At 71.9% G+C, this 53563-nt stretch carries 62 protein-coding genes and 3 tRNA genes (1 of these 65 cut by a window edge); 40 read left to right on the plus strand and 25 right to left on the minus strand.

What is annotated here, in order from left to right; translation table 11 throughout:
• The 5 genes from FHP29_RS16685 to FHP29_RS16705 form a co-directional block, all read left to right on the plus strand.
• Positions 1-866: acyl-CoA desaturase (locus FHP29_RS16685; RefSeq protein WP_139624313.1), on the plus strand; the 866-nt coding region annotated here is incomplete at its 5' end.
• A 150-nt stretch (positions 867-1016) separates the two neighbouring features.
• The gene (locus FHP29_RS16690) at positions 1017-1475 is read left to right on the plus strand and encodes a M67 family metallopeptidase (protein ID WP_139624009.1); all 459 of its coding nucleotides are present in this window, start codon (positions 1017-1019) and stop codon (positions 1473-1475) included.
• A 1-nt stretch (position 1476) separates the two neighbouring features.
• Positions 1477-1764, plus strand: a complete 288-nt coding sequence (locus tag FHP29_RS16695) for a MoaD/ThiS family protein (RefSeq protein WP_139624010.1) — start codon at positions 1477-1479, stop codon at positions 1762-1764.
• Complete coding sequence (locus FHP29_RS16700; protein ID WP_139624011.1) at positions 1761-2738, plus strand: PLP-dependent cysteine synthase family protein; 978 nt, start codon at positions 1761-1763, stop codon at positions 2736-2738. The genes FHP29_RS16695 and FHP29_RS16700 overlap by 4 nt, the downstream gene beginning before the upstream one ends.
• A 7-nt stretch (positions 2739-2745) precedes the next feature.
• Positions 2746-3588: a DUF3152 domain-containing protein gene (locus FHP29_RS16705; RefSeq protein WP_158296608.1), complete on the plus strand. Its 843-nt coding sequence runs from the start codon at positions 2746-2748 to the stop codon at positions 3586-3588.
• 9 nt (positions 3589-3597) lie between these two features.
• Here FHP29_RS16705 and FHP29_RS16710 read toward each other — a convergent pair whose 3' ends face one another.
• A complete protein-coding gene (locus FHP29_RS16710; protein WP_158296609.1) occupies positions 3598-4632 on the minus strand; it encodes an alkaline phosphatase family protein in 1035 nt (344 codons plus the stop codon).
• 90 nt (positions 4633-4722) lie between these two features.
• On the opposite strand from FHP29_RS16710, the gene murI reads away from it, so the two are divergent.
• Positions 4723-5562 carry a glutamate racemase gene (murI, locus tag FHP29_RS16715; protein ID WP_139624014.1) on the plus strand — a complete coding sequence of 280 codons (840 nt, stop codon included), beginning with the start codon at positions 4723-4725 and terminating at the stop codon, positions 5560-5562.
• Complete coding sequence (locus FHP29_RS16720) at positions 5559-6383, plus strand: MBL fold metallo-hydrolase (RefSeq protein ID WP_240044556.1); 825 nt, start codon at positions 5559-5561, stop codon at positions 6381-6383. The genes murI and FHP29_RS16720 overlap by 4 nt, the downstream gene beginning before the upstream one ends.
• On the opposite strand, the gene FHP29_RS16725 is transcribed toward FHP29_RS16720, so the two are convergent.
• Positions 6380-7414 carry a sensor histidine kinase gene (locus tag FHP29_RS16725; RefSeq protein ID WP_275669453.1) on the minus strand — a complete coding sequence of 345 codons (1035 nt, stop codon included), beginning with the start codon at positions 7412-7414 and terminating at the stop codon, positions 6380-6382. The genes FHP29_RS16720 and FHP29_RS16725 overlap by 4 nt on opposite strands.
• 228 nt (positions 7415-7642) lie before the next feature.
• The gene (locus tag FHP29_RS16730) at positions 7643-8314 is read right to left on the minus strand and encodes a response regulator transcription factor (RefSeq protein WP_139624315.1); all 672 of its coding nucleotides are present in this window, start codon (positions 8312-8314) and stop codon (positions 7643-7645) included.
• A 91-nt stretch (positions 8315-8405) separates the two neighbouring features.
• Here FHP29_RS16730 and FHP29_RS16735 point away from each other — a divergent pair, with 91 nt between their 5' ends.
• Positions 8406-8996, plus strand: coding sequence for a M15 family metallopeptidase (locus FHP29_RS16735; protein WP_139624016.1), 591 nt, complete (start codon positions 8406-8408; stop codon positions 8994-8996).
• Positions 8997-9069: 73 nt separating this feature from the next.
• Here the strand turns inward: FHP29_RS16735 and FHP29_RS16740 are convergent, their stop codons facing one another.
• Together FHP29_RS16740 and FHP29_RS16745 are read right to left on the minus strand one after the other, a co-directional pair.
• A complete protein-coding gene (locus FHP29_RS16740) occupies positions 9070-9741 on the minus strand; it encodes a response regulator (protein WP_139624017.1) in 672 nt (223 codons plus the stop codon).
• Positions 9738-10949 carry a sensor histidine kinase gene (locus tag FHP29_RS16745; protein WP_139624018.1) on the minus strand — a complete coding sequence of 404 codons (1212 nt, stop codon included), beginning with the start codon at positions 10947-10949 and terminating at the stop codon, positions 9738-9740. The genes FHP29_RS16740 and FHP29_RS16745 overlap by 4 nt, the downstream gene beginning before the upstream one ends.
• Before the next feature lie 129 nt (positions 10950-11078).
• Here FHP29_RS16745 and FHP29_RS16750 point away from each other — a divergent pair, with 129 nt between their 5' ends.
• Genes FHP29_RS16750 through rdgB form a run of 4 tightly spaced genes read left to right on the plus strand, consistent with a single transcriptional unit; the run spans position 11079 to position 14193 of the window.
• Complete coding sequence (locus tag FHP29_RS16750) at positions 11079-12017, plus strand: ABC transporter ATP-binding protein (protein ID WP_139624019.1); 939 nt, start codon at positions 11079-11081, stop codon at positions 12015-12017.
• The gene (locus FHP29_RS16755) at positions 12014-12811 is read left to right on the plus strand and encodes an ABC-2 transporter permease (protein ID WP_139624020.1); all 798 of its coding nucleotides are present in this window, start codon (positions 12014-12016) and stop codon (positions 12809-12811) included. Before FHP29_RS16750 ends, FHP29_RS16755 begins: the two co-directional genes overlap by 4 nt.
• Positions 12812-12860: 49 nt before the next feature.
• Positions 12861-13571, plus strand: coding sequence for a ribonuclease PH (gene rph, locus FHP29_RS16760; RefSeq protein ID WP_139624021.1), 711 nt, complete (start codon positions 12861-12863; stop codon positions 13569-13571).
• Positions 13564-14193 (plus strand): RdgB/HAM1 family non-canonical purine NTP pyrophosphatase, encoded by a 630-nt coding sequence (gene rdgB / locus FHP29_RS16765; RefSeq protein ID WP_275669454.1) that lies wholly within the window; start codon positions 13564-13566, stop codon positions 14191-14193. The genes rph and rdgB overlap by 8 nt, the downstream gene beginning before the upstream one ends.
• Positions 14194-14211: 18 nt before the next feature.
• Here rdgB and FHP29_RS16770 read toward each other — a convergent pair.
• Positions 14212-14286 (minus strand) — tRNA-Leu (locus tag FHP29_RS16770).
• 62 nt (positions 14287-14348) lie between these two features.
• On the opposite strand from FHP29_RS16770, the gene FHP29_RS16775 reads away from it, so the two are divergent.
• A complete protein-coding gene (locus tag FHP29_RS16775) occupies positions 14349-15575 on the plus strand; it encodes an amidohydrolase (protein ID WP_139624022.1) in 1227 nt (408 codons plus the stop codon).
• A gap of 35 nt (positions 15576-15610) precedes the next feature.
• On the opposite strand, the gene FHP29_RS21820 is transcribed toward FHP29_RS16775, so the two are convergent.
• Both FHP29_RS21820 and bcp read right to left on the minus strand, forming a co-directional pair.
• Complete coding sequence (locus FHP29_RS21820) at positions 15611-16825, minus strand: hypothetical protein (RefSeq protein ID WP_158296610.1); 1215 nt, start codon at positions 16823-16825, stop codon at positions 15611-15613.
• A gap of 34 nt (positions 16826-16859) precedes the next feature.
• Complete coding sequence (gene bcp / locus FHP29_RS16785; protein ID WP_139624023.1) at positions 16860-17354, minus strand: thioredoxin-dependent thiol peroxidase; 495 nt, start codon at positions 17352-17354, stop codon at positions 16860-16862.
• A gap of 131 nt (positions 17355-17485) precedes the next feature.
• On the opposite strand from bcp, the gene FHP29_RS16790 reads away from it, so the two are divergent.
• The 8 genes from FHP29_RS16790 to FHP29_RS16820 all read left to right on the plus strand — a co-directional run bounded on the left by FHP29_RS16790 (position 17486) and on the right by FHP29_RS16820 (position 22518).
• Entirely contained in the window at positions 17486-18181 is a 696-nt protein-coding gene (locus tag FHP29_RS16790) for an energy-coupling factor ABC transporter permease (RefSeq protein WP_192904036.1), read from the plus strand.
• Positions 18178-18477: a PDGLE domain-containing protein gene (locus tag FHP29_RS22070; RefSeq protein ID WP_192904037.1), complete on the plus strand. Its 300-nt coding sequence runs from the start codon at positions 18178-18180 to the stop codon at positions 18475-18477. Before FHP29_RS16790 ends, FHP29_RS22070 begins: the two co-directional genes overlap by 4 nt.
• A 52-nt stretch (positions 18478-18529) precedes the next feature.
• Positions 18530-19174, plus strand: a complete 645-nt coding sequence (gene cbiQ, locus FHP29_RS16795; protein WP_240044558.1) for a cobalt ECF transporter T component CbiQ — start codon at positions 18530-18532, stop codon at positions 19172-19174.
• Entirely contained in the window at positions 19171-19941 is a 771-nt protein-coding gene (locus tag FHP29_RS16800; protein ID WP_139624025.1) for an energy-coupling factor ABC transporter ATP-binding protein, read from the plus strand. Before cbiQ ends, FHP29_RS16800 begins: the two co-directional genes overlap by 4 nt.
• A complete protein-coding gene (locus FHP29_RS16805; RefSeq protein ID WP_139624026.1) occupies positions 19938-20186 on the plus strand; it encodes a DUF3618 domain-containing protein in 249 nt (82 codons plus the stop codon). Before FHP29_RS16800 ends, FHP29_RS16805 begins: the two co-directional genes overlap by 4 nt.
• Positions 20187-20212: 26 nt before the next feature.
• Positions 20213-20536, plus strand: coding sequence for a GroES family chaperonin (locus FHP29_RS16810; protein ID WP_275669455.1), 324 nt, complete (start codon positions 20213-20215; stop codon positions 20534-20536).
• A 75-nt stretch (positions 20537-20611) separates the two neighbouring features.
• Positions 20612-21541 (plus strand): WYL domain-containing protein, encoded by a 930-nt coding sequence (locus FHP29_RS16815; protein WP_139624027.1) that lies wholly within the window; start codon positions 20612-20614, stop codon positions 21539-21541.
• A complete protein-coding gene (locus FHP29_RS16820; protein WP_139624028.1) occupies positions 21538-22518 on the plus strand; it encodes a helix-turn-helix transcriptional regulator in 981 nt (326 codons plus the stop codon). The genes FHP29_RS16815 and FHP29_RS16820 overlap by 4 nt, the downstream gene beginning before the upstream one ends.
• 23 nt (positions 22519-22541) lie before the next feature.
• Here FHP29_RS16820 and FHP29_RS16825 read toward each other — a convergent pair whose 3' ends face one another.
• Positions 22542-22967, minus strand: coding sequence for an SRPBCC domain-containing protein (locus FHP29_RS16825; RefSeq protein ID WP_139624029.1), 426 nt, complete (start codon positions 22965-22967; stop codon positions 22542-22544).
• Between the two features lie 107 nt (positions 22968-23074).
• Here FHP29_RS16825 and FHP29_RS16830 point away from each other — a divergent pair, with 107 nt between their 5' ends.
• From FHP29_RS16830 to FHP29_RS16845, 6 genes are all read left to right on the plus strand, one after another.
• Positions 23075-23941, plus strand: coding sequence for a mechanosensitive ion channel family protein (locus FHP29_RS16830; RefSeq protein ID WP_139624030.1), 867 nt, complete (start codon positions 23075-23077; stop codon positions 23939-23941).
• Positions 23942-24111: 170 nt separating this feature from the next.
• Positions 24112-24276 carry a hypothetical protein gene (locus tag FHP29_RS21825; RefSeq protein WP_158296611.1) on the plus strand — a complete coding sequence of 55 codons (165 nt, stop codon included), beginning with the start codon at positions 24112-24114 and terminating at the stop codon, positions 24274-24276.
• Between the two features lie 86 nt (positions 24277-24362).
• The gene (locus FHP29_RS22865) at positions 24363-24818 is read left to right on the plus strand and encodes a TY-Chap domain-containing protein (RefSeq protein WP_240044559.1); all 456 of its coding nucleotides are present in this window, start codon (positions 24363-24365) and stop codon (positions 24816-24818) included.
• A 29-nt stretch (positions 24819-24847) separates the two neighbouring features.
• The gene (locus tag FHP29_RS22870; RefSeq protein ID WP_240044560.1) at positions 24848-25135 is read left to right on the plus strand and encodes a hypothetical protein; all 288 of its coding nucleotides are present in this window, start codon (positions 24848-24850) and stop codon (positions 25133-25135) included.
• Positions 25136-25274: 139 nt separating this feature from the next.
• Positions 25275-26645 (plus strand): MFS transporter, encoded by a 1371-nt coding sequence (locus FHP29_RS16840; RefSeq protein ID WP_139624031.1) that lies wholly within the window; start codon positions 25275-25277, stop codon positions 26643-26645.
• A gap of 40 nt (positions 26646-26685) precedes the next feature.
• The gene (locus FHP29_RS16845) at positions 26686-27246 is read left to right on the plus strand and encodes a nuclear transport factor 2 family protein (protein WP_139624032.1); all 561 of its coding nucleotides are present in this window, start codon (positions 26686-26688) and stop codon (positions 27244-27246) included.
• Positions 27247-27304: 58 nt separating this feature from the next.
• Here FHP29_RS16845 and FHP29_RS16850 read toward each other — a convergent pair whose 3' ends face one another.
• From FHP29_RS16850 to FHP29_RS16870, 5 genes are all read right to left on the minus strand, one after another.
• A complete protein-coding gene (locus FHP29_RS16850; protein WP_139624033.1) occupies positions 27305-27931 on the minus strand; it encodes a response regulator transcription factor in 627 nt (208 codons plus the stop codon).
• A 13-nt stretch (positions 27932-27944) separates the two neighbouring features.
• Positions 27945-29234, minus strand: a complete 1290-nt coding sequence (locus FHP29_RS16855; RefSeq protein WP_139624034.1) for an amidase family protein — start codon at positions 29232-29234, stop codon at positions 27945-27947.
• Complete coding sequence (locus tag FHP29_RS16860) at positions 29219-29542, minus strand: hypothetical protein (protein ID WP_205014206.1); 324 nt, start codon at positions 29540-29542, stop codon at positions 29219-29221. The genes FHP29_RS16855 and FHP29_RS16860 overlap by 16 nt, the downstream gene beginning before the upstream one ends.
• Positions 29543-29579: 37 nt before the next feature.
• A complete protein-coding gene (locus FHP29_RS16865) occupies positions 29580-30095 on the minus strand; it encodes a flavin reductase (RefSeq protein WP_139624035.1) in 516 nt (171 codons plus the stop codon).
• Between the two features lie 69 nt (positions 30096-30164).
• A complete protein-coding gene (locus FHP29_RS16870) occupies positions 30165-31724 on the minus strand; it encodes a PAS domain-containing sensor histidine kinase (protein WP_139624036.1) in 1560 nt (519 codons plus the stop codon).
• A gap of 191 nt (positions 31725-31915) precedes the next feature.
• Between FHP29_RS16870 and FHP29_RS16875 the strand changes: the two genes are divergently transcribed.
• The 9 genes from FHP29_RS16875 to FHP29_RS16915 all read left to right on the plus strand — a co-directional run bounded on the left by FHP29_RS16875 (position 31916) and on the right by FHP29_RS16915 (position 41180).
• Positions 31916-33067, plus strand: coding sequence for an acyl-CoA dehydrogenase family protein (locus FHP29_RS16875; protein ID WP_139624037.1), 1152 nt, complete (start codon positions 31916-31918; stop codon positions 33065-33067).
• Positions 33068-33114: 47 nt separating this feature from the next.
• A complete protein-coding gene (locus FHP29_RS16880; RefSeq protein WP_139624038.1) occupies positions 33115-33480 on the plus strand; it encodes a hypothetical protein in 366 nt (121 codons plus the stop codon).
• Position 33481: 1 nt separating this feature from the next.
• Positions 33482-34807, plus strand: coding sequence for an aromatic ring-hydroxylating oxygenase subunit alpha (locus tag FHP29_RS16885; RefSeq protein ID WP_139624039.1), 1326 nt, complete (start codon positions 33482-33484; stop codon positions 34805-34807).
• Positions 34800-35327 (plus strand): aromatic-ring-hydroxylating dioxygenase subunit beta, encoded by a 528-nt coding sequence (locus tag FHP29_RS16890; RefSeq protein ID WP_139624040.1) that lies wholly within the window; start codon positions 34800-34802, stop codon positions 35325-35327. The genes FHP29_RS16885 and FHP29_RS16890 overlap by 8 nt, the downstream gene beginning before the upstream one ends.
• Positions 35324-36064, plus strand: a complete 741-nt coding sequence (locus tag FHP29_RS16895) for an SDR family NAD(P)-dependent oxidoreductase (protein WP_139624041.1) — start codon at positions 35324-35326, stop codon at positions 36062-36064. The genes FHP29_RS16890 and FHP29_RS16895 overlap by 4 nt, the downstream gene beginning before the upstream one ends.
• A 15-nt stretch (positions 36065-36079) precedes the next feature.
• The gene (locus FHP29_RS16900) at positions 36080-37033 is read left to right on the plus strand and encodes a PDR/VanB family oxidoreductase (protein ID WP_139624042.1); all 954 of its coding nucleotides are present in this window, start codon (positions 36080-36082) and stop codon (positions 37031-37033) included.
• A gap of 34 nt (positions 37034-37067) precedes the next feature.
• The gene (locus FHP29_RS16905; RefSeq protein WP_139624043.1) at positions 37068-39575 is read left to right on the plus strand and encodes a penicillin acylase family protein; all 2508 of its coding nucleotides are present in this window, start codon (positions 37068-37070) and stop codon (positions 39573-39575) included.
• 316 nt (positions 39576-39891) lie between these two features.
• A complete protein-coding gene (locus FHP29_RS16910; RefSeq protein WP_139624044.1) occupies positions 39892-40518 on the plus strand; it encodes a YihY/virulence factor BrkB family protein in 627 nt (208 codons plus the stop codon).
• 197 nt (positions 40519-40715) lie between these two features.
• On the plus strand, positions 40716-41180 hold the full coding sequence (locus FHP29_RS16915) for a lipopolysaccharide assembly protein LapA domain-containing protein (RefSeq protein WP_139624045.1): 465 nt from the start codon (positions 40716-40718) through the stop codon (positions 41178-41180).
• Between the two features lie 113 nt (positions 41181-41293).
• Here FHP29_RS16915 and FHP29_RS16920 read toward each other — a convergent pair whose 3' ends face one another.
• The 6 genes from FHP29_RS16920 to FHP29_RS16945 all read right to left on the minus strand — a co-directional run bounded on the left by FHP29_RS16920 (position 41294) and on the right by FHP29_RS16945 (position 46400).
• Positions 41294-42100 (minus strand): alpha/beta fold hydrolase, encoded by an 807-nt coding sequence (locus FHP29_RS16920; RefSeq protein ID WP_139624046.1) that lies wholly within the window; start codon positions 42098-42100, stop codon positions 41294-41296.
• Between the two features lie 26 nt (positions 42101-42126).
• Complete coding sequence (gene catC, locus FHP29_RS16925) at positions 42127-42402, minus strand: muconolactone Delta-isomerase (RefSeq protein ID WP_139624047.1); 276 nt, start codon at positions 42400-42402, stop codon at positions 42127-42129.
• A complete protein-coding gene (gene catA, locus FHP29_RS16930; RefSeq protein ID WP_139624048.1) occupies positions 42402-43280 on the minus strand; it encodes a catechol 1,2-dioxygenase in 879 nt (292 codons plus the stop codon). Before catA ends, catC begins: the two co-directional genes overlap by 1 nt.
• 43 nt (positions 43281-43323) lie before the next feature.
• Positions 43324-44427, minus strand: a complete 1104-nt coding sequence (locus tag FHP29_RS16935) for a mandelate racemase/muconate lactonizing enzyme family protein (RefSeq protein ID WP_139624049.1) — start codon at positions 44425-44427, stop codon at positions 43324-43326.
• Complete coding sequence (locus FHP29_RS16940; RefSeq protein ID WP_139624050.1) at positions 44424-45356, minus strand: LysR substrate-binding domain-containing protein; 933 nt, start codon at positions 45354-45356, stop codon at positions 44424-44426. Before FHP29_RS16940 ends, FHP29_RS16935 begins: the two co-directional genes overlap by 4 nt.
• A gap of 153 nt (positions 45357-45509) precedes the next feature.
• Entirely contained in the window at positions 45510-46400 is an 891-nt protein-coding gene (locus tag FHP29_RS16945; protein ID WP_139624051.1) for a LysR family transcriptional regulator, read from the minus strand.
• Between the two features lie 72 nt (positions 46401-46472).
• Here FHP29_RS16945 and FHP29_RS16950 point away from each other — a divergent pair, with 72 nt between their 5' ends.
• The 3 genes from FHP29_RS16950 to FHP29_RS16960 are packed head-to-tail and all read left to right on the plus strand — an operon-like array spanning position 46473 to position 49026.
• The gene (locus FHP29_RS16950) at positions 46473-47663 is read left to right on the plus strand and encodes a thiolase family protein (RefSeq protein WP_139624052.1); all 1191 of its coding nucleotides are present in this window, start codon (positions 46473-46475) and stop codon (positions 47661-47663) included.
• Entirely contained in the window at positions 47663-48358 is a 696-nt protein-coding gene (locus tag FHP29_RS16955) for a 3-oxoacid CoA-transferase subunit A (protein ID WP_139624053.1), read from the plus strand. Before FHP29_RS16950 ends, FHP29_RS16955 begins: the two co-directional genes overlap by 1 nt.
• Positions 48358-49026, plus strand: a complete 669-nt coding sequence (locus FHP29_RS16960; RefSeq protein WP_139624054.1) for a 3-oxoacid CoA-transferase subunit B — start codon at positions 48358-48360, stop codon at positions 49024-49026. Before FHP29_RS16955 ends, FHP29_RS16960 begins: the two co-directional genes overlap by 1 nt.
• A gap of 72 nt (positions 49027-49098) precedes the next feature.
• Here FHP29_RS16960 and FHP29_RS16965 read toward each other — a convergent pair.
• Positions 49099-49171 (minus strand) — tRNA-Lys (locus FHP29_RS16965).
• A 229-nt stretch (positions 49172-49400) separates the two neighbouring features.
• Entirely contained in the window at positions 49401-50972 is a 1572-nt protein-coding gene (locus tag FHP29_RS16970; protein ID WP_139624055.1) for a phytoene desaturase family protein, read from the minus strand.
• Between the two features lie 87 nt (positions 50973-51059).
• Between FHP29_RS16970 and FHP29_RS16975 the strand changes: the two genes are divergently transcribed.
• Positions 51060-52013, plus strand: coding sequence for a pirin family protein (locus tag FHP29_RS16975; RefSeq protein WP_139624056.1), 954 nt, complete (start codon positions 51060-51062; stop codon positions 52011-52013).
• A gap of 4 nt (positions 52014-52017) precedes the next feature.
• Here FHP29_RS16975 and FHP29_RS16980 read toward each other — a convergent pair whose 3' ends face one another.
• The 3 genes from FHP29_RS16980 to orn all read right to left on the minus strand — a co-directional run.
• Positions 52018-52878: a helix-turn-helix domain-containing GNAT family N-acetyltransferase gene (locus FHP29_RS16980; protein ID WP_139624057.1), complete on the minus strand. Its 861-nt coding sequence runs from the start codon at positions 52876-52878 to the stop codon at positions 52018-52020.
• A 94-nt stretch (positions 52879-52972) separates the two neighbouring features.
• A tRNA-His gene (locus FHP29_RS16985) sits at positions 52973-53045 on the minus strand.
• A gap of 58 nt (positions 53046-53103) precedes the next feature.
• On the minus strand, positions 53104-53563 hold the 3' portion of the coding sequence (gene orn / locus FHP29_RS16990) for an oligoribonuclease (RefSeq protein ID WP_139624058.1). It continues 176 nt past the right edge of the window; only the last 460 of its 636 coding nucleotides appear in the window; the start codon falls outside the window, past its right edge; it ends in the stop codon at positions 53104-53106.

Genomic DNA, 53563 nt, shown 5'->3' on the forward strand with positions numbered 1-53563 from the left:
CCCTGGGCCTGTTCATCGCCGTCCCGTTCGTCGCCTTCCTCGCCGCGATCCCCGTGGCGTGGGGCGGGTGGCTGGGGTGGAGCGACGTCGTCATCACGTTCGTGATGTACGGCCTGACCCTGCACGGCGTGACCGTCGGCTACCACCGTCTCTTCACCCACAAGTCCTTCAAGCCCAACCGGACCGTGAAGATCACGCTGGCGATCCTCGGCTCGATGGCGATCGAGGGTCCGGTGATCCGGTGGGTGGCCGACCACCGCAAGCACCACAAGTACTCCGACAAGGACGGCGATCCCCACTCGCCCTGGCGCTACGGCAACAGCCTGCGCGGGCTGACCAAGGGCTTCGTGTGGGCCCACGTCGGCTGGCTGTTCGACCCCGAGCAGACTCCGATCGACAAGTACGCGCCCGACCTCGCCAAGGACCGCGACCTGGTCCGGATCTCGCGCACCTTCTGGGTGTGGGTGCTGACCTCGATCCTCCTCCCGCCCGTCCTCGGCGCCCTGCTCACCTGGTCCTGGCAGGGCGCGCTGACCGCGTTCTTCTGGGGCACCGTCGTACGCATCGGCCTGATCCACCACGTCACCTGGTCGATCAACTCCATCTGCCACACCCTCGGCGAGCGCCCGTTCGCCTCGCGCGACTTCTCCGGCAACGTGTGGTGGCTCGCGATCCCGTCGGGCGGCGAGTCCTGGCACAACCTCCACCACGCCGACCCCACCTCCGCGCGCCACGGCGTGAAGCGCTTCCAGTTCGACACCTCCGCCCGGATCATCTGGGCGCTGGAGAAGCTCGGCTGGGTCCGAGACGTCCGCTGGCCCAGCGCCGAGCGGATCCGCTCCAAGACCGTCACGCCGGCCGGCTGAGCGCGACTTGGCTCCGGGTGGGTGTGCGTGTGCGGTCGGGCGCGACGCGCCGGCTGCCACAGCCGCGAACAACGTGTGACAGCGCACGCCACCATCCCGAGCCTCGGGCCGAGTCCGGCGCGGCCCGGCCGACGCCCTACCCTTGAGCGCGTGTTGCGCATCGACCAGGCGACGTACGACGCCATCGTGGAGCACGCCAAGCGGGACCACCCGGTCGAGGCGTGCGGGATGGTCGTGGGCCCGATCGGGAGCGACCGGCCCGAGCGGCTGATCGAGATGGTCAACGCCGCCGGCAGCCCCACGTTCTACGAGTACGACTCGACGGACCTGTTCCAGCTCTACAGGCAGATGGACGAGCGCGACGAGGAGCCGGTGGTGATCTACCACTCGCACTCCGCGACCGAGGCGTACCCCAGCGTCACCGACATCAACCTGGCCAGCGAGCCCGGGGCGCACTATGTGCTGGTCAGCACGCGCGAGCACGGGAATAACCCGGGCCCCGTGGAGTTCAGGTCCTACAGAATCATCGACGGCGTCGTGACCGAGGAAGAGGTCACCGTCGCTGGCACCCGTGCCGACGCCGTCGCCCCTGCAGAGGAGAGCAGCTGACATGGCCATCGAGGTCCGGATCCCGACCATCCTGCGCACCTACACGGGTGGTGAGAAGGCCGTCGACGCCGAGGGTGCGAGCCTGAGCGCCCTCATCGACTCGCTCGAGGCCAACCACCCCGGCATCAAGGACCGGCTCGTCGAGGACAAGGACGGCAGCATCGAGCTGCGCCGCTTCGTCAACGTCTACATCAACGACGAGGACGTCCGGTTCATCGGCAGCCTCGACGCCGAGCTCTCCGACGGCGACCAGGTCGTCATCCTGCCCGCCGTCGCCGGCGGCCAGTGACCCGCTACGACAGCCTCCTCGCCTCCGTCGGCGGTACGCCGCTGGTGGGGCTGCCGCGACTGTCGGCCCCGTTCAACGCGAGCGGTGGCGAGGGCGCCCCGCAGGTCCGGATCTGGGCCAAGCTCGAGGACCGCAACCCGACCGGCTCGATCAAGGACCGCCCGGCCCTGAAGATGATCGAGGAGGCCGAGAAGGCCGGGATCCTGCGTCCTGGCTGCACGATCCTCGAGCCGACCTCCGGCAACACCGGCATCTCCATCGCGATGGCCGCCAAGCTCAAGGGCTACCGCACCGTCTTCGTGATGCCGGAGAACACCTCCGAGGAGCGGCGCCAGCTGCTGCGGATGTGGGGCGCCGAGATCATCTCCTCGCCCGCGGCCGGCGGGTCCAACGAGGCCGTCCGGGTCGCCAAGCAGGTCGCCGCCGAGCACCCCGACTGGGTGATGCTCTACCAGTACGGCAACGCCGCCAACGCCCTCGCGCACGAGGAGGGCACCGGCCCCGAGCTGCTCGCGGACCTGCCCTCGATCACCCACTTCGTCGCCGGCCTCGGCACCACCGGCACGCTCATGGGGGTCTCCCGCTTCTTCCGCCGCGCCAAGCCGGACGTCAAGATCGTCGCCGCCGAGCCGCGCTACGGCGAGCTCGTCTACGGCCTGCGCAACCTCGACGAGGGCTTCGTGCCCGAGCTGTACGACGCCGAGCTGATCGACAGCCGCTTCTCGGTCGGCCCGCGCGACGCCGTACGACGCGTGCGCGAGCTGCTCGAGCTCGAGGGCATCTTCGCCGGCATCTCCACCGGCGCGATCCTGCATGCCGCGCTCGGCCAGGCCGCCAAGGCGGTCAAGGCCGGTGAGGCCGCCGACATCGCGTTCGTGGTGGCCGACGCCGGCTGGAAGTACCTCTCCACGGGCGCCTACGAGGGCACGATCGACGAGGCCGAGGACCGGCTCGAGGGCCAGCTCTGGGCATAATCGCGCGGTGCGACTACTTCTCGGACTGCTCATCGCCGTCTCTGCGAGCCTCGTGGTCCCCGCCCCCGCGGAGGCCGCGGCGGACCTGCCGCCGCTGACCCAGGTGCAGGCGTCGTCGTACGACGGGAAGCGGAAGTACGGCCGCACCCTCGAGGTCGACCCCGGCGCCTGGTCGCCCGCTCCGGAGCGGATCGGCTACCAGTGGCTGCGCGACGGCGTGCCGATCCCGGGCGAGGTGGGACGCAGGTACCGGATCGCGCCCGCGGACGTCGGTCACCGCCTCGACGTCGCGATCGTCGTGGGCGCCACCGGGTACGCCGACACGGCGACCCAGCTGCCCGTCGGCCGGATCAAGCACCGGGTCGGCGTGCGCCGTACCGTCCGCTACAGCGTGCGGGTGCGCGGCCACGTCGGCGGCGCCGACGTCGGGGAGTTCCGCCGCCTCGCCCAGGAGACCTACGACGACGCCCGCGGCTGGCGGGCGAGGGGAGTGCGGTTCAAGCGGGTCCGCCACGGCGGCGCGTTCACGCTGTGGCTCGCCCAGGCCCGGCAGGTGCCGGGCTTCTCCGGCGCGTGCAGCGCGCAGTGGTCCTGCCGGGTCGGTCGCAACGTCGTCATCAACGTCGATCGCTGGCGCGGCGCGTCACCGGCCTGGATCCGGGCCGGCGCCTCGCTGCGCGACTACCGGCACATGGTGGTCAACCACGAGACCGGCCACTGGCTCGGCTACGGGCACGCGTCGTGCCCGCGTCGCGGCGCGCTGGCGCCCGTGATGATGCAGCAGTCGAAGGGCACCGGCGGGTGCCGCCTCAACCCCTGGCCGACCGAGCGCGAGCTCGGCCGGCGCTGAGCCGGGGTCTCACTTCCAGTCGAGGTCCTGGGCGCTGTTCCACAGGCTGTCCGGCAGGGGGTCGACGCCGAGGATGTCGAGGCTGGCGTTGGCGACCTCGCCGTTGCGGATCGGCTGGGGCGCGGCGCCGAAGCCGGGGCGGGCGCGGCCCGGCTTCGCGCGGTCCGGGTTGAGCGCGTAGAGCTCGGCGTGCGTGACTCCGGCGCCCCAGAAGGCGAACGGGACGCGGTAGTTGTCGCGGTGGGTCCTGGTCGTGTGGTTCCTCGTGCCGGGGATGCCGCCGTGGTCGGCGGTGAGAACGATCACGGTGTTGTCGCGCAGCGACGGGGTGGCCTCGACCTGCGCCATCACCCGCCCGATCAGCTTGTCCATCTTGGCGACCGCACGCAGGTACTTCGCCGACATCCAGCCGGCGTGATGCCCGACCTGGTCCGGCTTGCCGAGGTGGAGGAACGAGAACGACGCGGGGGCGGTCCCGAGGTCGGCGAGCAGCGCCTTCACGACGGCGCCGTTCCTCTCCACCTCGATGACGTTCTTGTCGACGGCCTTGGGCCACGAGCGCTCGAAGAGCCAGAACTTCGACTTCGTGGCGTAGACCGCGGTCGTGCCGCCCGCCTCGTGCACCCCGGTGAACACCGACCCGACCTCGCGGCCGGCGGCCTGCTGCACCGTCTTGGTCACCTTGTCGTCGTTCCAGGTGACGCCGTGGCCGCCCTTGCTCGCCTTGATCCGGCGCCCGGTCACCATGCTGGTGTGGTTGGGGAGGGTCACGGTCATCTCGAGCTGGGTGCGGGCGTCGACCGTCCCGGCGCCCTCGTCCTTGATGATGCGGTGCAGGTTGGGCGTGCCGGTGCGGCCGAGCCTCTTCAGCGCCCGCGGGTTCAGGCCGTCCACGGAGATGGCGATCACGTGCTTGTCGTTGACCGTGGCGCGGCCGGCGGCGGGGCGCTCGGCGGACGCGGTTCCAGGATCGGCGAGTCCGAGGCCGGCGAGAGCGGCGGCGACGGCAACGGCCAGGGCAGCAGGACGGCGCAGGGAGATCACCCGAGGCAGCCTACGTCGCGCCCCGGTGCGAGACGTGATCTCGGTCCCGCAATGCCGACGGCGGGCACCCCGACGCCGTAGTCTGACCGGGTGCGGCAGGCGAACCATCCCGACGGTGTCGTCGGTGTCGACCCCGATGCGCCGATCGGGATCTTCGACTCGGGCTTCGGCGGCCTCACCGTGGCGCGGTCGGTGATCGACCAGCTGCCGCACGAGTCGATCACCTATGTCGGCGACACCGCCCGCCAGCCCTACGGTCCCAAGCCGATCGGCGAGGTGCGCGAGTACGCCCTCGAGTGCCTCGACCACCTCGTCGACCAGGGCGTCAAGGCGCTCGTCATCGCCTGCAACTCCGCCTCGGCCGCCATGCTCCGCGACGCGCGCGAGCGATACGACGTCCCGGTGGTCGAGGTGATCTACCCGGCCACCCGGCGGGCCGTCGCGGCCACCCGCAACGGCCGGATCGGCGTCATCTCGACCCGCGCCACCGCCGAGTCGATGGCCTACGACGACGCCTTCGCCGCAGCCCCCCAGATCTCCCTGACGACACGCGCCTGTCCGCGCTTCGTCGACTTCGTCGAGGCCGGGGTGACCGGCGGCGACGAGCTCATCGCCGTGGCCCACGACTACCTCGACCCGCTCACCGAGCTCGGCATCGACACCCTGATCCTCGGCTGCACCCACTACCCGCTGCTGACCGGCGTCATCTCCTACGTGATGGGCGACGACGTCACGCTGGTCAGCAGCGCCGAGGAGTGCGCCAAGGACGTCTACCGGATGCTGGCCGACACGGGCCTGATGAGGCCGACCGGCGAGCCGTCGTACACCTTCACCACGACGGGGTCCCCGGCGGAGTTCGAGACGATCGGGCGACGGTTCCTGGGACCCGAGCTCGTCGCGGCAGGTCAGTTCGCAGGGGGTCTGGCATGAGTGAGGACAACGGTGAGATCGCGCCGGAGACGACGGTCCTGCGGGTCCCGCCCGCGGAGCGCTCGGTGAAGGTGACGGTCGTCGGCTGCTCCGGGTCCTACCCGGGCCCCGACTCGCCGGCGAGCTGCTATCTCGTCCAGGCCACCGACGCGCTGCGCACGTGGAGCCTGGTGCTCGACATGGGCAACGGCGCGCTCGGAGCCCTCCAGCGCTACGTCGATCCGCTGCAGGTCGACGCGGTGTTCATCAGCCACCTGCACGCCGACCACTGCGTCGACATGACCAGCTACTACGTGCTGCGCAAATACCACCCGACCGGCTCTCAGCCGAAGATCCCCGTCTGGGGCCCGAAGGGCACCGCCAAGCGGCTCGCCAAGGCCTACGACCTGCCACGCAAGCCGGGCATGAAGGAGGAGTTCTCCTTCCGTGTGTACGACGAGCCGATCGAGATCGGCCCGTTCCGCATCGAGCCCTACGAGGTCGACCACCCCGTCCCGGCGTACGGCCTGCGGATCTCCGCCTTCGGCAAGGTCCTCGCCTACAGCGGCGACACCGGGCCCACGCCGGCGCTGCTCGACATCGCCGCCGACGCCGACCTGTTCCTGTGCGAGGCGTCCTTCCGCTCCTGTGACGACAACCCGCCGAGCCTCCACCTCACCGGCGCCGAGGCCGGCGAGGCGGCGACCAAGGCGGCGGTGAAGCGGCTGGTGGTCACCCACGTGCCGCCGTGGCACGACGCGCAGACCATCTTCGCCGAGGCCGAGTCGGCGTACGACGGCCCGACCGAGCTGGCTGCCCAGGGCACCGTCTACGTGCTCTAGCCGTTCGTCCCGGCGGCGACCGGCAGGTGCACCGTCACCCGCAGCCCGCCCCCGGCGCGCGGCTCGAGGTGCAACGTGCCGTCGTGGGCGTCCACGATGCTCCGGACGATCGCCAGGCCGAGCCCGACGCCGGAGTGGTCGCCGCGGATCCGCGCCGAGCCGCGCTGGAAGGGCTCGACCAGGGTGGCGACCAGGTGGGGCGCGAGCGCGGAGCCGGTGTTCTCGACGGTGAGGACGGCGTCGTGGCCGCGGACGGCGGTGGCGACCCACACCGAGCCGCCGCCGGGGAGGTTGTGGACGACCGCGTTGTGCACGAGGTTCGTCGTCATCTGCAGCAGCAGGGCGTCGGAGCCGATCGTGGTCGCGGGGTCGCCGGTCGTCCCGATGCCGACTCCGCGCCTCTCGGCGAGGGGGAGCAGCGTCTCCGCGGCCTCCTCCGCGAGCAGCGACAGATCGACCGGTCCGCGGGCGAAGGAGCGCCGGTCCGCCCGGCTGAGCAGGAGCAGCGCCTCGGTCAGATCGATCGCGCGGCCGTTGACGACCGTCAGCCGCTCGACGAGCTCCCGCTGGTCGTGGTCCGGGTCGTTGCGCGCCACCTCGAGCAGGGTCTGCGTCACGGCGAGCGGGGTCCGCAGCTCGTGGGAGGCGTTGGCGGCGAACCGCTGCTGCTCGGCCACCTGCGCCTCGACCTGCCCGAGCATGGTGTCGAAGGCGTCCGCCAGCTCGCGGAACTCGTCGCGCGGGCCGTCCATGCGGATGCGGTGCGCGAGGGACCCGCGTCCGGCCAGGCGGGTCGCGTCGGTGATGCGGGCCAGCGGAGCGAGCATCCGCCCGGCCAGCAGCCAGCCTCCGACGAGACCGAACATCAGCAGGAAGGCCAGCACCAGCGTCGCCTTCGGGACGAAGGCCTCCTGCAGGTCGGAGCGACTCGGGACGTTGGGACCCGGCCGGCCGCCCCCCGCTGACACGAACTGCGGATTCTCCGGGACGTACCGGAGCAGGAACACCCATACGACGGCCAGGAGCAGCACGCCGGCGACCATCAGGAAGCCCGCATAGCTGAGGGTCAGCTTGAGCCGGACGCTCAGCCTGAATCCACCGATTTGCCGCTGCTGCGCGCCACCAGATGGAGCGTCGCCTGCGTCGCCGACGCTCGACAGACGCCCAGTCCGGCTTCGCGCCGGACGCCTTGGCGCCGCACTCATCTGGTCACGCTCGCGACGCGGCAAATCGGTCGATTCAGGCTCAGCCCGGGCGCCCTATCCACCGTCGGCTCCCTCGATGCGGTAGCCGACGCCCGGCACCGTCGCGATCACCCACGGCTCCCCGAGCCGCTTGCGCAGGGCCGAGACGGTGATCCGCACGGCGTTGGTGAACGGGTCGGCGTTCTCGTCCCAGGCGCGCTCCAACAGCTCCTCGGCGCTCACCACGCCGCCCTCGGCGGCGACGAGGACCTCCAGGACGGCGAACTGCTTGCGGGTGAGGGCGACGTACCGACCATCGCGGTAGACCTCGCGCCGGAACGGGTCGACCCGCAACCCGGCGAGCTCGCGCACGGGAGGACGGTGATGGCCGCGCCTGCGGTCCAGGGCACGCAGCCGGAGCACCAGCTCCCGCAGCTCGAACGGCTTGGTCAGGTAGTCGTCGGCGCCCAGCTCGAACCCGGACGCCTTGTCGTCGAGCCGGTCCGCGGCGGTCAGCATGATGATGGGCAGAGCGCTGCCCGACGCGACGATCCGGCGCGCCACCTCGTCGCCCGTCGGACCGGGGATGTCGCGGTCGAGCACGGCGATGTCGTAGCCGTTGACGCTCAACAGCTCCAGGGCCGTGTCGCCGTCGCCGGCGATGTCCGCCGCGATCGCCTCGAGACGCAGACCGTCGCGGATGGCCTCGGCCAGGAAGGGCTCGTCCTCGACGATCAGCACGCGCATAGCGTTCTCGATGCTAGTGGGGACAGGCATATCGCCGGCGTATGCGAAACCGGATACGCCGCCGCAACGCGACCCTTCCTTGACTGGGTGCATGGTCGCCAACACACACCCCCGCACCCCCGACGGCACCACGGCCCGCACCACGGTCCGCACCACGGCGCGCTTCCAGGTGGCGACGTCGACCGTCGCCGCTGTCGCCGCCGTGGCGTTGACCGCGGTGACCCTGATCGGCATCGTCCAGCTCCAGAGCCCGCGGTCGACCTCGGTGGTGTCCTCCGGCGAGACCGACCCCGCCCTCGCCCGCCTGGACCCTGCCCTGCTCGCGGCCTTCCGGCGCGCCGCCGAGGACGCCGCGGCCGACGGCGTCGAGCTGCGTGTCAACAGCGGCTGGCGCTCGGTCGAGGAGCAGGAGCGGCTGCTGCGCGAGGCCGTCCGGAGGTACGGCTCGCGCGAGGAGGCCGCCCGCTGGGTCGCCACGCCGGCGGCGTCCAGCCACGTCACCGGCGACGCGATCGACGTCGGCGGCCCCGGCGCCACGGACTGGCTGGCCGTCCACGGATCGTCCTACGGCCTGTGCCGGATCTACGACAACGAGCCGTGGCACTACGAGCTGCGCCGCGCCGCCATCACCGACGGCTGCCCCGACCGGTACGCCGACGCCGCAGCGCGGTCCGACGGTTGAGGTACGACGAGCGCGGCGTGGCCGGTGGCTTCGCGGCTCGGCCGCGGGCGGCTCGCACCTCGACCCCCGGCTCTCAACCGCGCCCTCGCTCCTCGGCCGCGTCGCGGATCGTCAGCGCGATCTGGACCCGGTTGGTGGTGCCCAGCTTCTCGAACAGGCGCGACACATGCCCCTTGACGGTCGGGACGGACAGGTGGAGCTCGGCCGCGATCTCGGCGTTGGACAGGCCACGCCCGACGGCTTCGGCGACCTCGAGCTCCCGTTCGGTCAGGCGGTCCAGGCGCCGGCGGGCGTCGGCGGCGCGGCTGTCGCCGGTGTCGCTGCGGACCCGTTCGATGAGGGTGCGGGTGACCGACGGCGAGAGCATCGGGTCGCCGTCGGCGACCTTGCGGAGGGCGGCGACGATGTCCGGGGGAGCGGTGTCCTTGAGGAGGAAGCCGTCGGCTCCGGCGGCGAGCGCCCCGACCACGTAGTCGTCGGCGTCGAAGGTCGTCAGCACGATCACCCGCGGCGGCTGCGGATCCGCGTGGAGGATCCGGGTGGCGGCGAGGCCGTCGAGGACGGGCATCCGGATGTCCATCAGCACCACGTCCGGCCTCAGCTCGCGCGCGAGGGCGATGCCCGCGCGGCCGTCCGCGGCCTCGCCCACGACGGCGATGTCGGCCTGGCCGCCGAGCATGAGGGTCAGGGCGGAGCGCACCAGCGGGTCGTCGTCCACGACGAGGACGCGGATCTGGTCGGTCATGACGCCTCCTCGTGGCCGGGCTCGGCCGCCCACGGTAGCCAGGCGCGCAGGTGGAACTGGTCGACCGCGCCCGCTGCCTTCGAGTGAGCGATGCCGTGGGACAGCGTGCCGCCGCGCAGCTCGGCCCGTTCGGTGAGGCCGACCAGTCCCAGCCCGGCGCCGGGGGTTCGGCTGGGCCCGAAGCCGACCGCGTTCATCAGGACCACCTCGACGCCGTCGTCCGGCGAGCCGCCGATCCGGATCCGCAGCGTCGCCGCGGGCGCGTGCTTGGTGGCGTTCGTGATGCCCTCCTGCACGATCCGGTAGACGGTGCGTCCCACGACATCGGGCAGCTCGCCGCCGTCGACCAGGACGTCGTCGTACTCGATGGTGGCGCCGGCGGCGCGGGCGTCGGCCACGAGCGCGGTGAGGTCGGCGTACGTCGGCTGGGGACCGGTGAGGGGACCGGCAGCGTCGCTGCCGTCGACGTCGCGGAGCACGCCGAGCACCTCGCGCAGGTCGGTGAGCGCCTCGTGCGCCTTGGCCTGGATGACGGCGAGGCTGCTGCGCATCTGATCGGCGGAGAGGTCCTCGCGGAAGGTCAGCGCGCCTGCGTGCATCGAGATCTGGGAGATCCGGTGGGCGAGCACGTCGTGCATCTCGCGGGCGATCCGGGCGCGCTCGGTGGTCCGGGCCTGGACGGCGCGCAGGTCGCGCTCGGCCTCGGCCGTCTCCGCGCGCTGGCGCAGGGTCCAGATCAGCTCGCGGCGCGAGCCGATGAACATGCCCCACGCCAGCATGGCCGTGGCGACCGCGACGGTGAACGTCATGGTCAGCCACCACGGATCGGTGTCCTCGATCGGCTGGAGGGCGTAGTAGGCGGCGCTCAGCGTCACGTTGAGCACGCCCACGGCGATCACCTGCCACCACTGGCGGCGCGTGGCCAGGGAGACCACGGCGAGGGTGGACGGTCCGGCCGACAACGAGCTGAACGGCGCCGCGAGCAGGCACAGCACCGCGATGGTGAGCGGCCACCGCCGGCGGAAGGCGGCGAGCACGAAGGTGACCAGACCCAGACCCAGGTCGATCCAGAACAGGACCGGCTGCCGGTCGAGCTGGTCGTCGAACACCGGCGACCACACCAGGAGCCCGATCGCCAGGGCCAGGAGATAGCGCCACAGCTGGCTGTACCAGCGCAGCCGCGGCTGGTAGTCCGCGGCCTGGTCCATGACTCGAGGCTACGGCTCGGCCGGCCGGCGGGGGGAGGGCCCCGGGACAGGGACGATCCCTACTTTGGTCGGGGCGACTCGCGACGTCCGTTCGATGTGCGGCTTCGCCCGGTCGGGCAGGCTGGGGCCATGATCACCGTCGATCGACTCACCAAGACCTACGGCGCGTTCACCGCCGTGGACGACGTCAGCTTCGTGTGCCAACCCGGCCGGGTGACCGGCTTCCTCGGACCCAACGGTGCCGGGAAGACCACCACGATGCGGGTCATGGTCGGCCTCACCCTGCCCACCCGCGGCGAGGTCACCATCGGCGGCCTGCGCTACCACGACATCCCCAACCCGGGCCGCCACGTCGGGACCCTGCTGGACGCGTCCGCGCAGCACGTCGGCCGCACGGGACGCGAGATCCTCGCCATCGCCGCCCAGACGATGGGCCTGCCGAAGACCCGGGTCGACGAGATGCTCGCTCTCGTCGGGCTCAACGACGACGAGGCGGGGCGCCGGCTGCGCAACTACTCGCTCGGCATGAAGCAGCGCCTCGGCATCGCCCACGCCCTGCTCGGAGACCCGTCGGTCCTCATCCTCGACGAGCCCGCCAACGGCCTCGACCCGGCCGGTATCCGCTGGATGCGCGGCCTGCTCAAGGGGTACGCCGACCGCGGCGGAACGGTGCTGCTGTCCAGCCACCTGCTGCACGAGGTCGAGCAGGTCGCCGACGAGATGATCCTGATCGGCAGGGGCAGGATCGTCGCCCGCGGCGACCGGGAGTCGCTCCTCGCGGGCGCCAACGGCACCCCGGTCACCCTGGTCACCTCCCTCGACAACACCGCGCTCGGCGCGGCCCTCACCCATGCCGGGCACGCGGTCGAGCCGGTCGGTCCGGGCCTGCGCGTGCAGGCCAGCCCCGAGCAGGTCGGTCGCACCGCCCTCGGCGCCGGCGTCGTCCTGACCGATCTCCGATCCGGCGGCGCCGGACTGGAGGACCTCTTCCTCGAGCTCACCTCGGCCGACGCCCGCGAGGCCGTCGCCGGGCTCGCCGCCCCCACCACCGGAGGTCTCCCCGCATGAACACCCCCCTCGCTCCCACTCTCGACGTCTCCAGCACTCCGCGGACGCCGCTGAGCCGCCTGGTCGGTGTCGAGATCCGCAAGGCGATCGACACCCGCGCCGGGTTCTGGTTCGCCAGCTCGATCGTCGGCCTGGTCCTGGTCGTCCTGTTGATCTACACCCTCGCCGCACCCGACGCGGCGAAGAACTTCGGGGACATGCTGCAGGTGGCCGGGGGGGTCCTCGGCTACTTCCTGCCGATCCTGATCATCATGCTGGTCACCGGCGAGCAGTCCCAGCGCAACGGGCTGGTGACCTTCACCCTCGAACCGCAGCGCTCCCGTGTCGTCGCCGCCAAGTTCCTGGCCGGCATCGCTCTCGCCGCGACGGTGATGGTCCTGGCGTTCCTCATCGCGCTGGTCTTCACCGCCGTCGCGGCGGCGACCGGCGCCACCCCCGAGTGGTCCGTCGAGGGCAGTCTGCTGTTCAACGGCTTCGTCCTGGCCAACCTGATCGGCATCTTCGTGGGCTTCGCCATCGCCATGCTGCTGATGAACACGCCGGCGGGCATCGTCGCCTACTTCGTCTACAGCCTGATCCTGCCCATCGCGGCCGGCATCCTCAGCGCTCTCAGCTCCGGGTTCGAGAAGATCGCGCCCTGGATCGAGTTCAACACCGCACAGACCCCTCTGTTCACCGGTGACTACCAGCCGTCGGGCGAGGAATGGGCCCAGCTCGTCGTCACCGGGACCCTGTGGCTCGTCGTACCGCTGGTCCTGGGCACCCTGCGGCTGCTGCGGATCGAGTTCAAGTGATCCGGTAGCGCCGAGGTCGCGTCGTCGGCCGGTCGGTAGGTTGCTCCCCATGAGCACCCGCGAGGACGGCCGCGCCGACGACGAGCTGCGCCCGATCAGGATCACCCGCAACTGGCTCGACCACCCGGCGGGCTCGGTCCTGGTCGAGTTCGGCCGGACCCGCGTGCTGTGCGCGGCCTCGGCGTCGGAGGGCGTGCCGCGCTGGCGCAAGGGATCGGGCCTCGGCTGGGTCACCGCGGAGTACGCCATGCTCCCGGCCGCCACCAACACCCGCTCGGACCGCGAGTCGGTCAAGGGCCGCATCGGCGGGCGCACCCACGAGATCAGCCGGCTGATCGGCCGCTCGCTGCGCGCGGTGATCGACTACAAGGCGCTGGGCGAGAACACCATCCAGCTCGACTGCGACGTCCTCCAGGCCGACGGCGGCACCCGCACCGCCGCCATCACCGGTGCGTACGTCGCCCTCGCCGACGCGTGCGCGAAGCTCAACGTCCCCGCCGCCCTCACCGGGTCGGTGGCCGCGGTCAGCGTCGGCATCATCGACGGCGTGCCCCGGCTGGACCTGCCCTACGTCGAGGACGTCCGCGCCGAGACCGACATGAACGTCGTGATGACCGGCGACGGGAAGTACGTCGAGGTCCAGGGCACCGCCGAGGGCGTCGCCTTCGACCGTGCCGAGCTCGACGCGCTGCTCTCCCTCGCCGAGAAGGGCTGCGCCGACCTGACCCGGCTGCAGCAGGAGGCCCTCGTCCGTGCCTGACGCGCCCCGCGTGCTGGTCGCCTCCCGCAACGCCAAGAAGCTCGAGGAGATGCGCAGGATCCTCGTCGAGCACATGACGGCCGTCGCGGTCGTCGGTCTCGACGACGTGGCGGCCTACGACGAGCCGGTCGAGGACGAGCCGACCTTCGAGGGCAACGCGCTGCTCAAGGCCCGCGCGGGCGTCGCGGCGACCGGTCTGCCCACGCTGGCGGACGACTCGGGACTGTGCGTCGACGCGCTCAACGGGATGCCCGGCGTCCTGTCGGCACGTTGGTCCGGCCCGCCGCCGGGCTCGAAGGAGGGGCAGGACGAGCGCAACAACGAGCTGTTGCTCGCCCAGCTGCACGACGTCCCGGACGAGCGCCGTACCGCCCACTTCGCGTGCGCCGTCGCCCTCGTCCACCCCGACGGGCGCGAGCTCGTGGTCGAGGGCCGCATGGACGGCCGGGTCATCCGCGAGGTGCGGGGCAGCGGCGGCTTCGGGTACGACGTCCTCTTCGTCGCCGACGACCGTCCCGGCCCGACGACCGCCGAGCTGTCCCGCGAGGACAAGGACGCGATCTCGCACCGCGGCAAGGCGCTGCGCGAGATCGCGCCGCTCGTGGCGCAGCTGCTGTCCTGACGCCTCGACCTGGCTGTGTGCGCCCGGTGAGATTCGAACTCACACTGGTACGGACCTAAACCGCATGCCTCCTGCCAGTTGGGCTACGGGCGCTCGGCCCACACCCTAGGCCCCGTTCGATTGCCGCCCGGGGTGGACCCGGGCAGGATCGTCGCATGGCCATCGACCTGGGCGCCCTGACCGCGATCTACGAGGACCTGCACCGCCACCCCGAGCTCGGCCGGCAGGAGCACCGCACGGCCGGGATCGTGGCCGAGCAGCTGCGCGCCGTCGGGTACGACGTCACCACCGGCGTCGGCGGGACCGGCGTCGTCGGCGTGCTCGAGCGCGGCAGCGGGCCGACGGTCCTGCTGCGCGCCGACATGGACGCGCTGCCGGTCCTCGAGGAGACCGGCCTGCCCTACTCCAGCACGGCGACGGCGACCAACGCCGAGGGCGAGACGGTCCCCGTGATGCACGCGTGCGGACACGACGTGCACACCACCTGCCTGCTCGGCGCGGCGGCCGCGCTGGCCGACGACGCCGGTTGGCGGGGCCGGCTGCTGCTGGTCTTCCAGCCCGACGAGGAGGGCGGCAGCGGGGCGAGGGCGATGGTCGACGACGGCCTGTTCGAGCGATTCGGCACGCCGGCCGTCGTGCTCGGGCAGCACGTGGCGCCGATCCCGGTGGGTGTCCTCGGAGTCCGGTCCGGACCGGCCTTCGCGGCGTCCGACACCCTGCGGATCACGATGCACGGCGTGGGCGGTCACGGCTCGCGTCCGGAGGCGACGGTCGATCCGGTCGTGATGGGTGCGGCGCTCGTGCAGCGGTTGCAGACGGTCGTGTCGCGCGAGGTCGCGGCCACCGACACGGTCGTCGTCACCGTCGGCTCCTTCCACGCGGGCGTCGCCTCCAACGTCATCCCGGACGCGGCGGTGCTCGGGCTGAGCATCCGGACCGCCGACGAGCGGGTGCGGGCGAAGGTGCTGGCCGCGGTGGAGAGGATGGCCCGGGCCGAGGCCGCCGCGGCCGGCGCCCCCCGGGAGCCCACGATCGAGGTGCGCGACTCCTTCCCGCCCGTCGTCAACGACGCGGCGGCCTGCGAGCAGGTCCGGACGGCGTTCGCCGCCGCGTCCCGCTGGCTCGTGGTCGATCCCGGGCCGGTGACCGGGAGCGAGGACGTCGGCATCCTGGCCACCGCCGCCGGCGCACCGTGCGCCTACTGGCTGCTCGGTGGCGCGGACCCGGCGCCGTTCGCGGGCGCTACGACCGCCGAGGAGATCGGCAACGTCGTCGCTGATCTGCCCTCCAACCACTCGCCGCGCTTCGCCCCGCTCGCCGGCCCCACGCTGGAGTCGGGCGTCGCGGCGCTGGTGACGGCGGCGCGGTCCTGGCTCGTCTGAGCCAGGGCAGCTCTCACCCTGCTCTCACCCTGCTCTCACTCGGTCCACTGCCAGCTGCCGAGGATCTCCTCGAACTCGGTGAGCACGTCGTCGTCGCCGTCCTTGAGCGAGACGGTGATCGAGTACGCCGTGTCGCCGCTGATCACGAGATAGGAGCGCTGCGCGACCTCGACGCCGCCCTCGTTGGTGCGGCTGATGTCCACGCCGAGGGCCGTCTCGCCGCCGATCGTCGTGTCGTCGATCTCGGTGGTGGAGGCGGTGTCGTCGCCGTCGGTCAGCGCGGTCTGCCAGTCGTCCTTCAGGTCGTCGGGGTCGGTGCTGCCGTAGGCCGACTGCGTCTCGACGATCACGTTGGCGCGCGCGGTGTTGAAGGTCGCGCCCCAGATGAAGACCCGGTCGAGCGTGGTCAGGCCGGGGTTGTCGGCGACGAAGTCGTCGGTGCCGTCCTTCCAGCCTTCGGGCAGCTGGGCCTCGTAGCCGGTGCCGAAGGCATTGGCATCGGTGCCGGCGCTGCTCTCGTCACTGGCCTCGTCGCTCGCCTCGTCGCTCGTCTCGTCCGTGGACTCGGCGGTCTTCGACGACGAGTCGTCGGCCGCCTTCTCGTCGTCGCTGCCCGCGACGGCGAGGATGCCGATGATGCCGGCCACGACGACCACGAGGGCGACGGCGATGGCGGCGACGATGAACCCGGTGCTGGATTTCCTGCTCGGCGGCGGCGGCGGGACCCACGGGCCCTGGCCCGGCGCCGGGTACGACGGGGGGCCGGGCTGATGGACGGACTGGCCGGGCTGATGGACGGGCTGATGGACGGGCTGGACGGGCTGATGGATCGGCGAGGTCACCGGCGGCTGCAGGGGAGCGGTCCCACCGGGGCCGTGGCCGGGCGGCGCCGCCGTACCGGCGTCGGGGTCGAGCCCGTCGACGAGCGACTCGGGCACCTTGCCGAGCGCGAACCCGAGGACCGCGATCGCCCACTGGCAGCCGCGGACGTCGGCGCTGCCGCGGTCGCGGGCCAGGCGCTGTCCGGCCGACTCGACGGCGTGGGCGGGGGCGGCTCCGCTGTCGAGCATGGTGACGAGCCCGTCGAGGGCGCCGAGCCGGACCGCGTCGGTGAGCAGGTTGATGGTGCCGCTGGACGCCTGCCCCTCGTCGAGGTAGTCGTCGAGCGAGCCGCGGAACGCGGTGGCGTCGCCGAAGAGGGCGGTGCCGTGGTCGCGGGCGAGCTCGGCGAGCGACTGGTGGAGCTTCATCGGTGTCCTTCGGGTGCGGGCAGTGCGGGAAGGGTCAGGCGGGCGCGACGGGGAGGCCCAGGTCCTTGCGGAGCTTCGCGACGTGCCCGGTCGCCTTGACGTTGTACTGGGCGAGCTCGACGGTGCCGTCGGGGTCGACGACGAAGGTCGAGCGGATGACGCCCTCGACGACCTTGCCGTAGAGCTTCTTCTCGCCGTACGCGCCGTAGGCCCGGTGGACCGCGAGCTCGGGGTCGGCGAGCAGGGTGATGGTGAGGCCGTCGCGCTCGCGGAACTTGGCGAGCTTGGTCGTGGTGTCCTTGGAGATGCCGACGACCGTGTAGCCGGCGCCCTGGAGGGCGTCGAGGGAGTCGGTGAAGTCGCACGCCTGCTTGGTGCAGCCGGGCGTCATCGCCGCCGGGTAGAAGTAGACGATGACCTTGCGACCCTCCTGCAGGAGGTCGTAGAGGTTGACCTCGTCGCCCTGGTCGGAGGCGAGGGAGAAGTCGGGGGCGCGGTCACCGGGGGACAGCCTGGCCTGGTCGCTCATCGGGGGTGGCTACCTCTCCTGACGGGCAGGTGCTGTTGCAACTGCTATGCAATAAGATGGGTCGTGCTCGTGACCATCTAACTACCCCGGTGCGGTCCGTCCGAACACCGGATCGAGGCAGGTGCCCCCTCATGCACGTCCCTGACGGCTTCCTGGACGCGCCGACCTCCGTGGCGACCGGCGTGGTCGCCGCGGCCGGCGTCGGGATCGCATTGCGCAAGGCGCGAGCCGAGCTCGACGACCGCACCGCGCCCATGGCGGGCCTGGTCGCCGCGTTCGTCTTCGCCGGCCAGATGATCAACTTCCCCGTCGGCGCCGGCACCAGCGGCCACCTCCTCGGCGGGGCGCTGGCCGCCGTGCTCGTCGGGCCGTGGACCGGGGCGCTGTGCATCAGCGTCGTCCTCCTCGTCCAAGCCCTCTTCATGGCCGACGGCGGCCTCACCGCCCTCGGCACCAACATCACCCTCATGGGCCTGGTCGGCGTGTTCGTCGGGTACGCCGTCTTCCGCCTCACCCTGGCCGTGCTGCCGCGCAAGGTCGGCTCGGTGCCCGCCGCCGCCGGGCTGGGTGCGCTGGTCTCCGTGCCCGCCGCCGCGGGCGTCTTCACGCTGCTGTTCGCGGTCGGCGGCACCGCCGACGTCGCCGTCGACAGGGTGCTCGCCGCGATGCTGGGCTGGCATACGGTGATCGGGATCGGCGAGGCCGTCGTGACCGGCCTGGTCGTCAGCGCGGTCGTCGCGTCGCGGCCGGACCTGGTCCACGGCGCCCGGGGCCTGGCCCGGCCCACCTCGCTGCGCACCGAGCCGGTGGGGGAGGTCGCGGCATGACGACCCGCCGCTTCCTGCTGGCCGGCCTCCTCGTCGCCCTGCTCCTCGCCGGCTTCGGCAGCTACTACGCCAGCAGCCATCCCGACGGTCTCGAGTACGTCGCCGGCGAGACCGGCTTCGGCGACACCGCGAAGGACCCGGTCGACACCGGCAGCCCGTTCGCCGACTACGGCACCTCGGGCGTCGACGACGAACGGCTCAGCGGCGGCATCGCCGGTGTCGCCGGGGTCGGTCTCACCCTCCTGATCGGCGGCGGACTGTTCTGGACGCTTCGCCGTCGCGAGACCCGGGCCTGACGACGAGATGGGCGCCGGACACGGACACCGACTGCACTTCCACGCTCACTCCGTGGTCCACCGGGCGCCGGCCCACTTGAAGATCCTCCTCCTGCTGGCCTTCGTGCTCACGGTCGTCGCGACCCCGCGCGAGTGGTATCCCGTCTTCGCCGGCTACCTCGCCCTCCTCCTCGGCGTGGTCCTGCTGGCCCGGGTCCCGCTGACCTACCTGCTGCCGCGGATGGTGGTCGAGGTCCCGTTCCTGCTGTTCGCGGCGCTGATGCCCTTCGTCGCCGAGGGCCCGCGCGTCGTCGTACCCCTCGGCGCCTGGGACGTCTCGGTCTCGGAGTCGGGCCTGCTGGCGGCCTGGGGCCTGGTCGCCAAGGGCACCCTCGGCGTGCTGGCCTCGCTGACGCTCGCCGCGACCACCGAGCCCACCGACGTGCTCCGCGGGCTGCAGCGGCTGCGGCTGCCCGACCTGCTGGTGCAGATCATGGGCTTCATGATCCGCTACCTCGACGTGGTCACCGGCGACCTGGGCCGGATGATCACCGCGATGCGCTCGCGCGGCGTCGACCCGCGCTCGCCGCGTCACTGGCCCGCGCTCGCGCGCACGCTCGGCGCCCTGTTCGTGCGCTCCTACGAGCGGGGGGAGCGGGTCCACCTCGCGATGCTCTCCCGCGGGTACGACGGCCGGCTGCCCGGAGACGCGCGATGACGCCCGTCCTCGACGTCCGCGACCTCGCCTTCGCCTATCCCGACGGCCACCAGGCGCTCTTCGGCGTCGACCTGCACGTCCACCGGGGTGAGCGGGTCGCCCTCCTCGGGCCCAACGGCGCCGGCAAGACCACCCTCGTGCTCCACCTCAACGGCATCCTCTCGGGCGAGACCGGGCACGGCGAGGGCAGCGTCAGCGTGAGCGGGCTGCCGGTGACCAAGAAGAACCTGCTCGAGATCCGCCGCCGGGTCGGCATCGTCTTCCAGGACCCCGACGACCAGCTCTTCATGGGCTCCGTGCGCGCCGACGTCGCCTTCGGGCCCGCCAACCTGGGACTCAGGGGCGCGGCCCTGGAGCAGCGGGTGATGGACGCGCTCGACCGGGTCGGCATGGCCGACTTCGCCGACCGGCCGCCCCACCACCTCTCCTTCGGGCAGCGCCGCCGGGTGGCGGTCGCGACCGTGCTGGCCATGGAGCCGGAGATCCTCGTGCTCGACGAGCCGAGCTCCAACCTCGACCCGGCGTCGCGTCGCGAGCTGGCCGACATCCTGCGCGGCCTCGACGTCACCCTCCTGATGGTCACCCACGACCTGCCCTACGCGCTCGAGCTGTGCTCCCGCTCCGTGGTGCTCAGCGACGGCCGCGTGGTGGCCGACGGGACGACGTACGGCGTGCTCACCGACGACGCCCTCATGCATGCCCACCGGCTGGAACTCCCCTGGGGCTTCGACCCGCGTGCGGTCCCGGTTGATAGCCTGCCCGGGTGAGTGAGACTCCCTCTGACATCGAGCGCGAGATCGAGGAGGCCCGTGAGCGCCTCGCGGGCACGATCGACCAGCTGCTGTACCGCTCGCACCCCAAGACCATCATCGGCCGCGAGGTCGCCCAGGTGAAGGCGCACTACGTCGACGCCGCGACCGGTGAGCCGCGCACCGACAACATCCTCAAGACGGTCGGCGGCGTCGTCGGCGTGATCGCGCTCTTCGTCGTCCTGCGCAAGATCACCCACTGAGTCCTGCCCCGAGGTTGAACGCTCCCGTGTCCGACAAGACCCCCATCAAGATGCTGCACGACCGCATCCTGTGCGAGGCCGACGCCGAGGCCGGGGAGCGCCGGTCCTCCGGTGGCATCGTGATCCCCGCGACCGCCGCGATGGGCGCCCGCCGGCTCGCCTGGTCGAGGGTGGTCGCCGTCGGGCCGCACTGCCGCTCGGTGGTGACCGGCGACAAGGTGCTCTACGACCCGGACGACAAGGCCGAGGTCGAGGTCTCCGGCGAGGTGTACGTCGTCATGCGCGAGCGTGACATCCACGCCGTCGCAGCCGAGCGCCTCGGCGACGAGGCCGCCGGCCTCTACCTGTAGGGCCACGGCCGGCGGAGCACCGGCGGAGGGAGGACAGCGGTGGCCAACGCCCCGGGACGGGACCAGCGGGGACCCATGGAGCGGCTGGTGCGCATCGCCGCCACGCTGCAGGCCTATCCGCAGGCCGGGGTCGACGCCGACCGGCTCAACCGGATCGCCGGGTTCCCCGACACGCCCGGCCACGACCAGCTCAAGCGCGACATCCGCCACCTCGAGAACCAGGGCTGGCGCATCGAGAACATCGCCCCGCCCGGGGAGACGGCCGTCTACCGGATGACGACCGTCGACAACCGCCTGCGGGTGCGCCTCTCCCTCGACCAGCAGGCCGCTCTGCGGCGCGCGGTGCTGCTCGCCGACGGCGGTGACCTCGTCCAGCGCCTCGGGCTCGTGGGCGACGGCGCCGCGGCGCCCTCCTCGGGCGTGTCCGCGGCGGTCCGGACCGCCGCCCCCGAGGCGTTGCAGCAGGTGATCGACGCGGTGCGCGAGCAGCAGGTGCTCCGCTTCGGCTACAAGGGTGTCGCGCGCGTCGTCCACCCCGAGTCGGTCCGCAGCCAGAACAGCGTGTGGTACCTCCGCGCCGTCGAGGACGCCGACCTCGCCGAGCCTGACGGCACTGCGCAGCCGGCCGAGCCGGTCGTCAAGACCTTCGTCGTGTCGCGGATGAGCGACGTCGAGGCCGACGAGCCGCGCAGCGCCCGTCCGCTGCCGCAGGTGCGCCACACCGCCCTGCACCCGATGTCGTGGGAGATCGACCCGCCGGTCGAGGTCACCCTGCGCGCGCGGGCCGGCTTCGAGCCCGACGTACGCCGCTGGCTGGGTGAGCCGCTCGACGTCGAGCCCGACGGCGACGACGTGCTGCTGCGCTACCGCGTCACCCACCGCTCCGCGCTGCACGCGCGCCTGGTCGAGCTCGACGACCGGGTCCGCGTCGAGGGGCCGCCGGAGGCGCGCGCGGAGCTCATCGCGTTCCTCGCGGCCGCGCGCGGGGGAGAGGCGGCGTCATGACCACCGTGCCGAGGTACGTCAGCCGGATCGCCCGGCTGCCCGAGGTCTTCGCCCGCCTCGCCGCCAGTCCGGACGGCCTCGCGCTGCGCGACCTCGCCGCCGCGTTCGACACCACCGTCGCCGAGCTCCGCGAGGACCTCCTGGCCTTCTACACCGCCGATGTGGGCGGCGTGTGGGGTCTCTCGCGGCCCGAGGTGCTGGAGTTCCTCGGCCCCGACGGCAGCACCGAGGACCCCGGGACCGCCGACATCGTGCGGCTCGTGTCCGAGAGCCCGATCGACCTCGGCGTCGAGTACGTCGACGCCGGCGAGCTCGCCCGCGTCCATGCCGCCGCCCAGGCCCTGCTCGAGATCGAGCCCGACAACGCAGAGCTCGCCGCGGCCCTGGACGTGCTCGCGCGCACCATGTTCGGCCAGGCCGCGGCCGGCGACGCGCCGCGGACGGTCTCCGACGGGCTGCTGCCGCAGCTGCGCCGGGCCCTGGACGAGCGCAGCGTCGTGCGGATCGTCTACTCCCGCGCGTGGGATCCCGGCGTCACCGAGCGCGACATCGAGCCCTACCGCCTGGTGCAGACCCGGCGGGGCTGGGAGGTCGACGCCGGGCCGGTCGACGAGCAGGGACGGATCCGGACCTACCTGCTCTCCAACATCCGCTCGGTCGAGCTGCTCGAGCGCCCCTTCGTCGTCCCCGAGGACGTCGCTGAGCTGCTGGCCGGCCAGCGCGCCACGACCCGGGTCCGGGTGCTGCTGCCCCAGGAGTCGCGCTGGGTCGCGGACTTCTACGCCGAGCAGGTGACGCTCGTCGAGGACGACGAGCGCGATGTCGTGGTCGACCTCGAGCTGCTGCCGCCGGTCGAGGACCGGGTCGGCCGCCTGCTGGTCACGGCCGGGCCGACCGCGACGGTCCTCGACCCGCCGGAGCTCGACACCGCCGGCGTCGTCCTCGCCGAGGAGCTGCTGCTCCACCACGCCACGTAGCGACTCGGTCCGCCCGCCGGGGGTCAGCCCCTCTCGACGTGCTCCTTGAGCTGGCGCAGCACGTTGGACCAGTTCTCCTGCGCGGACCCCTCCGTCTCGCCGTCCGTCAGCGACTGGTCGACCTGCACCTCGGTGCGGTCGCCGTCGTCGCGGAGCGACCAGGTGAGCCGGTGGTAGTTCTCGGGCGTGTCGGGGCGGCCGGTCAGCGGGCTGTAGTGGGTCATCACCAGCCGCTGCTCGGGCTCGACCTCGAGCACCTCGCCCTTGTCCTCGAACGGGCGGCCGTCGTACTCGCCTCGCCAGGTGATCGGCGATCCCGGCTCCCAGGAGGTGTCGACCCGGGCACCGAAGAAGTACTCGCGGATCTGCTCGGGATCGGTCAGCGCCTGCCACACCTGGCTCGGGGAGGCGGAGATCCGGACGTCTGCGGTTGCACTCTGCTCGGTCATGCGAGGGCGGTACCCGGCGCCGTTCCGGCTACGCACCCGTGTGCTCCGGCCGAGCGGTGGTACCGGGTTCCTATGACGTGACATCACACCTAAAGGGGGAAGGCGTCATGGATATCGGAAACAGTCTCCAGACTGCAGCGGACAGGTTCTTCGGATTCCTGCCCAATCTCGTGGGCTGCCTGGTGCTGCTGGCCATCGGCTTCATCGTGGCCAAGGTGGTACAGGTCGCTGTGCGCAAGGGGCTCGAGATGACCGGGGTGGACCACCATCTCCAGCGATCCAGCGCGCACACCTACGTCGACAAGGTGATGCCAGGCGTGAAGGTCTCCGGCGCGGTCTCCCGCGTCGTCTTCTGGTTCATCTTCCTGTTCTTCGCCGTGGCCGCCGTGAGCGCCCTGCAGATCCCGGCGCTGACCACCTTCATGAACCAGGTCCTCGCCTTCCTGCCCAACATCGTGGTCGCGATCGCGATCTTCGTGGTGGCCGCGCTCATCTCGGGCGCCGTCGCGGCGGGGATCACGCGGATCATGGGGGACACGCCGACCGGCAAGATCGTCGCGACCGTGCTGCCTGCGGTCGTCATGGTCGTCGCGCTGTTCATGATCCTCGAGCAGCTGCAGATCGCGCCCGAGATCGTGCGGATCGCGTTCGCCGCGACCATGGGTGCGCTGGCGCTCGGCCTGGCCCTCGCCTTCGGGCTCGGCGGCCGCTCGGTCGCCCAGCGCATGCTGGAGGACGCCTACGCCAAGGGTCGCGAGCAGTCGGCCCAGGTCAAGCGTGACATCCAGACCGGCAAGGCCCGTGCCGAGGAGCAGCTCCACGGCCACAGCGCCACGGCGGGTCAGCAGACGGCTCCGCCGCCCGCCGAGCGCCCCACGGCGTACAGCACCGCCACGTCGACCCAGCAGTACCCGGCTCCCCCCACCGGTGACACTGGCGGCTGGGACGGCGGGGACGGGCGTCACCAGGCCTGAGAACCGGCCGACCGCCTCACCACCACGCCCGGGCGGGCTCCGACCAGGAGCCGCCCGGGCGTCGTGGCGGGTCAGGGTTGGGACCCACGGCGTACAGTGGGTGGTGCAGCTCAGGACGCGGGCTGCGAAGGGGATCGATCGATCCCGCATTCGCAGCATCTGGAGTTCACTTGTCCGAGTCTGTCCACGTCGTCGTCGACGGCGTCCCTGTCCCTGCGCTGCTGCTCAAGTGGAACGCCAGCGCGACCAAGGCCCTCGTCACTCTCGAGATCGACGGGCGCGTCGACACTCGCTGGCTTCCCGCCGAGATGCTCGAGCGCACACCCGTCGCGTAGCGCCCGGCCGGAATCGCCAAACCGCTCACCTCGCCCCGCCATCCGCCGTACATTCTCCGAGGACCAGGCGGAGGGGAGCGGAGACGGTGCGCACGAGGGTTGACCTGCTCAAGGCGACGGATCGAGCGTGGCAGGTGCTGCGCCACGACCTCCACCGCCGCCTCGACGACGCGGTACGAGGAGCGGGCAGCTGGCCCTTCCTGCTCGAGGTGGAGGCGCCCGAGCGCGACGAGTCGCCGTGCGCGCCGTACGTCCAGGTCATGCCGAGCGCCGACGGGCTGCGCGCCGAGGTCTCCAGCGATCACTTCCTGCACCCGCGCCACTGGCTCGACGCGGGCCAGCTCCGCAGCCTCGCCGCGCACGGCTGGTCGGCCCCGGACGCCACCTGTCCCAACCACTGGCGCGAGGTCCGTGCCGCGACGGCCGCGGAAGTGGCGCACGCGATGGTCAGCGCCCTGCGCGACGTGTTCGGCGTCGTGCACCCGGCCTTCCTCGTCGACGCCCTCGACGTCGTCGCCGACGACGAGCCCGCGCGGCCGTAGCCGGACTCCTGCCGCGTCCGATCGCCTGGGTGGCCAGCGTCTCGGCCGACGGTGTCGGCAACCTGGCGCCGCGCTCCTTCTTCACGGTGGCGAGCGGGAACCCTCCGATCGTCCGGTTCACGTCCGTGGGGGAGAAGGACACGCTGCGCAACGTCCTGCAGACGCGGGAGTTCACCATGGTGGTCGGGGTGACCCTCGACCCGGACGCGATGGTCGAGGGCCGTCCGGTGTTCGAGCGCCTCGCGCCGGTCTCCCGACTGGGGGGCAGCGCGTGGGGTCTGCCGCCGGCCCTGGTCCGGCTCGTCCGTCCCAGCTGAGCCCACTCCGCCTCCTTCGGAGAGGCGTCGAGTAGGGGTAATCCTCAGTGCGCGGGGCAGAAAGTCCCAATGGAGCGTGAGCGGCGTCACTCCTACCGTGAGTCAGACCCGAGATCCCCCGACGTACCGAAGGATCGCCATGACCACGACGCTCGCCTCCTCCCCGCCGTCGCCCACGCCGACGCAGACCCGTCGCCTCGCGATCGGTGCCGGCGCGGGGACCTCGCTGGAGTTCTTCGACTTCTCCATCTACACCGTCGCCTCCGCGCTGATCTTCCCGCAGATCTTCTTCTCCGGTGACACCGATCCCTGGTTCGCCTCGTTCATGAGCCTGGCGACCTACACCCTCGGCTACGTCGTCGCCCCGCTCGGCGCCATCGTGATGGGGTGGTACGGCGACAAGCACGGCCGCCGCAAGGCGATGCTGATCACCTTCTTCCTCATGGGTACGGCCACCGTCCTGATGGGCCTGCTGCCGACGTACTCCTCCATCGGCATCGCCGCGCCGGTGCTGCTGGTCCTGCTCCGCCTCGTCCACGGGTTCTCCCGCGGCGGCGAGCTCGGCGGTGCGTCGGTGCTGGCGGTCGAGCACGCCCCGCCGACCCAGCGTGCCGCGTACGGCGCCTTCGTCGCCCTCGGCTCGCCCTTCGGCGCCGCGCTGGCGAACCTCTCCTTCGTGCTCGTGTTCTACCTGCCCGCCGAGACCGTGACCAGCTGGGCCTGGCGCATCCCGTTCCTGTTCGGTGCCGCCGTGCTGGTGATCGGCATCTGGGCTCGCAAGCGGCTCGAGGAGTCGCCGGTGTTCGAGGCGCTGAAGGCCGACCGGGCCGAGGTGCACATCGCGAAGGTTCCCGTCTGGAACGTGCTGCGTGACAACTGGCGCCGCCTCGCCCTCGCGGCCGGTGCCAACATGGGCCTCAACGCCGTGATGTTCGTGCTCGCCGGCTTCATGCTGTCCTACGCCGCCTCGCCGTCGCCGAAGGGCCTCGGGCTGGAGATCAAGTCGGTCCTGTGGTGCACCCTGCCCGGGCTCCTCGTGCATGCCGTCACCGTGGTGGCCGGCGCCCGCCTGTCCGACCGCCTGGGCCGCAAGCCGGTGATGCTGACGGCGACGGTCGCGATCGCGATCTACATGCTCTTCCTGTTCCCGATCGCCGAGGCCGGCTCGCTCGCCTCCTGGACCATCGCCATCGGCATCGGCTTCGCCCTGACCGGCTTCCTCTTCGGTCCGCTGCTCACCTACCTCACCGAGCTGTTCACTCCCGAGCAGCGTCAGTCCGGCGCGGGGATCGCCTACCAGATCGGCGCCGTGCTCGGCGGCGGTCTGTCACCGTCGATCGCCAACCGGCTCATCGAGTGGACCGGCCAGCCGTCCTCGGTCGGCTACTACCTGGCCGGCGGCCTCTGCGTCACCCTGGTCTGCCTGCTCCTGCTGCCGGAGACGGCCCCGGTGAAGTCCGGTGGCCAGCGCGTCCGCCAGACCGGCCCCGAGGCCGGCGTGCTCGGCTGACCGGCCGGACCCCGAGAGGACGAGACCCCGAGAGGACGAGATGTCGACCGACGAGACGATCGCCGCGTTGGTCCGCAGAGTCGACGCGCTGGAGGCGGAGGGCCACGTCCGCCGCCTCCAGGCGCGTTACATGCTCCTGTGCGACACCCCGCTGCCGGAGTACGGCGTCGCCGACGACGCCAAGCGGATCGAGTTGATCCTCGAGCTCTATGCCGAGGACGCGGTCTGGGAGGGCGTGGGCGACTACTACGACGGGCAGTTCGGGCGGATGGTGGGCAAGGACCGGATCCGCGAGCACTTCACCCGGTTCTGGGGGGAGAAGCGGGACCCGGCGCTGGTCCTCAACGCCCACTACCTGACCTCGGAGCACATCCAGGTCGACGGTGACACCGCCGAGGGACTGTGGATCCACATGCAGCCGTGGCTCTACGCCGACGGCACGGCCCTGCTGCGGTCCAGCCGCCTCAACAACGCCTTCCGCAAGGAGCCGGACGGCACCTGGCGGATCACCCGCACGCGCACCGAGAACGTCTTCGTCGCCCCACTGCCCCGTGGCTTCGCCTCGGACCACGCGACGACGTCGGTTCTCCTGGGGCCCTGAAGAGCGCAGCGCGCACCCCGACGCCCGCGGCCACGGGTCAGACGCCTGCGGCCGCGGGTCAGAGGTCGATCTGGTGCTGGAGGACGTCGCGGGCCAGGGCGCTGAGCGTGTCGGCCTCGGTCTTGGCCTTGATCCGGGCCCGGTGCACGTCGACCGTCTTGACGCTGGTGCCGAGCCGGCGGGCGATCTGCTGGCTGGGCAGGCCGTCGATGACGAGCCGGAGCACCTCTCGCTCGCGCGGGGTGAGCGACTCGAGTCGCCGGGCCACCGCGTTGCGCTGGGCCTGCTCGCCGAAACGGCGCTCCGCCTCGACCAGGTGCTCCTGCACCACCTCGAGCATGCGCTGCGGCTCGTAGGGCTTCTCGAGGAAGTCGACCGCGCCGGCCTGCAGCGCGCGCACGGACATCGGGATGTCACCGTGCGCGGAGCAGAAGACCACCGGCGCGGGATAGCCACGCTCGACCAGCTGCTCCTGCAGCTGGAAGCCGCTCAGGCCGGGCATGCGGACGTCGACGATCACGACCGCGGGCTCCTCGGGGTCGAACTCGTCGAGGAAGGCGCGCGCGTCCGGGTAGGTGAGGGCCTCGATGCCGACACTCTCGAAGAGGAACACGAGCGACTGCCGCAGATCGTCGTCATCGTCGACGATGTGGACGAGCGGGGAGGTGGAGGACTCAGTGTTCATCGGACGTGTTCGCTCACCGTCGGGTCGCTGAGGGGTCTGATCGTAGCGCGAGCGCGGCCTCCAGCCAGTCGCCCGCGGCGAGGAGGTCGGTCTCCTGTCCGCTGCGCCCGATCGCCTGGAGCCCGAGGGGCAGGCCGCCGGACCGAAGGCCCGGGATGGTCAGGGCGGGCAGGCCGAGCGCCTGCCAGGCCCGGCTGAGCACCGGATCGCCGGTGGCGGCCAGGCCGTGGGGAGCGGCGCCGGGCGCGGCGGGCCCGACCACGACGTCGTACGCCGCGCGGACCTCCTCGAGGCGCTCGGCAGCTGCGGCGATCGTCGCCCGGGCGGCCTCGTAGGCCGACTCCGGCGTGTCACGTCCGGTGCGCAGGAGGTCGGCCAGCGGCGTGCTCAGCCGGTCCGCGGCCGCGAGCTCGGCGGCACGCTCGCGTGCCGCCTCATAGGCCATCACGACCGGATGGGCCCGGGTCACCTCGGCGATCAGGTCCTCGGCGGGGAAGGCGTCGACGACCGCGCCGGCCGCGGTGAAGGAGCGCGCCGCGCTGTCGAGGGCCGCCGACATCTCCTCGGCGACCACGCCCAGCGGCGCGGCCGTCCAGATCAGCACTCGCGGCGGTGCGGGAGGCTCCGTCGGCTGCGGCTCGCCGGTGAGCGCCGCGAAGGCGAGCGCCAGGTCGGCGACGTTCGCGGCGTACACGCCGTGGCTGTCGAGGCTGTGGCTGAGCCCGGTGACTCCGTCGACCGGGAAGCGCCCGTGCGACATGACGAGGGAGGCCACGCCGCAGTACGCCGCGGGGCGGGTGACCGAGCCGGCGGTCTGGGAGCCCAGCGCCAACGGCACCTGCCCGGACGCGACCGCGGCCGCGGATCCGCTGGACGAGCCGCCCGGCGTGTGGTCGGGGGCGGCCGGGTTGACCGTGGGTCCCGGCGCGAAGAAGGCGAACTCGGTCGTGACGGTCTTGCCGGCGGGGACGGCTCCGGCCTGCCGCCAGGCGGCGACGATCGCTGCATCGGCGGCCGCGGGTGCGGCCGCGGCGCGCAGGCCGCTGCCGCAGCGGGTGGGAAGGCCGGCCACGTCGATGATGTCCTTGACGCCGAGCGGGACGCCGGCGAGCGGAGCGTCGGGCAGGGAGGACGGCTGAGTGGGCTCCAGCGTCACCCAGGCGTGCAGGTCGTGCTCCGTCTCCGCGATCCGGCCGCGGGCGCGCTCCCACGCGGCCTCGGGAGTGGTGCGTCCCGAGCGGAGGTCGGCGACGAGCTCCCGCAGCGACCAGGGTCGCCACAGGTCGCTCACGCGTCGTCCCATGCGGCGTCGGCCTCCCAGTAGTCCATGCCGCTCTCGCTGACGCTGTGACGCCACGGCGAGGTGCGGCGCAAGGTGGGCTCGACCTTGGCGGTCACCGCGTCGGCCGCGTCCGGGCCGTCCTCGGGCACCTGCCAGTGCACCCAGTTGAGCTCGCGCCCCTGGGGGTCGCGCACGAAGAGGTCGACGTGGCGCCAGCCGTACCCGAAGGTGTCGTTGTAGCAGGTCAGTGTGGTGGTGTACGGCGTCTCGCCGGTGCTGTCCGTGCTGTCGGTGCCGTGGCTGCTGTGGGTGCTTTCCGTGTCGTCCATGCCGTCTCCTCCTCCGGTTCTGCTCGTGACGGGCTGCTCAGGCGCTGGCCGCCACGGCGGGCACGCCGTGGAAGCTCCGCTGGAAGTAGACCAGCGCTCCGGCGTCGGCATCGACGGCGACGTGGTCCACCTCGACGAACATCACGGTGTGCGAGCCCCGGGTCATCTCGGCGCCGATCCGGCCGACGAGCACCGCCGCCGCATCGCGCAGCACCGGGACACCGTGCGTGTCGTGGTCCCAGACCGGCCACTCGAAGCGATCGGCCATGGAGACCGTGGTCATGCCGGCGAAGTGCTTGGCGATGTCCTCGTGCTCGACACCCAGGACGTTGACCGCGAGGCGGCGGTTGGTCCGGAAGATGTCGTGGCAGTAGCTGGACTGGTTGACGCACAGGACCAGCGTGGGTGGGGAGTCGGTGACCGAGCAGACGGCGCTGACCGTGATCCCGGCGCGGCCGCTGACCCCGTCGGTGGTGATCACGTTGACCGCCGCGGACAGGTTGGCCATCGCGGCACGGAAGTCGCGTTGCTGGGTGGACAGCTCATCAGCCATGGACCGACGGTAGGACCGGTGTCGCGAGCCGGGTATCGAGAGTTCCTCCGCAGCGCATGAGGGTTTCCCCTACGTCGACGTCTCGTCGTCGGGCGTGGCCACCAGCGGGAGCGCGAAGGCGAACCGCGATCCTCCCTCGTCGCGGCGCTCGGCCCAGATCCGGCCGTGCTGGCGCGTGATGATCCGGTGACTGAGCGCCAGCCCGATCCCGCTGCCGTGGGCCTTGGAGGTGAACGACACCGCGAACGGGTCGTGGCGCAGGCCCCGGCCGGCGTCGTCGACGGTGAACACCCCCGACCCGGGGAGGTCGCGGGCCGTCGCCAGCACGATCCGGCGCCGCTCCGGATCGCACTGCGCCATCTCGTCGATCGCGTTGAAGCACAGGTTCATCACCACCTGGCCGGTGAGCACCCGCTCGCAGCGGACGGGCACGGGCTCGGCGGAGAGCCGCACCTCCACCTCGACGCCCGGGTCGCCCGCCCGGAGGCGGATGAAGTACAGACACTCGGTGACGATGTCGTTGAGGTCCACGACCTGCTCGACATGCTCGAGGTGGCCGACGAAGGCGCGCAGCGTCGACACGATCGTCGAGGCCCGTTCGATCTGGGTGACCGCGCTCTCCACCCCGTAGCCCAGCTGCGTGGCGGTGAGATCGGGAAGCTGGCCGCTGGCGGTCAGCGAGCGCGCTCGGGCGAGGACGCCGGCCAGGAAGTTGCCGGCCGCCGACAGCGGCTGGCCGAGCTCGTGGGCGATGGCCATCGCCATGTCGCCCATGGCGTTGTAGCGGGCGAGGTAGTTCTCGTGACGCAGGTCGAGCTCGCGGGCGGCCTCGCCCCGGACCCGCGCGGACACGTCGTGCAGGATCATCAGGTAGGACTCGACCTTTTCCTCGGTGTCCGGCCCGTTCGCGCTCTGGTCGCTCAACCGCTCGACGCTGCCCTCCAGCCAGATCGGCTGGTCGCCGTTGCTGTGCACCTCCAGCTGGACCGCGAGCACCGGCGCCGTGCGCTGCGCCACCTCCGCCCAGGTTGCGGCCCGGCCCTCGATCCGGAGACGGCCGTAGGCGACGAGCGGTCGGCCGACCGGCTGGTCGTCGTCGGCATCGATCCCGATGTGCGCGAGCGCGGTGTCCGTCGCGAACCGGATGGCGCCCGCCCCGTCGAGCATGAACGCCACCGTCTTCGTGTGCCGGGCGAGCGCGTCGACGTACGACGTCGCGATCCGCAGCTCACGCTCGATCTGCTGCTCCTTCTCGATGTCGCGGAACTGGACCATCACCGCGGGCCCCTGCATCAGGTCGACCCTGATGGCGATCGCGTCGGTGGGGATCACCCGTCCCGACTTCGAGCGGTAGTGCCACTCGATCCGGCTGGTCCCGCGCTCGACGGCCTCCTGGAGCCAGGCCCGCCCGATCACCCGGTCGTACTGCTGGGCCGAGCTGCTCATGTGGTTGGCCTTGAGCGGGCGCAGCTCGCTGACGCTGAACTCGAGCAGCCGGCAGGCCGCGGGGTTCGCCCACAGGATGTTCTTCGTGCCCGCGTCGTGGATCAGGATGCACAGCCGGGTCGCGTTCACCATCGCGACGAAGTCCTCGCTGACCAGCTCCGGCGCGCGTGGATCGAGCTGCATGACGACAGCCTAGGGACGGGGCGGCGTCGTTCCCATCGCCTCCGGCCAGGAGGGCGCTGAGGAAATCCCCTACGCCGCACCGACACATCCCCAGCAGGGGGGAGGCCACTACCGATTGGCACCCCCGGTGTCGGTGCCTAGCGTCATCGGTGAGACGTGGACCACTCGGCGAGAGCTACGAGGAGCAGACGATGGCGCAGACTCAGGACACCCGGGCCGAGACCGGACCCGTCGACTTCGAGGACATGCTGACCGAGCTCGCCGAGCGGCGCACGGAGTTCCGCGAGCAGTCCTACGTCTCCTCCGACTTCATCGACCGGCTCAAGGGGCTCGGCATCTATCGCGCGTCGACGCCCGCGATGTTCGGGGGCGATCCGCTCCCGCCCGCCGAGTTCCTGGAGCAGGTCGAGCGGATCTCGGCCGTCGACGGCTCCACCGGCTGGGGCGCCAGCTTCGGCTCCGCGCTGGTCTACCTGGCGGCCCTGCCGCTGGAGACCCAGGCCGAGCTGTACGCCGACGGTCCGGACGTCTGCTTCGCCGGCGGCCTCTTCCCCGTCCAGCGCGCCGAGCCCACGGATCGGGGATTCCTCGTCAACGGCCGGTGGAAGTTCGCCAGTGGCTGCATGGGCGCCGACATCCTCGGCGTCGGGATCCCCGGCGACGACTCGACCGCCGGCAAGCCCCGCACCGCGCTGCTGCGACCGGACCAGGTGGAGATCATCCGCGACTGGGACGTCTCCGGGATGAGGGCCACCGGCTCCTTCGACCTCAGTGTCGACCACGTCGAGGTGCCGCGGGAGTGGACCTTCATCCGCGGCGGCGCCCCGACCGTCGACGAGCCGCTCTATCGCTACCCCGCGCTGGCGTACGCCGCGCAGGTGCTCTCCGTCGTCAGCGCGGGGGTCGCCCGCGCCGCCCTCGACCACGCGATCACCGTGGGCGCCGGTCGCAGCGGCGTGACCGGCGCTCCGAAGCTCGCTGACCGCGCCTACTACCGCACCGGCATCGCCGAGGCGGAGGCCGCGCTGCGCTCGGCCCGCGCCTACTTCTACGAGGTCGCCCACGAGACCTACGAGTCCGTGCTGTCCGGTGACCCGGCCTCGGAGAGGCAGAACGCGCACCTGCGGCTGTCGGCCAGCAACCTCGCTCGGGTCTCCGCGAAGGTCGTCGGACAGGTGGTGGAGATCTCCGGCACCGGCGTCATCTACAACACCCACCCGCTCCAGTGGCTGATGGACGACGCGCTGGTTCCCCAGCAGCACGCCTTCCTCGGGCCGGCGATGTTCGACGCCGCCGGCGCCGTGCTGATGAACCAGCCCGCCACCGTCCCCGGCTTCGCCTGAGCCCTCCGGATCACCGTCGAGACCACCCACCCCACCAGGAGGATCCCGTGGCCAACGAGCCGCTCCGCGTGCTGTTCTGCATCGGCATCAACCAGAACTTCTTCGACCTGCCCGAGGGCGGTGTCGCCCCCGGTGACGTCTGGACGGCGTTCGTCGGCCTGATGGACGGCATCAAGCAGCTGCCCGGCATCGACTTCATCGGCGACATCGACGACGACGCCCACATGGTCGGTCCCTCCGACGGCTGGCCGTGGACCTGCTACCTGCTCTGCGACGCCGACAGCCAGGCCACGGTCAAGGAGGCCTGCAACCTGCTGCGCACCATCCAGGTCGGCGAGAGCGACTGGAAGCTGTGGAAGTACGCCAAGATCGAAGCCCGCATCGGCCGGGCCCTCACCCCGCGGGAGTACTGAGATGACCACGTTGCACGGCCCCATCGACGGTGCGTTCGACGCCGCCACGGTCAACGACCTCGAGCCGGCGGACCTGGTGCTGCCGGACCGGGTCGCCGGCCGGATGTACACCGACCCGGGCATCTTCGAGCAGGAGATGAGCCGGATCTTCGAGCGCACCTGGGTGTGGGTGGCGCACGAGTCGGAGCTCCCGAAGGCCGGCAGCTTCAAGACGACCACGGTCGGCCGCCAGCCCGTCATCGTCGCCCGCGACCGCAAGGGCAACATCAACACGATGCTCAACCGCTGCCGCCACCGGGGCGCGAGCGTGTGCGAGCAGCGGACCGGGCACGCCAACGGGTTCACCTGTCCCTACCACGCCTGGTCCTACGGGCTGGACGGCAAGCTCCGCGGCCTGCCGTACCCCGACGGCTACGAGGGGGTGATGGACAAGAGCGGGGTCGCGCTGCAGCGACTGCGCACCGAGTCCTACGGCGGCATGGTCTTCGCGACCTTCGCCGACGAGGACGAGCTGGAGCCCCTCGAGGACTTCCTCGGTGACGTCAAGCTGTGGATCGACCGCTTCATGAAGCAGGGTGGCGGCTACCCGATCAAGGTCCTCGGCACCCACCAGTTCCGCTTCAAGGGCAACTGGAAGATCCAGCTCGAGAACACCACCGACGGCTACCACTTCCCGATCGTGCACCGGTCCTGGATGGCCTCCGTCGACGCCGAGACCGCCGAGATGATGAGCTTCATGACCGACCCGGCGGCGACCACGCACGACCTGGGCAATGGTCACTCGGTGATGGAGATGGTGCCCGAGCACTCCGACCTCGACGTGGACGACGGCACCGAGCCCCTGCAGGAGCGCTTCGCGGACCTCGTCGAGGCACTGGGCGCCCAGGGCCTCGACAGCGGCTCCGTACGCCGTCTGGTCCGCGCCATGCACGGCACGGGATTCAATCTCAACCTGTTCCCGAACGTGTCGATGTCCATCTCCTTCCTGCGGGTGCTGCGGCCGATCTCGGCCGACGAGACCGTCATCGAGCACGTCGCGCTCGGGCCGGACGGCCCGCCGGAGATCGTCGATCCCGTGAACCGCGAGCGGCTCCGGATCCACGAGCACTTCCAGGGCCCCTTCGGCTTCGGCACGCCCGACGACGCCGAGGGCTGGGATCGCGTCCAGCGCGGCGCCGCGGCCGCCCCGGAGATGCCGATCATGGTCAACCGCGGGCTGGGCCGCGAGGAGCCGTCGCCCGAGGGCTGGCCCACCAGTCATGTGACCGACGAGACCGGCATGCGCGCGGCCTACGGAATGTGGAAGAGGATGATGAGCGATGACTGAGGCTGCGACGACGCTTCCGGCTGCCGGAACCCTGTCGATCACCGACCCGCGGGTCATCCGAGCGATCGAGCTCGTCTGGCGCGAGGCGACGCTCCTCGACGCGAAGGACTACCACGCCTGGGAGGCGCTCTACGCCGACGACGGGATCTACGTGGTCCCGATCGACCGTGACGCCGACAGCTTCGACGACCGGCTCAACATGGTCTACGACGACGCGCGGATGCGGTCGATGCGGGTGGTCCGGATGACCGAGGGCTTCGCCATCGCCGCGGTGGACGCCGCGACCACGGTCCGCACGGTCTCCCGCTTCGTCCCGACCACGGTCACCGACGACGAGGTCAGCCTGAAGGCGGCCCAGATCCTGGTCGCCTTCAAGCGCGGCCGTCACGACTTCTGGGCCGGCGACGTCGACTACGTCGTGCGGCTCGGAGCCGACGCGGGCGCGGACCGACTGGTGCGCAAGGTCGTCCGTCTGATCGACGCCGAGGGCGCCGTACCAGCAGCCGGCTTCCTGCTGTGAGCACCCAGGAGCAGGTCGCCGTCGTCACGGGCGGGGCCTCCGGACTCGGGGCGGCGATCGTGCGCCGCCTGCACGCCGAGGGCTATCGAGTCGCGGTCGCGGACCTCGACGGCGAGGGCGCCGAGACCCTGGCGCGCTCCCTCGACCAGGACGGCCGGGTCCGCGGCCTCACGGTCGACGTCGCCGCCGAGGGCGCGGCCGAGCGGTTGCTCGCCGACGTCCTCTCCGCGTTCGGCGAGGTCCACGTGCTCGTCAACAACGCCGCCCTGACGCAGGCCAAGCCGCTGATGGAGATCAGCCCCGACGACCTGAGCAAGGTCATGGCCATCAACTTCGAGGGCACCTTCCGTGCCTGCCAGGTCTTCGGGGGGCACCTCGCCGGAGCCGGCTACGGCCGGATCGTCAACATCGCCTCGCTCGCCGGGCAGAACGGCGGCACCGCGACCGGCGGCCACTACGCGTCGTCGAAGGGCGCCATCCTGGCGGCCACCAAGGTCTTCGCCCGAGAGCTGGCCGCGTCGGGCGTCACCGTCAACGCGGTCTCTCCCGGACCGCAGGACAGCCCGGCGGTGCGCGCCATCGTCGGCGACGTCGAGGCGCTCACCCGGGCCATCCCGGTCGGCCGACTCGGGAGCATGGACTTCATCGCCCGGATGGTCGCCCTCCTCGCCTCACCCGAGGCCGACTCGGTGACCGGCGCCTGCTGGGACGCCAACGGCGGGCTCTACCTACGCTGAGAGGGGACCTGTCCCATGAGTGAGCACATCATCGTCCGCGTCGCCGGCGTGGTCGAGGAGACCGCGCACGTCCGCACCCTGCGGCTGGAGAAGCTGGACGGCGCACCCTTCACCCGGTTCCGCTCGGGCGCGCACATCGACGTCGTCGGCCCGACCGGGGTGCTGCGGCAGTACTCCCTGGCCAGCTCGCCCCTCGAGTCCTCCTCGATCACGATCGCGGTCAAGCTCGAGCCCGAGGGCCGGGGCGGCTCCGCCGCGATGCACGAGGTCAAGGTCGGCGACCATCTCAAGATCGGCAAGCCGCGCAACCTGCTCAGCATCGCCGACGACGCCGACCAGCACCTGCTCGTCGCCGGCGGGATCGGCGTCACGCCACTGCTCGCGATGGCCTACGAGCTCTACACCTGGGGCGCCGACTTCGAGCTGCACTACTTCACCCGCAGCCGCGAGGAGATGGCCTTCGCCGAGCTCCTCAGCGAGCGCGTCGAGTTCCGCGACCGCGTTCACCTGCACGTCGGCGTACCCCGCGACCAGCAGCCGGAGATCCTCGAGGGCATCGCCGGCCGACTCACCTCCGCGAGCCATGTCTACACCTGCGGACCGGTCGGCTTCATGGACCAGGTCCGTGCCGTCCTGGCCCCGACCGTCGGTGACGACCACGTGCACATCGAGCACTTCGAGGCAGCCGAGATCGACACCTCCGGCGACAGCACCTTCACCGTGGAGCTCGACACGGGTGAGAGCTACGAGGTCCCCGCCGACAAGTCGATCCTCGCCGTCCTGGAGGAGAACGGGATCGAGGTGTTCAAGTCGTGCGAGGAGGGCGTGTGCGGCTCGTGCGTCTCGGGCCTCCTGGAGGGGACCGCCGAGCACCGGGACAACTGCCTCACCGAGTCCGATCGTGCCGACCAGATCGCGCTGTGCGTCTCGCGCGCCGCCTCGGACCGGCTCGTCATCGAGCTGTACTGACCCACCCAGCCGAACCACAGAACCGAGGACCGTCATGGCACGCTCCCGCTCCCTGAAGCACACCGCCTGGGCCACCGGCGCCGTCCTGGTCGGAGCCCTGGTGTCCGGTACGGCGCCCGCGCCGGCCGACACCGGAGGGCAGCAGGCGTCGGGCCAGACACCGTCCCACGCCGTCGTGATCAAGCGCGACGAGCACGGCGTCCCCCACGTCTACGCCGACGACACCCGCGGGCTGTTCCACGGGTTCGGCTACACGGTCGCCGAGGACCGGCTCTACCAGCTCGAGATGGCGCGCCGGTCGGGGAACGGCACGGTCGCCGAGGTGCTCGGTCCCGACTTCGTGCCGGTCGACATCGCGACCCGGTCCAACGTCGACCCGGCGTCGATCCGGCGCCAGCTGAAGGCCCTGTCGGCCGAGGACCGTGCCATGTTCGACGGCTACGCCTCCGGCATCAACGCACGTCTGCGCGAGGTGCGTCAGGATCCCGAGAGCCTCCTGCCGCGCGAGTTCGTCGACAACGGCTTCGAGCCCCAGGCGTGGTCCGGTGAGGACGTCGCCCTGCTCTGGGTCGGGCTCATCCTCAACCGCTTCTTCTCCAGCAGCGCCGAGGTCGCGAACCTGCAGCTGCGCCAGGACCTGGTCGCCGCGAACGGTGAGGAGCTGGGCGGGCGGATCTACGACCAGCTGCGCTGGACCGAGGACCCCACGGCGCCGACGATCGTGCCTCGGGCTGACGGAGGTGCCGAGGGAGGTGCTGACGGAGGTGCCGACGGAGGGAAGGGCGCGACCGCGCCCCGTGCCGCCGACCTGCCGGCGATCTCGCCCGGCGCCGTCGACGACTTCCGCACGATGCAGGGCGCCCGGACCGGACTGGCCGACCCCGACGAGCGTCCCACGGCCAGCTACGCCTGGGCGCTGGCGCCGGAGCACACCGCCGAGGGCGTCGCCGTCCTCCACAACGGCCCGCAGCAGGGCTTCTACACGCCGTCGTTCGTCTCGGGCATCGGCCTGCACGGCGCGGGCTACGACCTCACCGGCTACACCCCCGTCGGGTTGCCGGCCGTGCTCTTCGGAACCAACGGGAAGATCGCCTGGGGCTCCACGGTCGGGTCCCTGGACACCAACGACGTGTACGCCGAGCAGCTCGACCCCGACGACCCCCACCGCTACCTCTACGACGGCCGCTACCGCGACATGGCCAAGCGGACCGACCTGATCCGGGTCAAGGGCGCCGACCCTCGGCACCTGGACGTCTATGCCACCGAGCACGGGTTCGTGCAGAGCTGGGACGAGGCCAACGACCGGGCCTACACCCTGCGCACCAGCTGGCGCGGCCGCGAGATCGAGACCCTGGTCGGCTGGGCGGAGGCCGCCAAGGCCCAGGACTGGGAGCAGTACCTCGACCAGGCGTCCCGAGTCAGCGCCTCGATCACCTGGTTCTACGCCGACGTCGAGGGCAACATCGGTGTCGCCGGCCTCGGCCGACTCCCGCGCCGCCCCGCCGGCCAGGACTTCCGCTTCCCCGCACGGGGCGACGGCACCATGGAGTGGCAGGGCAGCGAGCCGTTCGACGCGAACCCACGTGCCTACAACCCGACCCAGGGCTACCTGGCGAGCTGGAACAACCAGATCGCCCCCGGGCTGCGGGCGGACAACGCCAACTTCTCGCAGGTCGACCGGGTCAACGAGATCCATGGCGAGGTCGCCGCGGCCGGGCTCGACGGTGCGCAGATCTGGGACGTGACGCGGACGACGACGCGGGCCGACCTCAACGCGCGCTACTTCGTGCCCATGATCACCGCGGCCGCAGCGGGCCTGCCGGCCGACGACCCGCGCCGTCAGGCAGCCGACCTGCTGGCGGGCTGGGACCGACAGCTGACGACCACGGACGGTCGGACCTACGACCACCCGGGCACCACCCTCGTCCGCGCCTGGCTCACGGCCACCGCTCGACGGGTGCTCGCCGACGACCTGCCCGCCCATGTCTTCGCCCGCTACCAGTCGCTGGGCTATCCCGCGCTGACGGCGCAGGGCTCCCCGGGCAGCATCCGGCCCGCGCCAGTCAGCGCCGTGCTGTGGAACGCGCTGAGCGGTGACCGCTCCGGAGTCCCGCAGACCGTGGACTTCCTCGACGGCGCGGCGCCCGCCGACGTCGTGCTGGCCGGCCTGACCGACGCCGTCGCGGACCTCCGCGCCCGGTTCGGCGAGGACCCGGACCAGTGGCGCACGCCGGTCGTCGCCCACCGGTTCTCCCGGTTCAACGCGATCGGCGTGCCGTGGGCAGGCTCGGACCAGCCCCAGACCCCGGCGTACCTGAACCGCGGCACCCTCGACTTCCAGGTCGAGCTGCGGCCCGGAGGGGTCGAGATGTGCTCGGTCGCCGCCCCGGGACAGAGCGGCTTCGTCGCTCCGGACGGCGACCGCGCGCCCCACAGCCTGGACCAGCTCGCCCTCTTCGAGGACTTCGGCTGCAAGGCCGACCACCTCACCCCCGGTGCCGTCGACGCGCACCTGGAGTCGGAGCGGACGCTGCGGTACTAGCCCGCGACTGGCCCGCGTCCTGCCCAAGGTGGGCGAGGCCGGGTCGGCACGAAACGTGGCCCCCGCGACACCCGACCGCGTCCGCGCGTGTTCGCGGACGTCTGGCGGGGCGTCGGCGGGGGGACGCCCCGCCCGGCCAACGCACCGGTCGGCGTGACCGCTCGACGGTCGGGTACCGCCCAGCAATGACCATCCGGCGCATCAGCGACGAGTACCCCGGTGCCGAAGCCGACAACCCCCACCAGATCCCGCCGCGTGGCTGGTGGCAGATCGCCAAGCGGGCCTGGCAGGAAGCGAAGGCCGACCAGATCCGCTCATGGCCGCCGGCGTCGCGTTCTACTCGTTCCTGGCCCTGTTCCCGGCCATGATCGCCGCCGTGCTGCTCTACGGGCTGGTCCGTGACCCAGCGGAGGTGGAGGAACAGACCCGCGCCCTGACCCGTGGACTGCCTGCCGACGCGGCATCCCTGCTCACCGATCAACTGAAGACAATCGCCTCGACACCGCAGCAGTCGTTGGGACTGGGTCTCCTCGTCACCCTGGTGCTCGCGCTGTGGAGCGCATCGGGCGGGGTCAGCAACGTGATCACCTCCATCAACATCGCCTACGACGAGGAGGAGACCCGCGGCTTCGTGAAGCGCAAGCTCCTCGCGCTCGTCCTCACCATCGGCGCGATCATCTTCGTGGTCATCACGCTCGGGCTCGTCGCCGCAGCACCCGCGCTGCTCAACGACCTCGACGGCCAAGGCCCGCTGCGGTGGGCCCTCGAAGCCGCTCGCTGGATCGGCCTGGTGATCGTCATGGTCCTCGGCCTGGCCTTGCTCTACCGGATGGCTCCCGACCGGGACGCGGCACGTGTCCACGGGCCGTCGTCATGGGCCGGCAGTACGAGCAGGCTTGCCGGCCGTACTTCAACCAGGTTCCGCGTTGGAGGACGCGAGTAGGCTCGAATGAGAGCAGTTCGAACCGCCTCCAGCAGGACCCGGCTCCGAACTGGTCGGAAGGTGGACGTCATGGCGACGTCGAACACGCTGGTTCCGAACACGAAGCCTCCGAGAGCTCCCCGCGCTGGCTGTGCGTGGCGCCCACACGCTGACGGGCAGCACCGGCTGCCGTCGGTCCGAACAAGAGTGAGGCTGCCATGACACGACACAAGGCAACCGGACGCCTCCAGCGCAGCGCTCCAGCGCACGCCGTCCCAGGGGGCGAGTCTTCGAACGTCCCCGCCCCGGGCGCCACGCCGAGCACCTCCCCGAGGACCGACCCGAGCACCACGCCGGACGGCGCGGCGGCCGACCTCGACCAGCAGGTCTTCCACGACGGCGACCAGGCATCTGAAGCTCAGGGACGCGGCGTTCCCCGCACGCGTGCCGGAGCAGCATGGGTCGGTCTGGCCTCGGCCGCGTTGCTCGTCGTGGCCCTCGTGGTGTTCATGCTGCAAAACACCCAACGCGTCGACGTCTCGTTCCTGTGGATGACCGGCCGCACTTCCCTTGGCCTGGTGCTCCTCATCGCGGTCCTCGGGGCGGTCGTGCTCACGCTCGCCCTCGGCACCGTGCGCATCCTGCAACTGCGCCGGCTCGTCCGCCGGGACCGCCGCAACTAGGGCGCCGTGGCGAGAGCCCCGGTCGGGGTGCGTGCCCCCGACCAGGGGCTCTCGAGGGGGATCAGGCATCGCTCGCCGCATCGGACTGAACGGCGGGCGCGCTGTATCCGGGCTCAGCCGGTGCGCAGGAAGGCGCTGAGGAGCGAGGCGACCCGGTCGGGAGCCTCGAGCGGGGCGAGGTGGCCGACGCCGGGGATCACGTCGAGCCGACCCCGTGGCACGGCGTCGGCGATGGTGGCCAGGAGCTCGGGCGGGGTGGCGACATCGTCGGCGCCGGCGACGGCCAGCACCGGCGCGGACACCGTCGCGAGCCGGGCGGTGACGTCGAAGGTGGCCAGCGCCTCGCAGGTCCGGGCATAGCCCTCGGCGTCGACCGCCGCGAGGTCGCGCAGCGCCGCGTGGACGAGGTCGCTCCCGGCGGCGACGATCGCTGGACCGAACCAGCGCGCGGGGGAGCTCGCCACCATCGGCGCCATGCCCTCGGCACGGACCAGCGCCGCGCGTTCACGCCAGGCCTCCGGCGTGCCGAACCGGGCGGCGCTGCACAGCACGGTGAGCGAGGTGATCCGCTGCGGGTGGTCGAGGGCGAGCTGGAGGCCCACGGCGCCGCCGACCGAGTCGCCCGCATAGGCGAAGGCGGGCGCTGCGCCGGCCTCCCCGCCGCTCGCCTCGGCGTCGACGGCACGCAGGACCGCGGCGGCGAGGTCGGCCATGTCGAAGCCGCTGGTGAGCCGGTCGGCGGCCGGGCTGTGGCCGTGGCCGGGGAGGTCCCACCCGACGACGTTCCAGCCCGGCAGGCTGGCGGCGACGGCCGCCCAGAGCCGGTCGACCGTCGTACCCAGGGAGGGGCCGACGACCAGCAGTGGGCCGCCGGCCGCGTCGGCGAGACGCCGCAGGGCGATGTCGGGAAGGGTGCCCATGGCGGGGGTCCTGGGGGTCCGGGCGCTCAGAGCGCGGAGGGATGGGTGGTCAGCGGGCTGACCTCGATCCGCATGAACGGGAACAACGGAAGGCCCGACAGGATCTCGTGCAGGCGTGCGTTCGACTCCACGTCGAAGATGCTGATGTTGGAGTAGAGGCCGACGATCCGCCAGATGCGCTTCCACTCGCCGCTGCGCTGGAGCTCATGGCAGTACGCCTTCTCCCGCGCGACCGTCTCCTCCCGCACGGCGGGGTCGAGGTCGCGCGGGATGTCGACGTCCATCCGCACTGCGAACAGCATCAGGCGCGCACCGGGTCCAGCACGAAGCCGTAGTCGACGGCGACGGTGCCGTCGCCGGCCGGCTTCGGGTCCAGCATGAGCTCGGGCTTGACCGCCGAGGCGATGTCGTCGTCGTTGTGCTCGTCGCCGGGGAAGTAGAGCTGTGCGGTGAGCAGCTCGTGACCGGGCGCCGACACCTTCACGTGCAGGTGCGCCGGGCGCCAGGCGTGCCAGCCCGCGGCGGAGATCAGCTTGCCGCAGGACCCGTCGGTCGGGATCTGGTAGGGCGCCGGCTGGACGGTGTGGATCTCGAAGGCGCCGTCGTCACCGACGGTGAACGTGCCGCGCAGGTTCCACTCCGGGATGCCGGGCGCGAACTGCGAGTAGAAGCCGTCCGCGTCGGCGTGCCACAGCTCGACCTTGGCGCCGGCGAGCGGCGAGCCGTCGGTGGAGGTGACCGTTCCGGTCCAGGTCAGGGCGGTGCCCTGCTCGCCCTCGCGCATCGGGATGGTGCCCGTCGCGCCCTGCTCGGGCGCGTCCGGCACGTAGTAGGGCCCCTCGATCGTGCCCTTGCTGCCCTCGCGGTGCTCGGTCGCGACCTCCTCGACGACGTGCTCGACCCACACGTCGAGGAAGAGCGGCCACTCGCCGTCCTTGCCGACCTGGATCAGCCACGCCTTGAGCGCGTTGTACTCGGCGTAGGTGACCTTGTGGGTGCGGATGGTCTGGTGCACCGCGTCGAGCACGGAGCGGGCGAGCAGGTCGACCCGCTCCGGCGAGGTGTCCTTGACGGCGTCGTACGGCGACTTGTCGGTCTCGAACCGCTCGGTCGCCGCGCTGCCGGAGGCGGCGGCGGTGGCGAGCGTCTCGGCGGCGCCGGGGGTCTGGTCGGTGGTCATGATGGTGTCCCTTCGGTGTGGCCGATCGATCGGCGATCGGGTGCTAGCGGTCGGAGCGGTAGTGGCGGAGCTTGTCCTCGTCGATCTCGACGCCGAGGCCGGCGCCGGGCCGGACGGTCAGCTCGCCGTTCTCGATGCCGAGGGGCTCGGTGAGCAGGTCGTCACTCATGTCGAGGAAGTTCGACAGCTCACCCGCATGTGCGCAGCTGCGCTGGTGAGCGGCGCCGAACGCGACGGTGCAGACCGAGCCCAACTGGCCGTCGATCTGGTTGCCCATCACCACCTCGAGCCCGAGGCCCTCGGCGAGATGGAGCACCCGCTGCGAGCCGGTGAAGCCGGTGCGGGCGGTCTTGATGGAGATGGCCGTGGCGGAGCCGCCCAGGATCTCCCGGGTCACCTCGGCCGGGGTCGTGGCGGACTCGTCGGCGATGAACGGCACGTCGAGCTGCTGGATCAACCAGCGTCGGCCGAGGACGTCGTCGGCCGGGGAGAGCTCCTCGGCGAAGGCGAGGTCGAGATCGGCCATCTGACGCATGGCGCGCGCCGACTCCGACGCGCTCCAGCCGCGGTTGCCGTCGACGTACAGCACGACGTCGGGCCCGAGGCCCTCGCGCAGCGCGCGGACGACGGCGACGTCGAGCGAGGCGGGCCGGCGACCGACCTTCACCTTGAACGTGGTGATGCCGTGGACCTCCCGCATCCGCTCGGCCTCGTCCACCATCGCCTCCGGGCTGTCGAAGCCCAGCATGTGGGAGACCCGCATCCGGTCGGTGTAGCCGCCGAGCAGGTCGGTGACGGGAAGGCCGAGGGTCCGGCCGAGGGCGTCCCAGACCGCCATGTCGATGGCGGCCTTGGCGGTGGGGTTGCCGACGGTCCGGCTCATCAGCGCCGCCATCTGCTCGCGGTCGGTGAGCGGGAGGCCGACCACCTGGGGGGCGAAGATCGTCTCGATCACCGCGATGATCCCGCGCTGCGTCTCGCCGTAGGTGAACGGGCGGGGCGGCGCCTCGGCGACCCCCACGACGCCGTCGTCGGTGCGCACGCGCACGAGGACGTGCTCGGCAGCGTGCACCTCGCCGCTGGCGAACTTCAGCGGCTTGGTGTAGGGGATCCGGAAGGGGATCGCCTCGATGCCTGAGATCTTCACGCGGTCTCCTCCTCGAAGCGCGGGTGGGGGTGGGCCGCCGGGGCGGCGTCGTAGAAGCCGTGGGTCGCCAGCGCCTCGAGGGCGTTGGCGACCACCGGGGACGGGTCGTCGACGCGCCAGGCCAGCGAGAGGTCGATCGTGGCGGCCTGGCGGACGTCGCGGAACACCACGCCGTGGAGCTGCATGCTGCGCACCGACTCCGGAACGAGCGCCACCCCGAGCCCCGCGGCCACGAGCGCCAGCAGGCCTGCCGTGCCCGGGGCACGGTGGGGGACGGTGGGCGCGAACCCGGCGCGTCGGCAGCTGGACGTCACCGCCTCGTTGACCGCGGAGCGGCGGTCGGCGTACGCGACGAACTCCTCGCCGGCCACGTCGGCGATCTCGAGATCGGCCTCCGGGACCAGGCGGTGGCCGGCGGGCAGGGCCAGCACGAGCGGCTCCTCCAGCAGGGTGCGTGTCTCGATGCCGGCCTCGGCCACCGGGCCGCGGAGCACGCCGAGGTCCAACCGGCCGTCGGCGAGTCGTTCGACCTGGGCGGGGGTGAGCAGGTCGGCCTGCACCTCGAGGACGACGCCCGGCAGGGCCGAGCGGACGATCTGGGACAGCGGGGCGAGCTGGGTGAACGCGCTGGTGCCGGTGAAGCCGACCCGCAGCAGCCCGCGCCGACCTTCGCCGATGCTCCGCACTCCGGACACCGACGCGTCGAGGTCGCCGAGGATCCGGCGCGTCTCCCGGTGGAAGAACTCGCCGGCCGCGGTGAGCTGGACCTGGCGCGTGGTGCGAGCGAGCAGCAGCACGCCCAGCTCGGCCTCGAGACGCCGCACGGCCTGGGACAGCGCCGGCTGCGCGAGGTGCAGCCGCTCGGCGGCCTGACCGAAGTGACAGGTCTCGGCGACGGCGTCGAAGTAGCGCAGTTGCTTGAGATCCATGGGTCACCTCCGTCCGTTGCGGTCGCTGTGGCGGTCGTCACGTGGTGTCGCCACGCTAGATCGAGGTGATCCAGAAACACAAAGACCAATAATCGCGGGATTCATAACTACTGATTATGAATCCCGCTGCGCTGTCGGGCGCGAGCCGCGATCTCAGCAGGTGGTGAGATCCCGGACGAGGGCGAGCGTCCGCGCGAGGTGTGGCTCGTCGCGATCGGCGCGATGCGCCGCGGCGAGGTCGATGAACGTCACCGGCCGGACCAGGGGGCGGTGCACGACCCCCTCCAGCGCCAGTGCGCGCACCGGCTCGGGGACGACGGCGACCCCGAGTCCGCCGGCGACGAGCGTGATCAACGTGGAGGTCTCGCCGACCTCGTGCCGGATCCGGGGCACGAGGTCCGCATCGTCGAACAGACGGCGTACGACGTCGTACATCGTCGAGCGACGGTCGGCCGAGTGGACGATGAGCTCGGTCCCGGCGAGGTCGCGCAGACGGATCCGGTCCTTCCCGGCGAGATCGTGGTCGGCCGGGAGGGCGATCGCGAGGCGGTCGCGCCGCAGCGGAGTGACCCGGATCGTGCCGTCGTCGACGGGTGGACGGAGGAGCGCCAGGTCGATCGAGCCGGCGCGGAGCGCCTCGACCTGCTCGGAGGCCAGCATCTCCCCTCGGAAGGAGAAGTCCACGCCGGGCAGCTCCTCGGCGAGCCGGCGGGAGAGGGCCGGCAGGAGGCTGTAGGTCACCGAGCCGACACAGCCGATCCGGACGTGTCCGACGACTCCGGCCGCCACGCGGCGGGCCTCGTCGGCAGCGCCGTCGACCGAGGCCAGGATCTCCCTGGCCCGCTCCAGGTAGGCATGGCCCGCCGGCGTCAGGTCCACGCGCCGGGTCGTGCGCACGAAGAGGTCGACCCCCAACTGTGCCTCCAGTCGCCGGATCTGCTGAGACAGCGGCGGCTGTGCCATGTGCAGACGCTCGGCGGCCCGGCCGAAGTGGCGTTCCTCGGCGACGGTGACGAAGTGGTTGAGCTGGCGAAGCAGATCCATATCCGAACCTGTCTCAAATGTGTCCGATATTGATACTTCACAATATCAACGCGGGCGCCTAGCGTCGCTGGGGTGACAGCTTCCTTCGTGTACGACGCGGTCCGCACTCCGTTCGGCAGGTTCAACGGCTCGCTCGCCGGCGTTCGCCCTGACGACCTGGCTGCCGGGGTCGTCTCGGCACTCCTCGCGCGGGCCCCGGGGCTCGACCCGGCCGCGATCGACGACGTCGTCTGGGGCAACGCCAACGGCGCGGGGGAGGAGAACCGCAACGTCGGCCGGATGGCGGTCCTGCTGGCCGGCCTGCCCACGAGCGTGCCCGCCACGACCGTCAACCGACTGTGCGGCTCGAGCCTGGACGCCGTCCTGATCGGCTCGCGCGCGATCGAGACCGGCGATGCCGACGTCGTACTCACCGGTGGCGTGGAGTCGATGACCCGGGCGCCCTGGGTGTTGCCCAAGCCGGCGAAGGGCTTCCCGGCGGGGGACATCACCGCCGTCTCCACCACGCTCGGGTGGCGCCTGGTCAACCCGCGGATGCCGAAGGAGTGGACCGTCTCGCTCGGCGAGGCGAACGAGCAGCTGCAGGAGAGGTTCGCCATCTCGCGGGAGCGGCAGGACGAGTTCGCCGCCCGCTCCCACCGGCTGGCCGATCGAGCCTGGCAGGACGGCTTCTACGACGACCTCGTGTCGCCCGTCGACGGCACCGACCTGGCCCGCGACGAGGGCATCCGCCCCGGCAGCACGGCCGAGTCGCTGGCCGGGCTCAAGGCGGTCTTCCGCGAGGACGGCACGATCACCGCCGGCAACGCCTCGCCGCTGAGCGACGGCGCGTCCGCCGTCCTGCTCGGCTCGGCGTCGGCGGCCGACACGATCGGCATCGAGCCCTCGGCGCGGATCGCCGGCCGGGCCGCGTTCGCCCTCGCTCCGCACGAGTTCGGATATGCACCCGTCGAGGCGGCCCATCGAGCGCTCGCGCGCGCCGGCATCACCTGGGAGCAGGTCGGCGCCGTCGAGCTCAACGAGGCGTTCGCCGTCCAGTCGCTGGCCTGTGTCGACGCGTGGAGGATCGACCCCGAGATCGTCAACACCCGCGGTGGAGCGATCGCGATCGGCCACCCGCTCGGCGCCTCCGGCGGTCGCATCGTCGGCACGCTGGCGAAGGTCCTGCGCGAGCGCGGCGAGCGCTGGGGTGTCGCCGCGATCTGCATCGGCGTGGGCCAGGGCCTCGCCGTCGTCCTCGAGAACACCGCGGCAGGTGCCTGATGGCCCGCACCGCTGTCCTGGACACCGTCGACGAGGCCGTCGCCGGGATCGAGGACGGCTCCACCGTCCTGGTCGGCGGCTTCGGCCTCGCCGGGATGCCGTTCGACCTGATCGACGCCCTCATCCGACAGGGCGCGCGCGACCTGACGATCGTGTCCAACAACGCCGGCAACGGCGACGTCGGCCTCGCCGCACTGCTCCAGGCCGGTCGGGTGCGCAAGGTCCTCTGCTCCTTCCCGCGGCAGAGCGACTCCTACGTGTTCGACGGGCTCTACCGCAGCGGCGAGATCGAGCTCGAGGTCGTGCCGCAGGGCAACCTCGCCGAGCGGATGCGGGCCGCCGGCGCGGGGATCGGCGCGTTCTTCTGCCCGACCGCGGTCGGCACCCCGCTGGCGGAGGGCAAGGAGACACGGGTGATCGACGGCCGTGAGTACGTCCTCGAATACCCGATCAAGGGCGACTACGCACTGATCTCCGCGCACACCGCCGACCGGCTCGGCAACGTCGTCTACCGCAAGACCGCTCGCAACTTCGGCCCGGTCATGGCCGCGGCCGCGACCACGACGATCGTCCAGGTGAGCAACGTCGTGGAGACGGGCACCCTCGACCCCGAGGCGGTCGTCACCCCGTCCATCTACGTCGACCGCGTGGTCGCCGTCGAGCAGCGCCACTACACCGTGCAGGGAGCCCGCTGATGACCGTCGAGCACGCGGACCGCGGCCCGCTCACCATGGACGAGCTCGCCCGGGTCATCGCCCGCGACATCCCCGCCGGCTCCTATGTCAATCTCGGCATCGGTCAGCCGACGAGGATCGCCGACCACCTCACCGCCGACCAGGAGGTCGTCCTCCACACGGAGAACGGCATGCTCGGCATGGGGCCGGCAGCACACGGCGACGACGTCGACCCCGACCTCACCAACGCGGGCAAGGCCCCCGTCACCGAGCTGCCCGGGGCGTCGTACTTCCACCACGCCGACTCCTTCGCCATGATGCGCGGCGGGCACCTCGACGTCTGCGTGCTCGGCGCGTATCAGGTGGCCGGCAACGGCGACCTCGCCAACTGGCACACCGGCCGGGAGGAGGACATCCCGGCCGTCGGCGGCGCGATGGACCTGGCCATCGGCGCGAAGGACGTCTTCGTCATGATGACCCTCTTCGGCAAGGACGGATCGCCCAAGCTCGTCCCGTCGTGCACCTACCCGCTCACCGGTGTCGGGTGCGTGAGCCGCGTCTACACCGATCACGGGGTGTTCGAGGTCGGGCCCGGGCGCGAGGCGGCCACGGTGCTCGCGACCTACGGGCTGACGCTCGCAGATCTCGCTGCGCGGCTGAGCCTGCCGCTGTCCGCCGCCGATAGGTGAGACGCGGCTGCCTGGAGGAGCAAGAAGGCCCTCTCCCCGAAGGGAGAGGGCCTTCTTGCCTGCTGCTTTCTGTACGCCATCAGGGACTCGAACCCCGAACCCGCTGATTAAGAGTCAGCTGCTCTGCCAATTGAGCTAATGGCGCTTGCGTTGAACGCGAGATGGAACATTACCAGCGTAGTTCGCGGCGGCGAAATCCGGGGCGGGGCCGGGTGGGTGGGTGGGGGTGACGTCATACGGATGGTGGCCTGGAGCGCTCGGTTCGTATGACGTCTCGGGTGGGTGGGGGTGACGGCAGACGGGTGGTGGTCTGGAGCGCTCGGTTCGTATGACGTCCGCGCTGCCGCGCCGCCCCTGCCGCCCCGCCCCAGCCGTCAGCGCGACTCGAGGACCGCCTGCGCGGCGTTGTGCCCGCCGAGGCCGGAGACGGCGCCGCCCCGGCGGGCGCCGGAGCCGCACAGGAGGACGCCGGGGTGGTCGGTCTGGACGCCCCAGCGCTCGGCGGGGGTGTCCAGGCGGGCGTGCGCGGGCGCCCAGGGCCAGTCGAGGTCGCCGTGGAAGATGTGCCCGCCCGGCATGGCCAGGTCGGCCTCGATGTCCTGGGGGATCTTCGCCTCGATGCACGGCCGACCGTCGGCGTCGCGCAGGACGACCTCGTCGATCGGGTCCTCGAGCACGGCGTCGAGCGAGGCGATCGCGCGGCGCAGCGCCTCCGCGCGCATGCCGTCGGGGTCGCGGGCGAACAGCCGCGCGGGGGTGTGCAGGCCGAAGTAGGTGAGGGTGTGGGTGCCGGCGGGGACGTCCCCGAGGATCGAGGGGTCCGTCAGGGAGTGGCAGTAGACCTCGCCGGGCATCGGATCGGGGAGCTCGCCGCGCTGGGCGGCGGCCCAGGCGACCTCGAGGTCGGCGGCGGACTCGGAGAGGTGCAGCGTGCCGGCGAAGGCGACCTCGGGGTCGATGCCCGAGCGCAGCCGCGGCAGCCGGGAGAGCAGGAGGTTGACCTTGAGCTGCGCGCCCTCCGGCTTGGTGGGCGGGTCCTCGCCTCCGCCCAGCAGGATCCGCAGCACCCAGGGCGCGACGTTCGCGAGCACGTACGACGCCTCGACGACGTGCTCGCTGGTGCCGTCGTGCCACCGGACCTCCACGGGTCCGCCGGCGTCGTCGGGCCGGATGGCGCTCACCCCGGCGCCGGTGACGATCTCGGCGCCCGCCTCGGTAGCCGCCTGGGCGAGGGCGTCGGTCACCGCGCCCATGCCTCCGACGGGCACGCGCCACTCGCCTGTGCCGTTGCCGATGAGGTGGTAGAGGAAGCAGCGGTTCTGGATCAGGGACCGGTCGTGCAGCGAGGCGAAGGTGCCGATCAGCGCGTCGGTGCCGACCACGCCGCGCACGAGGTCGTCGTGGAAGCGCCGGGTGATCGCGCTGCCGATCGGCTGCTCCACGACGTCGCGCCAGATCTCCGGGTCGACCTGGGCCCGGATGGCGGCGTCGGTGGCGAGCGGCCTGGTCAGGGTGGGGGCGACGGCCTGGGCCAGTCCGCCGAGCCCGTCGTAGAAAGCCCGCCAGGCGTCGTACTCGTCGTCGCTGCCGGTGAGGTCGCGGAACGACGCCCGGGTGGCCTCGCCCTCAGCGCGCTCCACGAGCAGACCGGTCGCCCGTCCGCCGCGGACGGTGGGGGAGTACGACGCCGTCTGCCGGCTCGCCAGGGCCAGGTCGAGCCCGAGGTCGGCCACGATCTCCTCCGGCAGGAGCGACACGAGGTAGGAGTAGCGCGAGAGCCGGGTCGGGAGCCCGGGGAAGGCCTGTGCGGAGACGGCCGCTCCGCCGACGTGGTCGAGGCGCTCGAGCACGAGGACACGGAGGCCTGCCCGGGCGAGATAGGCGGCGGCGGTCAGGCCGTTGTGGCCCCCGCCGACGATGACGGCGTCGTACTTCCCCCGGGTCATGACAGCACCCTAGGGGTGCGGGAATGCCCGCCGTCGGATCATGGTTGACATGGCAACAACCCGACCAGCCACCTGGAGGTGGATGCGATGCCCGCCATCACCGTCGACGACCTGACTGTCCTGCCACGCCTGAGCGTGCCCGGCCTGGGCGACCAGCCGCGCCCGGTCCGGCAGGTCACCACCGCACCGCAGGGCTACGAGGGGGAGGGCTTCCCGGTCCGCCGGGCGTTCGCCGGCATCGACCTGCGCGACCTCGACCCGTTCATCATGATGGACCAGATGGGCGAGGTGGAGTACGCGCCCGGCGAGCCCAAGGGCACGCCCTGGCACCCGCACCGCGGCTTCGAGACCGTCACCTACATCATCGACGGCGTCTTCGACCACCAGGACAGCCACGGCGGTGGCGGCACCATCACCAACGGCGACACCCAGTGGATGACCGCCGGCAGCGGGCTCCTGCACATCGAGACGCCGCCGGAGTGGCTGGTCCAGCAGGGCGGGCTGTTCCACGGCGTCCAGCTGTGGGTGAACCTGCCCAAGGCCGACAAGCTGAACGCGCCTCGCTACCAGGACATCCGCTCCGGCGAGGTCGCCCTGCTCACCAGCGACGACGCCGGCGCCCTCGTCCGGGTGATCGCCGGCAGCGTGGACGGACATGCCGGTCCGGGTTCGACGTACAGCCCGATGACGCTCGTGCACGCCACCCTCGAGCCCGGCGCCCGCCTCGACCTGCCGTGGCAGGTCGAGCACAACGCGCTGGTCTACGTCCTCAACGGATCGGGACGCGTGGGCGCCACCGAGTCGAGCCCGCTGCACGCCGGCCAGACGGCCGTCCTCGGCGCCGGCGACTACCTGACCGTCACGGCCGACCGCCGCCAGGAGAGTCGCTCGCCGCGGCTCGACGTCATCGTCGTGGGCGGTCAGCCGATCCGCGAGCCGATCGCGTGGGCGGGGCCGTTCGTCATGAACACCAAGGCCGAGGTGCTCTCGGCCTACGAGGACTACCAGAAGGGGCGCTTCGGGCTGCCGATCGGCGGCTGAGGACTCAGAGCCGCTTCTCGAAGAACGCCTCGGCGTAGGGGTTGTCGTTGTAGCGCTCGATCCGCCGGTAGCCGGACCGCTCGTACATCGCGATCGCCTCGTGCAGGGCCCCGTTCGTGTCGAGTACGACGCGACGGCGGCCCTGCGCGGCGGCGAGCGTCTCGAGGTGGCGCAGCATCCGCGCGCCCAGGCCCGCCCCGCGCCACGCGGAGTGCACCCACATCCGCTTGATCTCGGCGGTGTGGTCGTCGAGCGCCGGGCGGATCCCGCCGTAGGCCACCGGCTCCCCGTCCGAGCTCGCGACGACATAGGTGGCCCCGGGCTCCGGGGCCACCGGCCCGCCCGGGTCGAAGCCCTCGGGGAAGCGCGCGTCGAGCTCCGCGAAGTAGCGCCGCGTCGCCTCCTGGGCCGACGGGTGGTCGGGGGCCACCTCGCTGAGCCGCACCGTGGCGGCCCGGACCAGGAGGTCGGCGGTGCGCAGCGCCTCGTCGAGGCGCTCGCGCTGACGCGCGGTCAGCGGGGCCACCAGCGCGGCGGCCCGCTCCTCCGAGCGGCGCTCGAGGTCGTCGTACGCCGTGCGGCCGGCCGGCGTCAGCTCGACGACCCGGCGGCGGCGGTCGACGGGGTCCGGCGTCGTCGTGGTCAGGCCCTCCGTCTCCAGGCGACGCAGCAGGCGCGAGAGGTGGCCCGAGTCGAGGTCGAGGCGCTCGCGCAGCCCGCGCACGCTGGTGCCCGGCGTGCTGCCCACCTCGAACAGCAGGCGCGAGACGGCGAGCGGCCGCCCGGTGCCGAGGAAGGACTCGTCGAGCACGCCGATGCGCTGGGTGTAGGTCCGGTTGAATCGACGCAGCGCCTCGGTCAGCATCCTCTGACTGTAGTCAGAGAATGCTGGACGTCGAACGAGGAGGGCGGGAAATGCGCCTCGGCCGGACCCGTGCGGGTCCGGCCGAGGCTCTCGGGGTGAGTAACGGGACTTGAACCCGCGACATCCGCGACCACAACGCGGCGCTCTACCAGCTGAGCTATACCCACCATGCGACCCGGCCGTGGCCGAGTCAGCGGCACGAGTGTAGACGCAGGGCCGTCGGAATCAGGAATCGGTATCCGCAGCCGGCTCGCCGAGGCCGGTGATCGACCCGCCGTGACGGCCCGCGGCCTCCTTCGCGACGTCCGAGTCCGGGCCCGGCAGCGGCACGAAGACCGTGTCGCGGTAGTAGCGCAGCTCCTCGATGCTCTCCTGGATGTCGGCCAGGGCGCGGTGGTTGCCCCGCTTGGTCGGCGCGTTGTAGTAGGCGCGCGGGAACCAGCGCTTCGAGAGCTCCTTGATCGAGGAGACGTCGACGATGCGGTAGTGCAGGAAGGCGTCGAGCTCGGCCATGTCACGGGCCACGAAGCCGCGGTCCGTGGCGACCGAGTTGCCGGCGAGCGGCGGGCGGCTGTCGGCCGGGCAGTGCTCGCGCAGGTAGGCCATCACCTGCTCCTCGGCCTCGCGCAGGGTGACGCCGTGCTCCAGCTCCTCCAGCAGGCCGGACGTCTCGTGCATGGTGCGG

Source organism: Nocardioides albidus (assembly GCF_006335005.1).
GTDB lineage: Bacteria > Actinomycetota > Actinomycetes > Propionibacteriales > Nocardioidaceae > Nocardioides > Nocardioides albidus.

Excerpts from the sequence above, each read along its gene's own strand:
- FHP29_RS16855 (WP_139624034.1), bottom strand. The coding sequence starts at position 29,234 with ATGGGACGACGCGTGAGCGACCTGTGGCGACCCTGGTCGCTGCGGGAG.
- FHP29_RS16905 (WP_139624043.1), top strand. The coding sequence starts at position 37,068 with ATGGCACGCTCCCGCTCCCTGAAGCACACCGCCTGGGCCACCGGCGCC.
- FHP29_RS16775 (WP_139624022.1), top strand. The coding sequence starts at position 14,349 with ATGGCCATCGACCTGGGCGCCCTGACCGCGATCTACGAGGACCTGCAC.
- FHP29_RS16960 (WP_139624054.1), top strand. The coding sequence starts at position 48,358 with ATGACCGTCGAGCACGCGGACCGCGGCCCGCTCACCATGGACGAGCTC.
- FHP29_RS16975 (WP_139624056.1), top strand. The coding sequence starts at position 51,060 with ATGCCCGCCATCACCGTCGACGACCTGACTGTCCTGCCACGCCTGAGC.
- FHP29_RS16915 (WP_139624045.1), top strand. The coding sequence starts at position 40,716 with ATGACACGACACAAGGCAACCGGACGCCTCCAGCGCAGCGCTCCAGCG.
- FHP29_RS16910 (WP_139624044.1), top strand. The coding sequence starts at position 39,892 with ATGGCCGCCGGCGTCGCGTTCTACTCGTTCCTGGCCCTGTTCCCGGCC.
- FHP29_RS16720 (WP_240044556.1), top strand. The coding sequence starts at position 5,559 with ATGAGTGAGGACAACGGTGAGATCGCGCCGGAGACGACGGTCCTGCGG.
- FHP29_RS22070 (WP_192904037.1), top strand. The coding sequence starts at position 18,178 with ATGACGACCCGCCGCTTCCTGCTGGCCGGCCTCCTCGTCGCCCTGCTC.
- FHP29_RS16920 (WP_139624046.1), bottom strand. The coding sequence starts at position 42,100 with ATGGGCACCCTTCCCGACATCGCCCTGCGGCGTCTCGCCGACGCGGCC.
- FHP29_RS21820 (WP_158296610.1), bottom strand. The coding sequence starts at position 16,825 with ATGAAGCTCCACCAGTCGCTCGCCGAGCTCGCCCGCGACCACGGCACC.
- FHP29_RS16740 (WP_139624017.1), bottom strand. The coding sequence starts at position 9,741 with ATGACCGACCAGATCCGCGTCCTCGTCGTGGACGACGACCCGCTGGTG.
- FHP29_RS16750 (WP_139624019.1), top strand. The coding sequence starts at position 11,079 with ATGATCACCGTCGATCGACTCACCAAGACCTACGGCGCGTTCACCGCC.
- FHP29_RS16695 (WP_139624010.1), top strand. The coding sequence starts at position 1,477 with ATGGCCATCGAGGTCCGGATCCCGACCATCCTGCGCACCTACACGGGT.
- FHP29_RS16860 (WP_205014206.1), bottom strand. The coding sequence starts at position 29,542 with ATGGACGACACGGAAAGCACCCACAGCAGCCACGGCACCGACAGCACG.
- FHP29_RS16875 (WP_139624037.1), top strand. The coding sequence starts at position 31,916 with ATGGCGCAGACTCAGGACACCCGGGCCGAGACCGGACCCGTCGACTTC.
- FHP29_RS16865 (WP_139624035.1), bottom strand. The coding sequence starts at position 30,095 with ATGGCTGATGAGCTGTCCACCCAGCAACGCGACTTCCGTGCCGCGATG.
- FHP29_RS16945 (WP_139624051.1), bottom strand. The coding sequence starts at position 46,400 with ATGGATCTGCTTCGCCAGCTCAACCACTTCGTCACCGTCGCCGAGGAA.
- bcp (WP_139624023.1), bottom strand. The coding sequence starts at position 17,354 with ATGAGCGACCAGGCCAGGCTGTCCCCCGGTGACCGCGCCCCCGACTTC.
- FHP29_RS16940 (WP_139624050.1), bottom strand. The coding sequence starts at position 45,356 with ATGGATCTCAAGCAACTGCGCTACTTCGACGCCGTCGCCGAGACCTGT.
- FHP29_RS16790 (WP_192904036.1), top strand. The coding sequence starts at position 17,486 with ATGCACGTCCCTGACGGCTTCCTGGACGCGCCGACCTCCGTGGCGACC.
- FHP29_RS16870 (WP_139624036.1), bottom strand. The coding sequence starts at position 31,724 with ATGCAGCTCGATCCACGCGCGCCGGAGCTGGTCAGCGAGGACTTCGTC.
- FHP29_RS16840 (WP_139624031.1), top strand. The coding sequence starts at position 25,275 with ATGACCACGACGCTCGCCTCCTCCCCGCCGTCGCCCACGCCGACGCAG.
- FHP29_RS16730 (WP_139624315.1), bottom strand. The coding sequence starts at position 8,314 with ATGCGCGTGCTGATCGTCGAGGACGAGCCCTTCCTGGCCGAGGCCATC.
- FHP29_RS16755 (WP_139624020.1), top strand. The coding sequence starts at position 12,014 with ATGAACACCCCCCTCGCTCCCACTCTCGACGTCTCCAGCACTCCGCGG.
- FHP29_RS16830 (WP_139624030.1), top strand. The coding sequence starts at position 23,075 with ATGGATATCGGAAACAGTCTCCAGACTGCAGCGGACAGGTTCTTCGGA.
- FHP29_RS16980 (WP_139624057.1), bottom strand. The coding sequence starts at position 52,878 with ATGCTGACCGAGGCGCTGCGTCGATTCAACCGGACCTACACCCAGCGC.
- FHP29_RS16845 (WP_139624032.1), top strand. The coding sequence starts at position 26,686 with ATGTCGACCGACGAGACGATCGCCGCGTTGGTCCGCAGAGTCGACGCG.
- FHP29_RS16850 (WP_139624033.1), bottom strand. The coding sequence starts at position 27,931 with ATGAACACTGAGTCCTCCACCTCCCCGCTCGTCCACATCGTCGACGAT.
- FHP29_RS16900 (WP_139624042.1), top strand. The coding sequence starts at position 36,080 with ATGAGTGAGCACATCATCGTCCGCGTCGCCGGCGTGGTCGAGGAGACC.
- FHP29_RS16800 (WP_139624025.1), top strand. The coding sequence starts at position 19,171 with ATGACGCCCGTCCTCGACGTCCGCGACCTCGCCTTCGCCTATCCCGAC.
- catA (WP_139624048.1), bottom strand. The coding sequence starts at position 43,280 with ATGACCACCGACCAGACCCCCGGCGCCGCCGAGACGCTCGCCACCGCC.
- FHP29_RS16970 (WP_139624055.1), bottom strand. The coding sequence starts at position 50,972 with ATGACCCGGGGGAAGTACGACGCCGTCATCGTCGGCGGGGGCCACAAC.
- FHP29_RS16745 (WP_139624018.1), bottom strand. The coding sequence starts at position 10,949 with ATGGACCAGGCCGCGGACTACCAGCCGCGGCTGCGCTGGTACAGCCAG.
- FHP29_RS16955 (WP_139624053.1), top strand. The coding sequence starts at position 47,663 with ATGGCCCGCACCGCTGTCCTGGACACCGTCGACGAGGCCGTCGCCGGG.
- catC (WP_139624047.1), bottom strand. The coding sequence starts at position 42,402 with ATGCTGTTCGCAGTGCGGATGGACGTCGACATCCCGCGCGACCTCGAC.
- FHP29_RS16815 (WP_139624027.1), top strand. The coding sequence starts at position 20,612 with ATGGAGCGGCTGGTGCGCATCGCCGCCACGCTGCAGGCCTATCCGCAG.
- FHP29_RS16820 (WP_139624028.1), top strand. The coding sequence starts at position 21,538 with ATGACCACCGTGCCGAGGTACGTCAGCCGGATCGCCCGGCTGCCCGAG.
- rph (WP_139624021.1), top strand. The coding sequence starts at position 12,861 with ATGAGCACCCGCGAGGACGGCCGCGCCGACGACGAGCTGCGCCCGATC.
- FHP29_RS16890 (WP_139624040.1), top strand. The coding sequence starts at position 34,800 with ATGACTGAGGCTGCGACGACGCTTCCGGCTGCCGGAACCCTGTCGATC.
- FHP29_RS16825 (WP_139624029.1), bottom strand. The coding sequence starts at position 22,967 with ATGACCGAGCAGAGTGCAACCGCAGACGTCCGGATCTCCGCCTCCCCG.
- FHP29_RS16735 (WP_139624016.1), top strand. The coding sequence starts at position 8,406 with ATGGTCGCCAACACACACCCCCGCACCCCCGACGGCACCACGGCCCGC.
- FHP29_RS16885 (WP_139624039.1), top strand. The coding sequence starts at position 33,482 with ATGACCACGTTGCACGGCCCCATCGACGGTGCGTTCGACGCCGCCACG.